The sequence below is a fragment of the Acinetobacter sp. NRRL B-65365 genome, from assembly GCF_001605865.1.
GTDB lineage: Bacteria > Pseudomonadota > Gammaproteobacteria > Pseudomonadales > Moraxellaceae > Acinetobacter > Acinetobacter vivianii.
Genome location: NZ_LRPD01000022.1, coordinates 57,672 through 108,846, shown reverse-complemented (window position 1 = coordinate 108,846; position 51,175 = coordinate 57,672). Strand labels below are relative to the sequence as shown.

Sequence of the window (51,175 nt, the reverse complement as noted above, 5' to 3'; positions counted from 1 at the left end):
CATAATTCCTTCATTAATTTATTTAAATTAAACAAAAAATTTCACAAGCATAACAATTATTTATTTTAACTAAACAAAGCAGTTTTAAAAAAGAGTTATCGTGGGCGCAAGAAAAATCCTTACAAACTTTAGGACATGGAGTCCCGAGATGATGAAGAAGTCATTTGCTTGCCTGCTTACAGGCTTATGTGCCCTACCAACAATTACTTTCGCAAACTCACCTTATTTTAGTTTAAAAGATGGTGATGGGTTTAAACGTTTTTCGGTTTCCGCTGGTTGGCTGCACGCCATGCCACAAGGAAATGGTAATCCAATTAATATCAATACTAGTGTAGCTGAAGGAACAAAATCTAAAGTTGGTGATATCACCGTGGACTCAGTTCTGGGTGCCATAGATCAATCCACTGCCGATGGTAAGACCAAACACGATAAGCTAGAGGGTTTAGTCAACAATATAATCACAAAACCGATTATCACCCATGAAGGTTCTGATGGAAAAAGATATTTAAACGGTGAGGTTGCTGGTGAAGCGACTATTAATGGCCTATCTAATTGGCAAGCCCAAGGAACGGGATTAACCGCCGATAATGTTGATACGCTAGGCATAATGGCAAATTATTTCTTTACCGATAATATTTCACTTGAAGTTAAAGCAGGCATCCCGCCAAAAGTTGATATCAAAGGCGAAGGACAAATTTACGCGCCTTTAACGGGTACAGATACACCAGGGAAAGTTGCGGGAATCATTGATGCTGGATTAATTATTGGAGGTGATTTACCTCTTAAAAAAGATATTCCTATTACCAATCTATCACAAAGTAAAAAAGCTGCTTCAGCAACTGCATGGTTACCCGCTGCAGAAATTCATTATCAATTTGGTAAATCAGGCGTTAATAAATTTAGACCTTACATTGGTGTAGGGGTTATGTATGCTCATTTCACCCATTTAAAACTCGATGGAAATGTGAGCAATGATCTAGTTGCTGCTGGTCATATGATCCAGAACGTACTCGACAACAAAGCAGGCGCTGCACTTGATGGCAAGACCTCCTCAGCCAACCCTAAAATTAAAGTTGAAGCTGATGATGCATGGGCACCAATGGCGACTCTAGGCGCGACTTATGATTTTAATCCAAACTGGTTTGCTGTAGGTTCTGTCACGTATGCACCAATGAGTAGCGATGCAAAAATCACTATTTCAGACTCCAATACAGGCAAAGAGTTGATCCGTGCCAATACCAAAATTGATATCGATCCATTAATCACCTATGTCGGTGTCGGCTATCGATTCTAAAAGTCTTCGCTCATAAAAAAGCAGCATCCGCTGCTTTTTTTATTTTCTGAAATTTTTTAAAGGGAAACAAGCTGTTCAAACAAATAGAACTCTAATCGCTTTTTAGAATCGAAATATAAACAGAAGTATTTTAAAATACTTTTCACTTATTCCATGATCATAACAACAATGTCAAACCAACAATTTTCGAAACAGTTGATTTATATGTTGATCGGAAGTGCACTGATCCTTGCACTTTCTCTCGGCGTACGTCATGGCTTTGGCTTATACCTTGTCCCAATGAGTGATGCATTTGGCTGGGGACATCATATTTTTAGTTTTGCCATCGCCTTACAAAATTTAATTTGGGGTGCGGCACAACCCTTCACAGGCGCAATTGCAGATAAATATGGCACCAAGAAAGTGGTTGCAGCAGGTGGTTTACTCTATGCCATCGGCTTGATCATGATGGCATTTAGCTCGACAGGATTGTTGCTTAATCTCAGCTTGGGGCTTGTGATTGGATTAGCCTTATCGGCAACCTCATTTACCGTGCTGCTTTCAGCCGTTGGTCGTGCGGCCCCGCCAGAAAAACGCAGTATGGTGATGGGGATTGCCAGTGCGGCAGGGTCATTCGGTCAATTTATCATGTTGCCATCAACCTTGCTGTTACTTAAAAGCATTGGCTGGTCCTCCGCACTCCTCGTCAGTGCATTCGCGATTGCATTCATTGTTCCTTTGGCATGGTTATTAAAATCCCCTACTTCAACAGCACCGAAAGCACTGAATCAACCCAGTCTCGGCTTTAAACAGGTTTTAGAAATTGCCAGCAAGCACAAACCTTTTTGGTGGTTATCCTTAGGTTTTCTGGTTTGTGGTTTCCAAGTGGTATTTCTAGGTGTGCATTTACCGGGTTATTTGATCGATCATGGCTTTGATGCCACTACAGGCACTATATTCTTGGCACTAGTGGGTCTATTTAATATTGTTGGGACCTATGGAGCTGGCTGGTTAGGCGATCGTTATTCAAAACCTAAACTGCTGATGTTACTGTACGGGCTACGTGGTATCGCGATCATTGCCTTCCTGTTATTACCACTCAGTGTATTTACCGTTTATAGCTTTGGGATCATCATGGGATTGTTATGGCTTTCAACCGTGCCATTAACCAATGGTATTGTTGCCAATATGTTTGGAGTAAAATACTTATCAATGTTGAGCGGCATTGTGTTTTTTACCCATCAAATCGGTTCATTCTTTGGTGGCTGGTTAGGTGGTATCAATCATGATCTCGCAGGCAACTACAATATGATCTGGCTTGCCTGTTTGCTGTTAAGTGCTTTTGGTGTAGTGATTCATCTTTTCGTGAATGAAGAGGCTGTTATTCATGACTAATATTGAACGAAACTTTAAAATTCTACTGATTGGATGTGTGCTTTGTTTAATCAGTTTTTCAATCTTGATCTGGTTTCAAACACCTGATCTGTTTGAATATTTCAATCAAGCCTTCTGTGCACACTAAACAAGTATGTCAGTGTTTTACACTTGTCATCTAATGATCAAAAAATTGTCATAAAAAGATAAAAATTGAATGGTTTAATGAAAAATAAAAAACCTACAAAACGCAAAAAGCTTGCTGACCTCATCGTCAGCAAGCTTTTTTATTGTACCTACAAAAAGGGCCGCTTTAAGCGACCCTGATTGGATAGAAACCATCAATTTTATTACTGATGTTTCGGCAACGGAATATATTGAGATTGTGCATTTTGCTGGACTTTACGCTCGCCCACTTTCACCTGTAAGGTTTGCTGCTTCCCTTCACGCTCAACAACCACATCGATCAAGCTTCCTGGGTCTTGTAGAGCCACATAGTTGATTAAATGTGAAGCGGAAGAAATCTGCTCGTTATTGACTTGAATAATCTTGTCACCACGTTTAATTCCAGCTACATCTGATGGCCCTTCACGCAATACATCAGCAACTGTGACACCAATCGGTTTAGCAGCCAAGACATCTTCATCAAGATTATTTGGAATTAAACTAATGCCTAACCAGCCACGCACTACACGACCATCTTTCAGGATTGAATTAAGGACTTGCTGACAAACCTTCGCAGGAATCGCAAAACCAATCCCCAATGAACCTCCAGACTGAGAGAAGATTGCTGTATTAACACCAATCAGATTCCCCGCCACATCAATCAATGCACCACCAGAGTTACCTGGATTAATTGCTGCATCGGTTTGAATAAAGTCTTCATAGGTATTGATCCCCAAGTCAGAACGCCCCGTCGCTGAGATAATCCCTTGGGTGACGGTTTGACCAACACCAAATGGATTACCAATCGCGAGCACCACATCACCCACTTCGTTACCACTCAATTTAAACGGTAAAACTGGCAATTTATCTAACTCGATCTTGATCACAGCCAAATCCGTATCAGGATCTGTACCAATCACTTTCGCTTCAGCACGGCGACCATCATGCAGCGCCACCACAATATGTTCAGCCTGAGCAATCACGTGATTATTGGTGAGGATATAACCATCAGCACGTACAATCACCCCAGAACCCAGACTGTTTTCATTTTGAGGCTGTTGCGGCACTTGATTGCCAAAGAACTCGCGAAATACAGGATCATTCAATAATGGATGATTCATCTGTTTTACTTTCTGCGTGGTAAAAATATTCACCACGGCAGGCGCAGCCACTTTGACCGCAGCACTATAGGAAACCACCCCACCTGCACGTGATGTATCAATGAGAGGCTCAACCTTTTCTGCGGGCATTTTTACCCCATCAGCCGCAACAGTTGGTTTCGGTTGATGTGATTTCTGCCAAGCCAGAAAACTAAATATAACAAGAATGAGTAATACCCAAGGTAACCATGTAAATGCACGGCGCACGTCTATTATCCTCTAGGCGAAATTATGTTATGAACGTAATTTATTGAAGAACTGGAAGTTTCCACTATTGTAAAGTAAATTGCTTAAAATCAATGCAAAAGTTAAAAAAGTTTTGTCTAGCTTTAGTTACATTTAAAAATATGTTTTTATTGAGGTCTATAAAAGCTGTTAATCATTTGAGGAATCGCATGGCAAATTTGCATGATATTGTGCACTGGTGTAATCAAACTTTAAAAGCAAATGAGTTTAAAGACTATGCACCAAATGGCTTACAAATTGAAGGCAAAGCCGAGGTCAATAAAATTTTATGTGCTGTGACCGCTTCTGAAGATGCAATTGATGCAGCCATTGCTCAACAGGCAGATGCCTTACTGGTTCATCACGGCTATTTCTGGAAAGGCGAACCCTACCCGATTACAGGCATGCGTGGCAATCGCATTAAAAAACTGATTCAAAATAATATTTCTTTGATTGCCTATCATCTGCCTTTAGACGCGCATCCAAGCTTGGGCAATAACGCAGCGATTGCTGATCTCATCGGTTTGCAAAATCTTGAAGCACTGGATACATCGGAAAAACATCCAATTGGCAATATTGCTTATCTAGACAATGCATTGAGCCCTGAGCAATTCAAGGCAAAATTACAGGCTATTTTTGATTTTGACATTATTCATCTGCCAACTGATAAAACGATGATCCAAAAAGTAGGCTTTTGCACAGGCGCAGCTCAGGATTTTATTAGCAAAGCAGCGCAAGAAAATTGCGATGCCTATATTTCTGGTGAAGTCAGTGAACGTACTTTCTATGAAGCCAAAGAATTAGGTGTTCACTATTTTGCTTGTGGTCATCATGCGACTGAACGTTATGGTGTGCAGCGTTTAGCACAAGCAATTGCAACGCAGTTTGCCATTGAATCTGAGTATTTTGAACTCAACAATCCGATCTAAACTTTCTCAAGTTTATGCAATTGAGTGAGACTCTTTTCATTCAATTGCATTTCGCCAATTCTCAAGTACCAAGCACATCAATTATCTGCTGATCACAAATCCCTATACATCCTACAGCCAGATTTTAAAGCGTAAATAGGTACACGCTTTACACCATTTACTCACCCCCCCTATCCAACCTATAAATAAAATTTATTTTTAATCCATTTTCACCGATAAAAAAGTAGCCAATAAATGTATTGATTATCATTTGCATTTAAACAAATAATAAAAGCGCTTTAATCCATCGTTATAAAACTACATTGATTACAAAAGGAATCAAACACATGGCCTATTCTTTACCTGCACTTCCTTATGCTTATGATGCACTCGAGCCCAATATTGATACCAAGACAATGGAAATTCATCATAGTAAACACCATCAGACCTATATCAATAATATTAATGGCGCAATTGAAGGCACAGAATGGGAAAAACTTTCAGTGGAAGAACTGGTTGCCAAAGTCAATGAAGTTCCTGCTGAGCTTAAAAACATGGTCATCAATAATGCTGGCGGACATGCCAATCACTCACTGTTTTGGACGGTCATGAGCCCACAAGGTGGCGGAGCACCTACAGGTGATATTGCGGAAGCGATTGATCAGCAACTCGGTGGCTTTGATGCATTCAAGGATGCCTTTACCAAAGCGGCGATTAGCCGTTTCGGAAGTGGTTGGGCATGGTTGAGTGTGACGCCTGAAGGTAAAATTGTAGTAGAAAGCAGCGCCAATCAGGACTCTCCACTAATGCATGGTCATACCCCTATTTTAGGACTGGACGTATGGGAACATGCTTATTATCTAAAATATCAAAACCGTCGCCCTGAATATATTGCTGCATTTTATAACGTCGTGGATTGGAAGGAGGTCAATCGCCGCTACCATGAGGCATTAAAAGCAATAAAAAATTGATTTTAAATAATAAAGTTAAAAATTTATTCTTGATCAAGGTAGATTAGAGTCATCAAAAAAATAAACTTAAAGATCCATTGGCTCTAATTCTATCTTGTGTATGGTATATGTCTCAGATGGAAATTTTTTGCATATTTTGTGTATTAAAAGACTGCCCTATTGCATGCAGAATCATTTACAATAAAAGCACTTAATGTAAAACCCAGCAAATTTGCAAGGAATGAAACATGACAACCATTACTTTACCTGCACTTCCATATGGCTATGATGATCTAGCGCCACATATCACTCGCGAAACTTTAGAATACCATCACGACAAACACCACAATACTTATGTTGTTAACTTAAACAACTTAATCAAAGGTACTGACCTTGAAGGCAAAACTTTAGAAGAAATCATCAAAGCTTCTGCTGGTGATGCATCTAAAGCAGGTATCTTCAACAATGCTGCTCAAGTATGGAACCACACGTTCTACTGGAACAGCATGAAGCCAAACGGTGGTGGTAAACCTACAGGCGCGATTGCAGCGAAAATCGAAGAAGCTTTTGGTAGCTACGAAAAATTTGCAGAAGAATTCACTGCTGCTGCAACAACTCAATTCGGTTCAGGTTGGGCTTGGTTAGTTGCTGACGAAGTAAACGGTAAATTATCTATTACTAAAACTGCCAATGCAGACACCCCACTTGCTCACGGTCAAATCGCTGTATTGACAATCGACGTTTGGGAGCATGCTTACTACATCGACTTCCGTAACTTACGTCCAAAATACATCGCGACTTTCTTAGAAAGCTTAGTAAACTGGGACTATGCAAATGCTAAACTTGCAGGTCAACCAGCAGGTGTTGAGAAATAAGTTTTTATTTCTTCAATAAAAAAAACTGCTCTTGATGAGCAGTTTTTTTATATCTATATTTTTCAACAGTTCGCCCCTTTCTATCATTCTTTTAGCATCCATTTCTCTAATAAATAAAAACCTCGCTCACCTATCTTTATTCATTTTTCAAATACAACACTTCTGCTCATTTATAATCATAAAAAACTGTTTCTCACCCTTCCTAAATCAAAGATTTATTTTGAACCATGCATTCTTTAAACCTTTAAACAATAAAAAACCCTGCTTTCGCAGGGTCTTTTTGAATCAGTTCAGTGCTTAGTGAGCAGCGAATTGGTTCATTGTGTTTTTAGCATCATCATGTGCTTTAAGTGCGTTGTCACCAGAGAAGATTTCTTTGTGATCATCACCGATGTCAGAACCCGCCATTGCTTGGTGTTTAACACAAGCGATACCGCCACGGATTTCTTTACGTTGTACGCCAGCAACATAAGCCAACATACCTTCAGTACCGAAGTAACCTTGTGCAAGCTCATGCGTAGAAAGAGCAGCAGTGTGGTAAGTCGGAAGTGTGATCAAGTGATGGAACACACCCGCTTCACGAGAAGCGTCTGCTTGGAAAGTACGGATCTTAGCATCAGCATCAGCAGCTAATTCAGTATTGTCATACTCAGCGCTCATTAATTTAGCACGGTCGTAAGCAGAAACGTCTTTACCTTCAGCAACCCAACGATCGTAAGCTTGTTGACGGAAGTTTAAAGTCCAGTTGAATGATGGGCTGTTGTTATAAACAAGCTTCGCATTTGGAACTGTTTCACGTACACGGTTAACCATGTGAGCGATTTCTTCTACGTTTGGAGTCGCAGTTTCGATCCAAAGAAGATCAGCACCATTTTGAAGGCTAGATACACAGTCAAGTACAACACGGTCAATTTGAGTGTCGGGACGGAACTGATATAAGCCAGAAGCTAAACGCTTAGGACGATGTAATTTACCATCACGCTTGATCAGGATTTCATCTTCTTGAGCATCAGCGATGTCAATTTCAGTTGTGTCTAAGTAGCTGATATATTGAGAAGCGATGTCGCCTGGCTCTTTAACCACTGGGATTTTTTGAGTCAAGTCAGCGCCTTCAGAGTCAGTACGCGCAACGATGATACCGTCATCAAGACCCATTTCTAAGAATGCATAACGTAATGCATGGATTTTAGCGATGAAGTCTTCGTGTGGAACAGTTACTTTACCAGCTTGGTGACCACATTGTTTTGCGTCAGATACTTGGTTTTCGATTTGAAGTGCACATGCACCAGCTTCGATCATTTTCTTAGCAAGTAAGTAAGTCGCTTCTTCGTTACCGAAACCAGCGTCGATGTCAGCAATAATTGGCACAACGTGAGTTTCAAAGTTGTCGATTTGAGCAGTGATTTCAGCTGCTTTAGCAGTATCGCCTGCTTCTTGTGCTTTTTTAAGTGCACGGAATAAATCGTTTAATTCTTTTGCATCAGCTTGACGTAAGAAAGTGTAGATTTCTTCGATCAAAGCAGGAACAGATGTTTTTTCATGCATTGATTGGTCAGGAAGTGGACCAAATTCTGAACGAAGTGCAGCAACCATCCAACCAGAAAGGTAGATATAGCGACGTTCAGTTGTACCGAAGTATTTTTTGTTCGCAATCATTTTTTGTTGTGCGATGAAACCGTGCCAGCAACCTAATGATTGAGTATATTTGCTAGAATCGGCATCATAAGCAGCCATATCACGACGCATAATCGCAGCTGTGTATTTAGCAATGTCTAAACCAGTTTTGAAACGGTTTTGTAGTTGCATACGAGCAGCATCTTCAGGACTAATATCTGCCCAAGTATTGCCAAATTTTGCTTTTAATTCGCGGATTGCATCAATCGCTGTTTGATATGTAGTCATGATCTATTCCTTTGAGGATTGGCATCGAACGGGGGCTAAAAATCCTGATTTTATTTAGTCTAGATTTCAAGCGCCTCATCAACATGAATCAAAGCTTAGTCTTTGGCAAGCGATTTATCCAATATTCTGGCTTAATCTTCGGTATTTTCTTAGAAAATGTATGTATAGGCTTTTATCAAAATCTTCAAAAATACAAAATAAATCATTGTTTTTAATTAATTTTCAAGATACACAAAAATGTGTAAAAAGCCTATTTCAGGCCATTTTTCTAGACTGATCAGTTCAAAAAATACGGAAAAACAGACGTTCAAATCGTAAAAAGATATAAATTTCTACCCTGTTTTATGCCTGCTCCAAACAAGTAATTGAGCTAAAATCAACCAATCTGAATTTAATAAATTAACTGGATGTGCCAAGTTCCATGACACACCTTATGGCTGTTGCTTTTATGTAGGATTAAGTTACACAAAAGGCTTTAGATATGTCATAATTCAACACAATTTAAGGATTTTATTTTCGGTATTTTTTTTATGAATCTGGAGCGGGTCGATCTTAATTTATTAATTTATCTTGACGTACTTCTTCGTGAAAAAAATGTCACACGCGCCGCAGAGCAACTCGGTGTTACCCAGCCTGCGATGAGTAATATTTTACGTCGTTTACGTAACTTATTTAATGATCCCCTACTGATTCGCTCTTCTGAAGGCATGACGCCTACTGAACGTGCATTGGAATTACAACCTCGTATTCGCGATGCGCTGTCAGATCTTTCCATGATTTTAGAGCCGCGTACCGAATTCCGTCCTTATACCAGTACTCGCGTGTTTCGTATCATGACTTCGGATTATGCCGAAGCAACATTAGTGCCTCGCCTTGTCAAGGCGTTGCGTTCGGAAGCGCCAAATGTAGTACTGGATTTCTTAACGCCAAGTGACGTGTCCTATCGAGACATGGAGCAAGGTAAAGTTGATCTCGCCATTAACCGCTTCAATGAAATTCCACAAAGTTTCCATCAGGTTCTGGTCTGGCGCGATAGCTTTAGCTGTATCTTAAATGACAAACACCCTGCTGTAACTCACTTAAACCTGAAAAGCTATTTAGATGCACAGCATATCTGGGTCTCAAAAACAGGAATGGGTGTGGGCTTCGGGGTGAATCCAGATAAACAGGCAGGTCTTGGCTGGATTGATCAGGCTTTAGAACGTATTGGTCAACGCCGTAAAATTTCAGTGTTTACCCGTCACTATCAAATGCCAGCGTTGTTAGCACAAAATGTAGATTTAATTGCGACCTTGCCAACACGTATGGCACGTTTGCAAACACAAAATCCAAAACTGGTTATAAAGGATCCTCCATTTTATATTCCTGAATTTGAATTAAAAATGGCTTGGTGTCCTTTACTGCATCATCATCCTGCACATCGTTGGTTAAGACAGCTTATCCTGTTTGTTGCACGACAGATGATTGAGGAAGAGAATCGTGAATTTCTCTTAAATAACTCACAGTTTTCACAATACTAAAATATTGCTCTATAATAATATTTAATTCCCTATGGATATGCTTGTTTCTTAAGCGAAATTGTTATAACGAGGTAATGATTTGATTACCTCTGTTCTTTTTTGTGTTACAACATATTCATAATAATATGCAACACAGGTGATGTGTGAGTCTCTTCCAAAATATTATTGTTATCGCCCTGCTTATTTCAGCAGCAGGCTTTTTATCACTCACAGAAATTGCTCTCGCTGGCGCTAGAAAAGTTAAATTAAAAATTTTGGCCGAATCTGGCGAAACCCGCGCACAAAAAGTTTTAGATCTACAAGAACAATCAGCTGACTTCTTCGCAGCCTCGCAAATTGGTTTAAATGCAGTTGCAATCCTAGGTGGTATTCTCGGTGAAGCAGCCTTCCGGCCTTTCTTCGTTGACCTGATTGTACGGGTTTATTCAGGCCCTTGGTTAGAGACGATTGGTTTTGCCCTTTCCTTCACCATGGTCACTTCTCTATTCATTTTATTTGCCGATCTTATGCCAAAACGTCTGGCAATGATTGCGCCAGAAAAAATTGCCATTAGCGTGATCGAGCCGATTCAGATTTTTATTAAAATCTGCAAGCCGTTGGCATGGGGCATCAATGCGATTGCCAATCTGTTATTCCGCTTATTCAAGGTCAATACCATTCGTGACGACAATATTACCTTTGATGATATTTCAGCAGTCATGGATGCAGGTGCACAAGCTGGGGTTTTACAAAAGCAAGAACATCATTTTATTGAAAACGTGTTTGAACTCGAAGAACGTACTGTTCCTTCAAGTATGACCACGCGTGAAAATGTGGTGTTTTTTACCCTAACAGAACCTGAAGATAGTATTCGTCAAAAACTGGGTGAATATCCTTATTCAAAATTTCTAGTTTGTAATGAACATATTGATCAGGTGATCGGCTATGTAGACGCCAAAGATATTCTGGTCCGTATTCTCAATAAACAGTCTTTTACGCAACTAAATGAATCAACCATTCGTAATGTGTTAATGATTCCAGATACCTTAACTTTGTCAGAATTGCTAGACCGCTTCCGCTCAACCAAAGAGAAATTTGCGGTCGTCATTAATGAATATGCCTTGGTTGTTGGTGTGATTACTCTGAGTGATATCATGATCACAGTCATGGGTGACTGGGTCACTCCAATGGATGAAGAACAGCAGATTATTAAACGCGACAATCATTCTTGGTTGATTGATGGCGGCACACCAATTGAAGACGTCAAACATGTTCTGGAAATTGAAGAGTTTCCTGAAAATGAGAATTACGAAACTATTGCTGGCTTTATTATGTATCGCCTACGTAAGATTCCGCGTCCTGCTGATGCCGTAGAATATGCTGGATTCAAGTTTGAAGTGGTCGATATTGACCATTATAAAATTGACCAATTACTTGTTACACAAGTTTTACCAAGTCAGGAAAATGAGTCTCTCACCACTTCCGAAGACTAAGCAAAGATCAAAAATAAAAGCCCGATTTACGGGCTTTATTTATTTCATTACAAACCAAATCAGAACAGCCAATATCACAATAATAAAGACAATAACCTTTATTCCACCACGACTTTTCTGCGCCAACTGCTCCTGCACATGGGCCTGTTCTTGTGGGTGTTCTTGCAAATACTGATCGATTAAATCTTTTGATTCCTTTAAACCCAATCCTGTTTGCTCACGTGTAATCTTGATGGCATCAATCAACTGCCCTTCACGTAATACATTTAATGCTTCAGGTGGAATACGAGGAAATGAACTCATAAACTAACAATCCTTGTTATGTTTGACGATGAGCAGAACGGGCTACTATCCGCGCTTAGTTTCCGCCGAGTTGTGCCAACAATGTATCCAAAGTCGCTTGATAATGGATGGTAATATCTTCTGCCAAAATCTTGTACGCATTGTCGAATTGAACCATTGGCCAGCCTTCTTTCCAAAATGGAAAAATATTGTGCAAGTCATGAGTCACCGTCGCATCTTCACGACCAATAGCCTGTGCAACCTGAGCAAGCACCTGTGCAGTTTCTGCACCATCAATAGCTAAATAATCAATTCCACGCGCTTTTAAAATGCGAATACGGTCTTTTTTATAACGAATTTTTTTAGCTTGGCCTGAATTTAAACCTAATGCCAATGTTACAGCTTCAACGAACTTGTCTTCAAAACTTGTATTCAGTGCAACCAAAGCTTGTTTATGTGCTTCTTGACGACCAGCTTTCCCCCCATTACGGATAATCTCATTTGCTTCCGTATCCAGCTTATCTTTTTTCATAGACTGTAAAATGTCTAAAACTTCGATATCGCTTAAAGATTCAGGAGATTGCTCAATCATGGGAGACCTTATACACATAAATAAAGAAACATTGTCTCATAAAAGCGTTATCAAAGCAGAATAAAAATGAAAATTGGCATTCTATCTGCATAATTTTTTATATTGGTTTGCAAAATTTACCCCAACGAGTTCAGGTTGCTTTTAGAAGATGAATGAATTTGTTTGCTAATTTATTTTTACCCTGATAATATTATTTTACCCGTATAAAACTATTTAAATAAAATGAATACTCAAAATACCTATACTGCTTTTTCAGGTCACACGCTGATTGCTCAAGCGCAACTTCCTGACATTGCATTAAAGCTCAAACATCTTTCTGAAACTGCCGAGAATATTTTGATTTTCAATGATCAAACTGGTCGACAAATTGATCTTGATCTTTCTGGTTCTGAACAAGAAATCCAACAACGTTATAGCGAGCCAGAGCCAGCAAAAAAAGTTGGGCGACCGAAGCTCGGCGTTATCTCTCGTGAAATTACTTTACAAAAAAAACATTGGGACTGGTTAGACCAACAGAGTGCCAGTGCATCAGCCGTGATTCGAAAGCTGATAGATAAGGAATTGAATGACCCAGCATCTGAAAGCAATATCATGCTTGCCAAGCAAGCCACTGATCGCTTTATGTCGGCGATGTTAGGCAACATGCCCAATTACGAAGAAGCAACTCGTGCTTTGTATCAGGGTGATCAGGCTGTTTTCTTAAAACTAATTAAAAACTATCCTTTAGATCCCCAACAATATATTTGTAGATTATCCATGCATGCCTTTTAAAAAGGCAGCTTTGATTTATTAAGAAGCCCCTATTGCAGGGGCTTTTTTTTCAGGCTAAGTTTTTCTTTTCTTTATACTCTTTTACCTTTCGATCACTCACATCCTCTGGATAACAATAAGGTGTGTATCCGCCTGCACGGTTATAGGCACTACGTTTTCCACAGCGACTGCCATTACGTGCAGTGTTATAGGGGCATGGGCAATTACCTGGATAGCTCTCAATAGATTCTTGAATAATTTTTCGTTTAATTGCCGCTGTGCTATTCCCTACCTGTTTGGCCTCAACATTAAAAGCCAGACATAAACCCATTAAAAATAATATTTTTTTCATAAATACCTCTCTAAGGCAGGCATTGTATAGAGAAATATTTTATGTGAAATATCATATATATTTTAAATGATTTATTATTAGACGGTTAAAGCCATAAGCATAAAAAAACCCGCTTACGCGGGTTTTTTCAAATCAATTCAGTCTATTAAAGACGAACCAACTCCACAACTTTCTCAGCGGCTTCTTCAACCGTTTCTGCCGTAATATCAGTATCTGTACCTTCAACAGTTGTCGTAATAACCACCACACCTGTTTCACGTAACAATGCAATTTGCTCAGCCGTTAAATTAGCTTTTGCAATCGCAACCACACCTTGCTGAATCAATAAACTCTCTAAAGCTTGAGCTTTCTCAATCAACTGTGCAGAAACACCAATTACCGCAGGCTTTTGACCTAAACGGGCAGCACGATCTTCCGCAGTCACAGGATTACTATGTGTAGTCCATTCAACTGCCGCTTCAACCATACCTGCACCAACAGTGACGTTGCTTAAACGGTCAATAAAGATAAATGAACCTGTATAACGGCTGTCTTGATATTGGTCAAAGACTACTGGTGCATCAAACTCAACCACTACATCCGCAATTGCATTCAGTTCAAGCTCTTCAACTTGCGTATGCTCTAATGTATTTACATTGACACGGAAGTTAATTGCAGTGACTTTAGCCGGAACAGTTTGCGTACCAATTTTGACGTTGTATAGCTTACCTTTCACCAATGGATGTTCATTCATCCAGACCACTGAAGCACGTACACTACGTGAAATCAAAGGCTGCTCGCCCGCACGGACTAAAACGTTACCACGAGAAATATCAATTTCATCATTTAAAGTTAAAGTCACGGCCTGACCTGCAACGGCCTGCTCAAGATTGCCATCAAAAGTGACAATCTCTTTCACCGTTGATTTCTTGCCTGATGGCAATGCAACAATCTCATCACCTACATTGATTGCACCTAATGCAATCGTTCCCGCAAAACCACGGAAATCAAGGTTTGGACGGTTTACATACTGAACTGGGAAACGGAATTCATGTTTATTTGATTCGCGCTTAATTTCCACAGACTCAAGAATGCTCATCAAGGTTTGACCCTTGTACCATGGCGTGCTTGCAGATGGATTAACAACGTTATCGCCATTCAATGCCGAGATAGGCACGAATAAAATATTCTCAGGACGACGATCGCCGAGTTGGCTTACGAATGCATCATATTCAACCTGAATTTCGTTGAAACGTGCCTCAGAGAATTCAACCAAGTCCATTTTATTGATCGCAACAACGATATTTTTAATACCAAGTAAGCTAGCAATAAATGAATGACGGCGAGTTTGCGTTTGCACACCATAACGCGCATCAATCAAGATAATGGCAAGATCGGCAGTGGATGCACCTGTTGCCATGTTACGTGTGTATTGTTCATGTCCAGGCGTATCCGCAATGATGAACTTACGCTTTTCAGTAGAGAAATAGCGATAAGCCACATCAATGGTAATACCCTGCTCACGTTCCGCCTGTAGACCATCGACCAGCAAAGCAAGGTCAGGTGCATCACCTGTAGTTCCCACTTTTTTACTGTCGCGTGTTACGGCTTGCAATTGATCTTCATAAATCAATTTTGAATCGTAAAGTAAACGACCAATTAAAGTACTTTTACCATCATCGACGTTACCGCAAGTCAAAAAGCGCAATAAGTCTTTTTGTTCATGTTGTTTTAAATAACCCAAGATATCTTGGCTAATAAGATCTGATTGATGAGACATTGCTCAAAACTCCACATATTCTTTAGAAATCGCTTTTAATCCCCCTAAATCCCTCTTTAAAAAGAGGGACTTGCTTAAGGAAACTAGAAATAACCTTCTTGCTTTTTCTTTTCCATCGAGCCCGCTTCGTCGTGGTCAATCATACGACCCTGACGCTCAGAACTGGTTGCTAAAAGCATTTCCTGAATAATTTCAGGCAAGGTATCTGCTTCAGACTCAACTGCCCCTGTTAACGGATAACAGCCAAGTGTACGGAAACGTACCGATTTCATTTGTGGAACTTCACCCTCTTTTAAGCGCATACGTTCATCATCCACCATGATCAACGTGCCACTGCGTTCAACCACAGGACGAACTGCAGAGAAATAAAGAGGAACAATCTGGATATTTTCCAGATAAATATATTGCCAGATATCTAACTCAGTCCAGTTCGATAATGGGAATACACGAATACTCTCACCCTTGTTCACTTTACCGTTGTAAAGATTCCAAAGTTCTGGACGCTGGTTCTTAGGATCCCAACGATGCTTACTATCACGGAACGAATACACACGTTCTTTGGCACGTGATTTTTCTTCATCACGACGAGCGCCACCAAATGCAGCATCAAACTGATACTTATCCAAGGCTTGCTTTAAACCTTGGGTTTTCATGATGTCGGTATATTTTGAACTACCGTGATCAAATGGATTGATCCCTGCATCACGACCTTCAACATTTTGGTGAACGATCAAATCAAAGCCGTGTGTTTTTGCCATGTTGTCACGGAAAGCGATCATGTCTTTAAACTTCCAGCCCGTATCTACATGCAACAACGGGAATGGAAGTTTTGCCGGATAGAAAGCTTTGAGTGCAAGATGCAACATCACTGCTGAGTCTTTACCAATTGAGTAAAGCATCACAGGATTTTCAAATTCGGCTGCAACTTCACGAATAATATGAATACTTTCTGCCTCAAGTTGCTTGAGGTGCGTTAATCTATTTTCAGTCATGTACAATTTCCCCCTTATCCATGCTATCCATAAAATCTATAAGTAGTATCAAACCACCACTTTGAAGACTGTGTGGAGGAACGAGTGCCATAACAACTCCAATTTTTCATGATATCAAGATTCTTACTCGCGCTACTTTCACGATCGAGTAAAGGATATTCATTATAATAATTTAGATTCGATTCTTTAGCTTGTTTTTTCATATCAATATGCAAAATTATGATATGAAAATAAGTTTATGGAATATCAATACAACCACTTTCACATGAATAAATTAAAAAAAAGAAGCCCATCTGGACTTCTTTTTTATCGGCTCAACTTTGTTTAAAAGCGGAACATTTTTGTTTCTAATGGAATTTCAACGCCTACAGAAACACCACCATCACTGCCATGTAGGTCAGAATCACTCACCCAACCATTCACTTTCAATGGAATTGTTGGTTTTAGATAATGTGTCCAGGTTACATCTAAACCTTTAATCTTATCTGCTTTAGGAAATGCATCGTTATTCAATTCGACACGGCTTGTTTGACTGACATTTGCATATAGTAAACGTCCACTCAGGCGATTCATCACATCAAAACGAATATCACCACCAACCGAATACATTTGACCATCGCCACCCATTGCATGACCTAATGGGAACCCATGCTGGTAGTAACCATCTTTATATGTGGTATGGCTATATGAAATACCTTTTGCTTCGCCATTGGTACGTGTGTCCGCCCATTCTGCGTAGAGTTGGTACGGCATATTTTTATAGCTTGATGAGAAATCGGCACCACCGAGGTACATATATTTTGCAGGTAGACCACCTGCTTCATCTTCACCTACAAATTGTGTATATAAACTAACTGGCACATTAAATAATGGTTGTAAGAATAAGCGACCATCAAAGCCCGCAATCTGGTTAGATGGATCTTCTTTACCTGTACCACCATTGTCTTTGGTGCCTGTCCAAGCATCCCATAATGAGCTAAAGCTTTCAGGTCGTCCTTCTCCACCCCACTGAATCGCACGTGAAGCACCGAGTTCTAAAGCTGGAAATGGTCGTGCAGTTAAGCGCAAACCAATTAATTTTGTGTCGGGAACAGCTTTATAATCATCTAACTGACCAGCAAAAGCCTGATATTGCCACGGCCCAATCCAAGACAACCATTTGGTTTCAAATGCATCTTGAACTGCACGTTGCATTGTCACACCATATACTGGACGGCTGGCATCACCACGAATCAAGCTGCCATCATGTCCCGGTCCCCAATACGTCGGAATTTGACCAGCGACAATCCATTGGTTCCAAAGTTTACCTGCGATATACGAACCTTCGACATTGACGTCGTTTCCATTATCAATCAATGGATCTTTCTCTCCATTGACACGCAGTTTGGCATCCCAATTCTCGCCACCTGCATTAAACTCAACAGCTGCCTGATATTGAGATTTCTGGTTATCACCAAAAGCCTGAGGAACAGTTTTAAGATCAGTACCTGCATGTAAACCGACTTTGACTGTTTCATTATCTGCCTGTAATGCATTCAATACAGAGTTAATGACTTTCTGCTGCGTGTTATTGCTCACTTTTGCTTGTGACAATGCACGTTGAATTTCATCACCGCTCATTGGCCAAGTCGATGTACTGATTTGGATGACACCTTGCTGGTTTAACCAGTTTAAATCCGTTCTTAAATTTTCATCGTTGAGTACAAGACCCTGAGCAAATACAGGAGAAGAAAGAGCAGCAAATAATGCGATACAAAGCGATTTTTTTAAAAACATGTCCAGACTGTTCTCAAATTTATTTATGGACACATGATCGTTGGTTTATGAGCACATTTCAATCGTCAAACGAAACAATTACATTTTTTAACATGCAGGATAAAATTGACAATAATTGATGCCTGTCAGTAACATTTATTTCACCTATAACACGACTGAAATCAAATAATGAAAATTATTGCGACATTTATTATTGCGGTAGCAATCTCAATTCCTGCGTTTGCTCAGCCCGCATCAAACCAATCTGTAAAAGAGTTATTAAAAATAACCAAGTCAGAACAATTTCTTGGTCAAATGAGTCAGCAGATGAATAGCATGATGCATTCAAATATGGATAAGATCACTCAAGGCAAAAAATTAACTACAAAACAAGAGCTTGCCATGGTTAATTATTCTCAGGAACTCGGCAAAATTATGCAAGAGGAATTGACATGGGCAAAATTAGAACCAGAAATGATTAAAATCTATGCCGAAGAATTTACCCAAGAGGAAATTGACGGCATGATCCAATTCTATAAAACGCCTGTAGGGCAATCCATGATTGATAAAATGCCAATCGTGATGCAAAAAAGCATGCAAGTGGGCTATAAACGAATGGATAGCGTTACACCAAAAATTATGCAAGCCGCAGAAAAGTTAGCAAAAGAAATGCAAGCTGAATAATTCATTCAAGCATAAAAAAAGCCACGCTAAACGTGGCTTTTTTAAGATAAAGAATATTAATCTTTACGGCGCATATGCGGGAATAAAAGTACATCACGAATACTTGGTGCATTAGCAAATAACATCACCAAACGGTCAATACCAATACCCTGACCTGCTGTAGGCGGTAAACCATATTCCAATGCTTCAATAAAGTCAGCATCGTAATGCATTGCTTCATCATCACCTGCATCTTTTTCAGCAACCTGTGCCTGGAAGCGCTCAGCCTGATCAATCGGGTCATTTAACTCCGAGAAGCCATTGGCTAACTCACGACCACCGATAAAGAATTCGAAACGATCCGTAATATGCGGATTGTCGTCATTACGGCGTGCAAGCGGTGAGGTTTCAGCTGGATATTCAGTAATGAATGTTGGCTGGCGTAACTTGGTTTCTACCGTTTCTTCAAACACGATCGTTTGCAACTTACCTAAACCAAAACCAGGTTTAACCTGCTCTTTTAACACTTCTTGAGTAAATTTCGCCAAGAACTCACGATCATTGACATTTTCAGGGGTGAAATCAGGGTTATGTTCAAGAATCGCATCAAACATTGAGATTTTCTTGAATGGGCCTTTGAAGCTATAAACTTCTTCACCATACGGCACATCAGTAGTACCTAAAATATCAATTGCCAGCTTTTCAAGCATGTTCTCAGTCAATACCATCAAGTCTTTATAGTCAGCATAAGCTTGATAGAATTCGATCATGGTGAATTCTGGGTTATGACGTGTTGAAACACCTTCGTTACGGAAGTTACGGTTAATTTCAAACACACGCTCGAAACCACCAACAACCAAACGTTTCAAATAAAGTTCTGGTGCGATACGGAGATAAAGCTCCATATCCAATGCATTGTGATGCGTGACAAACGGTTTCGCAGATGCGCCGCCTGGAATCACATGCATCATTGGCGTTTCAACTTCCATGAAACGTTCATTGGTTAAGAATGCACGGATACCCGCTACCACTTTGGCACGAATCTCAAAGGTCTTACGCGTTTCTTCGTTTACAATCAGGTCGAGATAACGTTTACGATATTTCGCTTCAGTATCAGTTAAACCATGGAATTTGTCTGGCAGTGGACGTAGTGATTTAGTCAGTAATTCAAAGCCTTCAAGGTGTACATATAAGTCACCTTTACCAGAACGGCCGATATAGCCTTCAGCAGCAATAATATCGCCAAGATCCAGACTCTTGATCGTTTCTAAAACGTCTGCTGGTAAACCTTTACGATCGACATAAAGCTGGATACGACCTGTCATGTCCTGAATCACGATAAATGATCCACGGTTAAGCATCACACGACCAGCAACCTTGACATAAACTTTTTCAGCACCTTCGATTTGTGCTTTATCTTGATCTTTAAATTGTTCTTGCAAATCAGCTGTATAGTGTTCACGTTTAAACGTGTTTGGCCACGGGCTCTTACCCGTTTGTTTTGCAGTCTCTTGGATTTGCTTTAACTTGGCATGACGCTGTGCGATTAAATCGTTTTCGGAAAGTGTTTGTTCAGAAGTCGATTGAGCGTTTTGTTGCGTCATCTCTGCCTCGATTAAGTAAAAAATGAAGTGACATAGAATAGCAGATCACAACCCATTTTCGTATTATTTCAATCAGACAATTCAAAAAAATGAATATTTATCAATTTTGAATCGAGATTACGCAACAGTTGGCCTTGTTAAATCAACATTCTCAGAGTTTATTTTTCAGCCAGATGTTTGACCATGGCGAGTCCCTGATCAAAGCCTTTATTCATAAATTCTACATGCTCTGGCTGAATATCCACTTCAACATGCAGTTGCGTTTCGCCATTAAAATCAAACAACATATATTTTTCCAAAGCACCTACCCAGTCTTTGACTTCATCACTGTCCAAATCTTCCTGACCATTCTTGATCATTCCCAGATGTTTAAACACAACCTCTTTCGGTTCATCCAGACTTTCAATGGTAGAGACCATGCCATTGCCTTTACCATCACCAAAATAAGTTCTACCCCCTATTTTCCAGTCTGTTTTCATGGTGGAATCACAGGCAAAGAATTTGGTCCATTCTGGATAACTTTCAGGTGACCAAAGCACCTGCCAGACTTTTTCAGGGGTCGCATAAATTTTAATATTATAAGATAAGGTTTCCATGCGTTATTCTCCTTCTATCGTTGTTTTCTTCATCATAACTTGATTTTGAATGTTTGTTTTTTATACATACTATTTTTATACGATTGGCTTTTTTCATTATATAAGTCCTGAACTTTTGATAAAAATTTAGAGCAATTGCTCAAATAACAAGACTTTCAGATAGAATTGCCATATCGCTTTTTGAATAAATGATTAAACTCTTGCATTTACTTTACTTAAATGTCGTTCTGCGTAAAAATCTAATTCCCGATTAACATAAGTTAGTTCCTCTTGCAGCGATCATAGCGACATTACGGAATAGTTTTACTGAAAGGCAACTTGAGCATACCGATCAGTTTGGAGAGTCACATGAAAAAATATCAATGTATCGTTTGTGGTTGGATTTACGACGAAGCAGAAGGTTGGCCACAAGACGGCATTGCAGCAGGAACCAAATGGGAAGATATTCCTGATGACTGGACTTGCCCAGATTGCGGCGTTTCAAAAGCTGATTTTGAAATGGTTGAAATCTAAAGATTAAAGAAAAAAGACTATGAGAATCATGGTCTTTTTTTCTGAGTGTTCATTTTTACATAAGAAAATACTGGAGAATATAATGCACCCTATCGTCATCATCGGATCAGGTATGGCTGGATATACCGTTGCACGAGAATTTCGCAAATTAAGCCCAGAGCAAGAGCTGGTCATGATCTGTGCGGACGATGCGGTAAATTATGCAAAACCAACATTATCAAATGCCTTTGCAGGTAAAAAAGCACCCGAACAAATTGCGTTAGGCGATGCTGCAAAAATGGCGACCCAATTGAATATGCGCATCGAAGCAGAAACTTGGGTCAAAGAAATCCATGCCGAAAAACATGAAATTATTTTAGAAAAAAATGGCGAAAGCATTACCCAACCTTATTCAAAATTGGTCCTCGCAGTCGGCGCAAATCCAATCCGTTTAGCGATTGCGGGTGACGGTAGCGAAGACATCCACGTAGTGAACTCCCTGATTGACTATCGTACTTTCCGTGAAAATCTTTCGAAACGTAAAGACAAACGTGTTGTGATTCTGGGTGCCGGCCTGATTGGCTGTGAATTTGCCAATGACTTACTGCACAGTGATTATGAAGTAACGGTCATTGATCTTGCACCACAGCCTTTAGGTCGTTTATTGCCAAACCATGTGGCAGATGCATTTAGAACCAATTTAGAACAGGCAGGCATTAAATTTGCCCTTTCAACGACCGTTGAAAAAGTCACGAAAATTAATGATGGCGAAGACTATGCAGTCACTTTAGCCAATGGTCAAACCTTAGTTGCAGATATTGTCCTTTCTGCAATTGGTTTACAGCCAAATATTGCTTTAGCTAAGGCAGCAGACATCCAGACCAGTCGTGGCATCATTACCAATACTTTATTAGAAACCAATCAGGCTGATATTTATGCCGTGGGTGACTGTGCTGAAGTGAATGGTACTTTGCTTCCATTTGTCATGCCGATCATGCAACAAGCCCGTGCCTTAGCAAAAACCTTGAGTGGTCAAAGTACTGCTGTTCACTACCCTGCCATGCCAGTCGCAGTGAAAACCCCTGCCGCACCATTAACCGTATTACCAGCACCACTGGATGTTGAGGTGAACTGGGAAACTGAAGAATTTGAAGATGGGATGCTTGCGAAAGCCGCAGATGGCGAAGGTACCTTAAGAGGATTTGTTCTGTTAGGTGCAACTGCGGGTAAACAACGTTTAACCTTAACCAAACTGGTTCCGGACTTGATTCCAGCACAGGTTTAGGTTTTAAATACGAGGGTTTGCTGAGAAAAGAATGTCCAGCAAGCCCTTAAGCGATAAAAAGAATTCAATTCGGAACGAATATCATGAACAGTGCCCTCCAGTTTAATGTGTCGCCATACGCTTCCTTTATGCAAGAAACCAAAGTAACTTTGGGCAATGGCATTGAATTGCATGTTGAAATTGGTGGTAATCCTGAACACCCAACGATTTTACTGATCATGGGTTTAGGCGCACAAATGTTATTCTGGCCTGATTTTTTCTGTAAGGCACTGATTGATCAAGGCTTCCGAGTCATCCGTTTTGATAACCGTGACATCGGTCTCTCTTCTAAAATCCGTAATAAAGGCAAAAGGCTCAATACCATGAAATTGATGAGCCGCTTTATGTTCGGTCTGGGTAATGAAGGTGCGCCCTACACGCTTTATGATATGGCGGATGATGTTGCGATGCTGATTGATCAGCTTGGCCTAGAGAAAACCTATATTCTGGGTGCCTCTATGGGCGGTATGATTTCACAAATTGTTGCGGCAAAATATCCAGAAAAAGTAGAAAAGGTTGGCTTATTATTTACCAGCAATAATCAACCGCTTCTACCACCACCTTATCCGAAACAACTTTTTAGCCTACTCGGTAAGCCAGCTGCACATGATGAAGAAACCATTATCAATCACAGCCTGAATGTTTTCCGTATTATTGGTTCGCCAGGTTATGTCAATCCGGTTGAATCAATTCAAACCATTCGCAAATTATATCGTCGTAGTTTTTATCCAGCGGGTGTACTTCAACAGTTTTTAGCAATATTATGTACGGGTTCTCTGTTACCATTGAACAAAACGATGACTCAGCCGACACTGGTTGTACACGGATCAAAAGACCGACTGTTACCACCAAGTCACGGGAAAGCTGTTGCAAAAGCAATTTCTGGTGCTAAGTTTGAATTAATCCAAGGAATGGGGCATGATATTCCTGCACATTTCATTCCACAACTTAGTGGTTTGTTTGCTCACCACTTTAGATCATCACACTAGGACTCTATGGCTGCATTACCCTCATTAAGACAGCTATCATATTTAGTTACGTTGTCAGAAACTTTACATTTTACTGAAGCAGCGCGTCGTTCCTTTGTCACCCAGTCGACTCTGTCTGGCGGCATCATGGAATTAGAGCGCTTATTAGGTGGCGTCTTAGTTGAGCGTGATCGTCAAAACGTCCGTTTAACACCTTTGGGTGAACAGGTTGTGGCACGTGCCCGCGTACTACTTGCCGATGCTCAGGATTTGATGCGCTTAAGCCGTGAAATGAGCGAACCACTCACAGGTGATTTGCATCTTGGTATTATTCCAACCATTGCGCCATTTATCCTGACGCAGTTGCTGGAAGAAGTGCATCAACAATTGCCAAAAATCCAGTTGCATCTACATGAAGCTCAAAGTGAAAAAATTGTAGAAAAGCTGGAGCACGGCAATCTGGACATGATTGTACTGGCTCTTCCTTTCGACACACGCAGCCTTAAAGTTGCCGAAATTGCGAAAGAACATTTGTTCTTGGTGTACAACAAAAAAGATACCAATGCGGCGAATGCAAACTCTCTCGATGACCTCGATTTATCACGTTTGATGTTGCTTGAAGAAGGACACTGTTTACGTGATCATGCTTTAAGTGCCTGCCCTGTAGGTGAGCGTAAAAATGATCATCGTTTAAAAGCGAGCTCATTGCCAACACTGGTGGAAATGGTTTCGTCTGATCTTGGCTTTACCCTGTTACCAGAGATTGCCTTGAAAAACAGCATGATTCACTTTAATGAAGATATTGACGTGAAATCGATTGAAGCTGCCCCAAGCCGTACGCTGGCATTGGTAACACGTAAAAGTACGCCATTACAAAGTGAATTTGATGTGATTCTGCAAATTCTGCAAAAAATTACTGCTCACTTAGAATAATCAAATAAAAAGCCTGTAATTGATTACAGGCTTTTTTACATCAACAAGACTAATTACTTGATATCCAGCAAATTGACTTGCTCAGCCTGCACATCACTCATCCGCTGCCCTTGATCCAGTAATTGATCAAAGTAGCTCTCAACGACTTTTGCCTGATCCGCGGTATTTTCCACTTTGTACATATTCTGACGAAATTCATTACTTGAGCGTAAACCTTTGGTGTACCAAGCTATATGCTTACGCGCGATACGGCAGCCAGAATACTCACCGTAGAACTCATACAGTTCAGCCAGATGTCCCAATAAAACTGCCTTAACTTCTGCAATATCTGGCGCGGCAAGATGCTCGCCTGTTTTTAAATAGTGAGCAATTTCCCGAAAGATCCATGGTCGGCCTTGAGCAGCACGCCCGATCATAATGGCATCTGCGCCTGTGTAATCCAGCACATATTTAGCTTTTTCAGGACTATCAATATCACCATTGGCAATCAATGGAATATCAATCAGCTCTTTCACCTGCTTGATCAGTTCATAACGTGCCGTATTTAAATACATATCTTCACGGGTACGACCATGTAAAGCTAAGGCAGCAATTCCTGACTCTTCGGCACGTTTGGCCACACGTAAAATATTTTCATGACCATTTAAAAAACCCAAACGGGTTTTCAAGGTTACAGGCACATCAACGGCTGCGACCACGGCATCCAGAATACGGGCGACGAGATCTTCATCTTGTAATAACGCCGAACCTGCCAATTTATTGCAGACTTTTTTGGCTGGACAACCCATATTGATATCAACAATTTGTGCCCCATTTGCCACCTGATAACGTGCCGCTTCCGCCAGTTGTTCAGGATCAGAACCTGCGATTTGCGCGGAAATTGGTGCAAGCTCACCATCAAAATTGGCCCGATAAAGACTCTTCTTGCTCATGCGCAAGGTCTTGTCTGCAGTCATCATTTCACTGACTGCATGTCCTGCACCAAAGTACTTACAAAGCGTCCTGAAGGGTCTATCGGTGACGCCGGCCATTGGGGCAACGATCAAATTATTTGACAGTTGATACGAACCAATATACATATATTTTCTTACAATTTCTGACCAACATAGTATACTTCATTCGCCCGTTCGGCTCATCTTTTTGTGCGGTGTTGTCTTCATTATGAACAAATCTGTTTCGACTCGTCCTCTACTCAAAACATTTAGCCTGTTGGCAATTAGCATAAGCTTAACTGCTTGTGGCGATAATGCTTGGTGGTCAAATAGTAAAGAACCTGAAATGAAGGCAGAACAGATCAAAAAAGTTCTTCCGCCGCGTGTAAATGATCGTGAGTCATGGTCGCAAGATATTTTTGATATCATGCAACAATTGAGTATTCCGAAATCCAAGCAAAATGTGTGCAGCATTGTGGCGGTCGTGGATCAGGAATCTAACTTTGTTGCCGACCCTGCTGTTCCAGGCTTAGGTGAAAAAGCGGTTCAGGAAATCAATACCCGACTCAAGGAAAAGTTCGAAGCCAAGTTAGGTGAAACCATTGGCGGTACGGTGGCAGGTTATTTCGAAGATGTGTTGAAAAATCAGCCATCTCCAGAAAATAATTACATGAGTCAGATGCGCAAAGTAAAAACTGAACGCGAGCTGGATCTCCTCTATCGTGAAATCTTTGACTATATGTCTAAGCATTATCATGTAAGTGCTTTAACTGGTGCTGCTAAATTAATTGGCCAAGACATTGGCGAGAAAATGAATCCGATCACCACGCTGGGTTCGATGCAAGTACATATTAACTATGCCAAAGAGCATAAGCGCCAAAGTGGCAATATTGCAGAATTGCGTGATGACCTCTATACCCAATATGGTGGGTTATATTATGGCATTCATCGCCTGATGGAATATTCGACCGATTATGACAAAGCCATTTATCGCTTTGCAGACTATAATTCAGGGATGTATTCAAGCCGTAATGCTGCTTTTCAAAAGATGCTTGAAGTGATACAAGATAAAGATCTTGATTTAGATGGCGATTTATTACTTTATAATAAAGATGGTAATCCACAATCCGCATTGAGCCAGTCAGAAAAAGAAATTATTGCTGCATTTACCAGTAATAGGATTTTGGTGACGCCACGTCAAATTCGTGCGGATTTAAAGAAAGAAAAAGAGAGAAAATTTGAAGATACACAGACTTACCTAGCGGTTCAAAAACTATATCAAACGAAAACCAATAAAGAACCAATTTATGCAATTATGCCTGAGGTGATTATTTCAGGGCCTAAACTCAGCCGTGATTACAATACCAATTGGTTCGCAAGTCGTGTAAATGGACGATATGAAACATGCATGCAAAGAGCGAAACGTATAAAACTGTAAATCTTGCCTTATTTGATTTTGATGGAACACTTTATCCCAAAGACAGTTTCACGGGATTTATTTTCTTTGCACTATCAAAACGCCACATTGTTAAAAGAGGTCTGAAAATCCTGCCTTGGATTCAGGCCTACTATTTACGCCTTTACCCTGCACATGCAATGCGACCACGTCTATTTGAAACCATGTTTAAAGACACACCGATCGACTTTGTGGAAAAATTAGCACAGGAATATACTCAAAAATTATTAAAAAAATTAGATCCTGATTTACTTAATCAGCTCCGACAACACCAACAACGCGGTGATCATGTGGTACTAGTATCAGCTTCAGTTGACCTTTATCTCGCTCCAATCTGTGATGTGCTCAAGATTGATTTAATCTGCACCCAGACCGAAACAACAAATGGTCTGTTAACAGGAAAATATAGTTCCGAAGATTGTAGTTGCGACCAGAAGAAAATCCGTATTTTAGAAAAGTATCATTTAGACGATTATCATGCGGTTTATGCCTATGGCAATAGTGAAGAAGATTTAGAGATGCTTTCACTTGCAGACTACCCTTATATGATGGGTGAGCAAAAAGGATTACCAGTTCTGGATTCCAAATATGCAAAATCAGTAGATATAAAAAAGCCCGCTTAAAGCGGGCTTTTTTATGGATGACAATTTAATAAATCGCCATATGATCTCGATGAATCATTTCAAGCGAACGTGCTTCACCTAACACCTGATAGACTTTTTCTGATGATAAACCTTTGATCATTTCTGCTGAACGTGAGCTAAAATTGACACGTCCGACCGCAATACGACCACCGTTTTTATCAACACATTCCACCACATCACCACGATCAAAATGTCCTTCAATCGCTTTCACACCCACAGGTAAAAGACTACGGTGCTTGCGCTTAATCGCTTCAACGGCACCATCATCAATCACTAAACGCCCTGCCGTTTGCAAATGCGCTGCAAGCCATTGTTGGTGTGCTGTGACTCGATCATTGTCTGTCGTAAATAAAGTGCCCAGCATCTCGCCCGCCATCAAACGCGCAAGTACATTGTCACTTTCACCACTGGCAATCAATGTCGGACAACCTGATCTCGCTGCGAGACGCGCTGCACGAACCTTAGTCATCATACCGCCACGACCCAGTACACCACCGCCGCCTGCCATCTCGAACAGGCTATCATCAAGTGCACGAACGGCTGAAAACAGTTTCGCATCTGGATTACTACGTGGATCAGAATCAAACATCCCCTGCTGATCTGTCAGAATAATGAGTAATTCTGCATGTACCTGACCCGCAACCATAGCAGCCAAGGTGTCATTATCACCAAAACGGATTTCGTCCGTAGATACGGTGTCATTTTCATTAATGACTGGAATCACATGCCAATCAATCAGATTCTGCAATGCATCACATGAGTTGAGGTAACGACGACGATCAGCAAGATCATCATGCGTGAGTAAAACCTGTGCGGTCTGGATGCCATGTTGATCAAGCACACTTGACCAAGTATGGATCAGGCCCATTTGGCCAATGGCCGCACAAGCTTGCAAACTGGGTAGATCGGTGGGTCGACTCGCAAGTTTCATGCGTACCATCCCTTCTGCGACTGCACCTGAAGACACGAGAATAATTTCATGTCCAGCATTGTGTAGATCTGCAATCTGTTTCGCCCAATGCGAAATTGCATTTAAATCTAGACCTTGCCCATTTGCAGTGAGTAAAGATGATCCGATTTTAACAACGATTCGTTTACACGCATTGAGCTGACGTTGCCCATCGACCACTTCTATCATTTTTCCCTCGGTTTACTAGTCACGAATGTAGATACTTTCTACATCGCCTTCATCCTCATCGTCATCAAAGTCTTCGTCATCGTCCAGACCAGCTTCACGCTGAGCTTTACGCATGGCACGATAGGCTTCTTTAGCTGCGATGGTTTGTTCACGTGTTTCAGCTTCAAGCTGCTCACGGAATGCTTTAACTTCTGCTGCGTACTCTGGATCTTCAACTTCGCGTTCACGTTGTTGTTCGATCTGATCCATTAAATAGTACACAACCTCTTTGGTGCCTTCAGACATCAAACCAGAAGTTTTAAATACAGGCCCTTTCCATTGCAATTCATCAAGAATGTGCTGACACCACTCTTCTTTAGATTCTTCAGGAAGCTGGTCAAGTTTGTTTAGAACCAGCACCACTGGAAGTTTTGCTAAAGTTGGTGAGAATTTAACCAATTCACCCAAAATTGCTTTTGCATTATGCGCGGGATCTGAACCATCAATCGGTTGAACATCAACGATATGCAACAGGATACGCGTACGTGCCAAATGCTTAAGGAAGCGAATCCCTAGACCTGCACCTTCTGCTGCACCTTCGATCAATCCTGGAATATCCGCCATCACAAATGAACGGTGACGATCGGCATCGACCACACCTAAGTTAGGGACCATCGTCGTAAACGGATAATCAGCAACTTTTGGTTTTGCCGCACTGACTGCACGGATAAATGTCGATTTACCTGCATTCGGCATACCCAACAAGCCAACGTCTGCGAGTACTTTTAACTCTAGACGGACTTCACGATATTCGCCTTTAATCCCGTGTGTACATTTACGAGGTGAACGGTTGGTTGACGATTTAAAGTGAGTATTCCCTAAACCACCATCACCGCCTTGGGCAACTTTGACACGTTGACCATCAGCGACCAAGTCACCAATAATGTCGCCAGACTCAGTATCAACAATCGTTGTACCGACTGGCACTTTTAAAATAACGTCTTCACCGCCACGGCCTGAACAGTTTGCACCCGAACCATTTTTACCGCGTTCTGCGCGATAACGACGGGTATAACGGTAATCTACAAGTGTGCTGGTATCATCATCCGCCTGGATGTAAATACTTCCGCCACGTCCCCCATCACCGCCATCTGGGCCACCAAAAGGGACAAATTTTTCACGGCGAAAACTGGCTACGCCATTGCCACCGTCGCCAGCCTCTACGGTAATGACTGCTTCATCAACAAAGCGCATGTGCCAATCCTCTGAATTCTTTAAAACGGGGTATTTTGCCACATTTTAAGAAAATTCTCGAATAGAAAAATCAGCAAATTGATTTTTTTAAATTTATTCTGGGTTGAATGTTCAAATTAAACAATTCAACACCGAAAAATATCAATTTGGGCAGAATATTTGCCGTCTCATTTTTTAACAATTGGAAAATATCGATTACGGTTTTACATTTTTTAAAGGTAACGCCATTTGCATATCCAGATTGGCTTTGGTCTGCTGCACCGAGTTATACATGATTGCATCAAAAGACGAGATTTTGCTCATATTAATCGCATCATTCATATAAAAGCTGGGCTTAAACTGATGTTTTACAGACAGATTAATCGACTCATCAAAGGCAAAATGTACTGGCCCATCAAAAACAATTTTCACAGGAACGGTATAGGTTCGCTTCAATTGAAATGGGATATCCAGTTTCACTGGAATATTTAGGCTCAACGGAAATTTCGGCAATAATTTATTTTGATAGATCAGATCTGTATTGGTCTCAATCGGCACCACATCATCGACTTTAAGCACGGTTTCATAATTAATATCGACCGTAATCGGAGTTTCGACCTCAAAGCTTAGATCGGCCAGATATTTGCCTTTTAAAGGCAAGGCCAAACTACGGTCAATATCCAGTACGGTATTCAATTGACCTTCTGACTTGACACGCAGATGTTCTCCAACCTGAATCTTGGTACCTAATGATTCAGGTAAACGAATATCTGCTTGCTGCGCAGAAACGATTAATGAGGCCTGAATATTCAGATAAAACCAAAATAAGATCGCAACCAGCGTTGTGACAATCACAAAACTGATCAACAGGCTTTTCAGTGATTTGGTTATATCCATCACTCACCTACTTTGACATCAGTTGGCGTTGCAGGCTCATCTACAGCCTGTGTTTTTACCCGCCCCAAATACATACTGGATAAAGGAATCTTAAGTTCACCCTGCGCAATTTTGACAGGTAAAGTATTCTTTACATCGACAGAAGCATTCAGCTCAGAAGTAATCGGCACATTTAAATTGCCTTGAATCGGAATATTGGCATTCAGCTGTGCTTTCAACGGAATATTTAAGTTTTCCTTGAGGACCGTGCGCACTGGTGCATCAAATTTCAAATGTACTTTTTGTTGCAATGGCACCTGAATATCAATCGGTACATCCAGTTGCAAAGGAATCGAGCCTTTTAAAGGCAGTGTCACATCCTTGCCTAAAATTTTAACCTGTACTTTGGTATCGATTGGTAGACTTTGATTGACCTTAATGGTTTCCTTGACAGGAATGGTAGTACTGATCGGAACCTGACTATCAAAATATACACGTGGCGTCAGGGTTTGCGTCAGTGGAACATTCAATTGCTCATTGATTGGAATCTTGGCATCAACACGTCCATTCACATCAACATTGAGCGCATCTTTTACTTTTACCCGCACCTGCAATGGCTCTTGTAAATCAATCGCAACATCTTGATTCTTCAATGGGATATAAATATTAAAATGCTTAAACACCCACATTGCGATATACACACCACACAAGTTGGCCACAACAATTAAAGCAAATACCACGAATAAACGTCTGAACTGCAACAATGATCTATCCCTTGTTTAATTATTTCCCTTTTCCTGCATTCTCATCGATTTTTATGTTTTATTCAGCATATATTCTGTACAGTCATTAAAAAAGCCCAGTTTCAAACTGGGCTTTTTTTTATTGCTCTGTGAACAAATTATGCATTTGTTTCAGCAGGAACTTTGGTATAGCTTACGCCACACATTTGTTCAGCAATACGTAATACCTGACAGCTATAACCAACTTCGTTATCATACCAAACATAAGCAGTTAAACGTGTACCAGAAGCGATAGTTGCTTGCGCATCAAATACACCTGCTGTACGTGAACCGATAAAGTCACTTGATACAACTTCAGTCGAGTTGGTATAACCGATTTGACCTTGTAACTTAGAGTTGATCGAGATTTGACGAATGTATTCGTTCACTTCTTCACGATCAATTTCTTTCTCTAAGTTTAAGTTCAAGATTGCAAGAGAAACGTTTGGTGTTGGAACGCGTACAGAGTTACCTGTTAACTTGCCTTTTAAGCCAGGTAAAGCTTTAGCAACAGCTTTAGCAGCACCAGTTTCAGTGATAACCATGTTCAACGTTGCAGCACGGCCACGACGGTCAGCTTTATGATAGTTATCAATTAAGTTCTGGTCGTTTGTGAAAGAGTGAACTGTTTCAACGTGACCATTCAATACTTTGTATTTGTCGTCTAAAACTTTTAATACAGGTGTAATTGCGTTGGTTGTGCAGCTTGCAGCAGAGATGATTTTGTCTTCATCTAGGATATCGCCGTTGTTCACACCAAATACAACGTTCTTCATTTCGCCTTTACTTGGTGCTGTTAATACAACACGCGCAACGCCTGCACATTTCAAGTGTTGGCTCAGGCCTTCAGCATCACGCCATTTACCTGTATTGTCGATCAAAAGTGCATTTTCGATACCGTACGCAGTGTAGTCCACTTCGCTTGGGCTTGATGCATAAATCACTTTGATGAACTGACCATTTGCAATGATTGCTTCGTTTTCTTCATCTACAGAAATTGTACCGTCAAAAGTACCGTGAATAGAGTCACGACGTAATAATGAAGCACGTTTCGCCAAGTCACCATCAGATGATTTACGTACAACGATTGCTTTAAGGCTTAAACCACGACCTAAACCAGACTGGCTGATGATTAAACGAGCTAAGATACGACCGATACGACCAAAACCGTAAAGTACAACATCTTTAGGCGCAGCAGCAGTTGCGTTACCTTGAATTGAAGCAACAGCGTTTGCAACAAAAGCGTCTACATCACCGCCTGCATTTTTATATTCAACAGCAAGTTTACCGATATCCACTTCAGCAGAACCGATGTTTTCAACTTTCATTAACGCTTCTAAAATCGGGAAGGTATTTACAACAGAAAGTTCAACATCAAGCATACGTGTACGACGATGTGTTTTTAAAATCTGGATCACTGAACGGTTAATTAAAGAACGACCGTAAACAGAAACAACAATATTTTTCTCACGGTATAATTGACCGATTAAGGTAATCATACGTTCCGCGATTTCTTCACGGTTTTTCCAACGACCTTGGTGTTCTGCGTGTAGGGCAACGATTGTTTCTTTGCTCACAGTTACGTCCTCTAATTTATATATACTGGGCGTGAATTTTTAAAACGCCATTATTGTAATAGAATTATCATCAAGATTGAATCAAAAGCTGCTAAACGAGCTAAGATTTTGTCCTAATTGACTATAAATTCATAAAATACCTATAATTATTTTTGTGAATTTAGGTAAAAATCTTTTCCAATCATCATAATAGCTGTGATGTGCGTCACAACCATAACAGTTTTCCTGATCATTACTGATGGATTTTCAAGCGTTTCTAAGTTTTGTCCTCTACCTCGACACGTTTGGAATATTGTTGAAGGTTCAGAGCCAAGTGTTTTTTACGCTGGTTTTGCTGATAAAGATGTATCGCACCTTCGATCACCAACACAAAGACAGCCAACCAAATTGGGATATAAGTTAGCCATTCTTCAGCGCCAATTTTCTCACCTAAAACCAAAGATGCCAGTGCCAGCAGAACAGGTTCCAGATAGCCTAATAGACCAAAAATAATCAGCGGCAAATAACGGCTGGCTAGAATATAACTGCCTAAACCAATCGCACTTAATAACCCCAAACCAATCACCACAAGAATCAGACTCGGATGTTCGAGAAACTTGAGAAAAGGCATGTCACCCGTTTGTGTAAAGAAAATGGCGACAGGAAGAATAATTAACATATCCCACCAAAAACCACCCAAATTATCGGTCTGGATTTTTTTACGCAGGATGAAATAAGCCGCATAGCCCAATGCCACAAAAGCCGTTTCCCAAGCAATACTGCCTAAACGCCAAATTTCATGCCCCACTCCAAACACCGCGAGCACTACAGCGAGATACTGGAATTTAGAAAGTTTCTCTCCATAGAGAAAACTTCCAGCAAGCACCAAAACCAAAGGCAAAAGGAAATAACCTAATGAAACCTGTAAACCACGACCATGCATTGGCCCCCACAGGAACAGCCACAATTGCGCTGAAGTCAGCACAGAAGTGGTCATTAAAAACAGTAATAATGTCGGTTTTGCTAAAATTCTTTTAAATATTGTTTTGATATGGACTAAATCACCACTAAACCACATAAATAGTGTCAAAACAGGCAAGGTCGCAATAATTCGCCAGCCAAAGGTTTGCTCACTGTCCAGCGCACCGAGGAGTTGAGTATAAAAATATAAAACCCCAAATGTGATAGAAGCCAAAACTGAATAAGCGATACCTTTAACCAATTTGAACCTCTACATGGGGAAATTAAAAAATACGTGATTTATCCACTATATAAAAATAAAAAAACCATGCATGCATGGTTTTTAAACAAGTATATCTTATTTTAACGATGTTCAGGATAAATCACATCACTAATATTATAGCCAAGTGATTTCGCATAATTTAAATATTCATGAATGGTTTCTTTGTGTGGATTTGGTGTTCGCGACAATACCCATAAGTATTTACGGCGTGGCTCTCCCACCAAAACCGTTTGATAGTCATTATCCAGTTTCAAAATCCAGTAATCACCACGTGCCATAGGCACCCAGCGCACCACTTCAGGTAAAAAACTTACTCGTAATTTGGTATTAAAAGGCGCATTGGCAACAAAAGCTTCACCCACACTTTGCTGTAGATTTCCTTCACTGTCATAGCATTTGTTATCAACCACAATATTGCCATTTTCATTGACAGTATAGGTGGCAGTAATGTTATAGACACATTTACGCTCAAAAAACATCGGTTTTCGAGCGACTTCGTACCAGACACCTAAATATTTATCCAGTTCTACTTTTTCTACAGTCGGTAAAGGCTTTGCCTGAGCATAAGCAATGGTTCCAACAGCCAATCCAGTCAAAACCGCCCCACCCACTGCAATCTTTGCTAAACGCCAACTCGCTTTCGGGAAATTTTTAATAAATGGCATGAGAAATCCTCAAAACAAAAATTTGTTATCAATAGTCATATACTTAGCCATTCAAAATAGCCTATTTAATAAACAAAAACTGTTGCGATATGTATCACTTTTGAGGGTTTCTCTGCTCAATTAAGATTGCAACATGTGTGCTTTTAAACGCACAATTTCATCGCGCAATCTTGCCGCCTGCTCAAACTGTAGTTCTTTAGAGGCTTTCAACATTTCCTTTTCCAGTTTACTAATGTGCTTCGCAAATAATTTTGGATCAGATAAAAGATGTTGTTCATCGGCACTGATGCTTTGTGCCTGTTCAAGCACTTTTTCATCAATCTCATCATCGCTCAACACTTCACCCGTATCGATTTCCTTAATCGCCTGACGGACTGCACTACGCGGCGTAATGCCATGCAGTTCATTAAACTCAATCTGTTTATTGCGACGGCGCTCGGTTTCATCCATCGCTTTACGCATGGAATCCGTAATACGATCTGCATATAAAATCGCTTTACCTTTCACATTACGTGCAGCACGACCAATGGTCTGGATCAATGAACGTTCTGAACGCAGGAAACCTTCCTTATCGGCATCCAGAATCGCCACCAGAGAAACTTCTGGCATATCCAGACCTTCACGCAACAAGTTAATCCCGACCAGTACATCATGCACACCAGTACGTAATTCATGGATAATCTTGACCCGTTCAACCGTATCAATATCCGAATGCAGATAAGCCACTTTGACGCCATATTCTTTTAAATAAGACGTTAAATCTTCTGCCATACGCTTGGTTAAGGTGGTCACCAGCACACGTTCATTCAATTGTTTACGAATATTGATCTCGGACAAGACATCATCGACCTGTGTCAATACTGGACGCACTTCAATCTCGGGATCAATCAGACCCGTCGGACGAACTACCTGCTCAACGATTTGTTCAGATTTTTCCAGTTCATAATGCGCTGGCGTGGCACTCACAAAAACCGTAGTCGGAACAATTCGCTCCCACTCTTCAAATTTCATTGGACGGTTATCTAAAGCGCTTGGTAAACGGAAACCATAATTCACCAGATTTTCTTTACGTGAACGGTCACCTTTATACATTGCACCAATCTGAGGTACCGTCACATGCGACTCATCAATAATCAGCAATGCGTCTTCTGGCACATAATCAAATAAGGTTGGCGGTGCTTCGCCTGCTGTACGACCTGACAAATGACGTGAATAGTTCTCGATCCCGTTGGTATAACCGAGCTGTTGCATCATTTCCAGATCATAACGGGTACGCTGTTCGATACGTTGCGCTTCCAGTAATTTGTCGTGATCCTTGAAAAATTTGAGCTGGTCTTTCAATTCATCTTTAATGGTATCAATAGCACGGGTTAAATGGTCTTTTGGCGTAACATAGTGACTTTTTGGATAAATCGTTACTCGCGGAACTTTACGTACCAGTTTTCCTGTCAATGGATCAAACCAACGAATCGAATCAACTTCGTCATCAAACAATTCAACCCGAATTGCATCCTTATCCGATTCGGCAGGGAAAATATCAATAATTTCACCGCGAATACGATAAGTACCACGCAAGAACTCCAGTTCATTACGGGTATATTGCATTTCCACCAGACGACGAATAATGTCATCACGACTGACCCGATCACCTTGTACGATATGCAAGAGCATTTGCATATAGGCATTTGGATCACCCAAACCATAAATCGCAGAAACCGAAGCCACGATAATGGCATCACGACGCTCTAACAAAGCACGCGTCGCAGACAAACGCATCTGGTCAATGTGGTCATTAATCGCCGAATCTTTTTCAATAAACGTATCTGAAGATGGCACATACGCTTCTGGCTGGTAGTAATCGTAATAACTGACGAAATACTCCACTGCATTATTTGGAAAGAATGCTTTGAACTCACCATAAAGCTGAGCCGCAAGGGTTTTGTTATGCGCCATCACAATGGTTGGACGTTGGGTTTGGGCAATCACATTGGCCATGGTATAGGTTTTACCTGAACCGGTTACCCCGAGCAGCAACTGATTACGAAAACCCTGGTCAATACCACTGACCAATTTCTCAATGGCCTGAGGCTGATCACCCGCAGGTTGATAATTGGTGACTAACTCAAAAGGCTGGTTTTCGCTCACAAGCTCATTCCTACACTAAAACTTAATCCCTATTTATGGGGGAAAATGTGATTGATTTAAAGTGTTGCATCGATGATTTTATGAAATCTTTTGTGCCATGTAATTTCTTAGATTTTACTTGACCATCTGCCCAATCGACTGCAACATGAAGTTATACTCGATTTCAATGGTAAAAATATGTCTTACCAATACCACGACGAAACAATAGTAACGGAACTCCCAGAAGATACAGTTTTTGTTTTTGGCAGTAATCTGGCGGGTATACACGACAGCGGTGCAGCACGTGTCGCAGCTCAACACTTTGCAGCAGTCAAAGGTGTTGGTCGAGGTTGGGCAGGACAAAGCTTTGCAATTCCAACCCTCAATGAACATTTACAACAAATGCCACTCGCCCAGATCGAGCATTATGTCGATGATTTCAAGATCTATGCAAAAAACCATGCCAAAATGAAATACTTTTTGACGGCACTAGGTTGTGGTATCGCCGGTTATAAAGTCTCTGAAATCGCACCATTATTTAAAGGCATTCATTCCAATGTGATTTTCCCCGAATCTTTCCGTCCTTATATTGAAGAAGATGCAGTTTCCCAGTTCCCCAACTTAACCGCAGCCACTGTGCAGGCCTTTATTAATGATGAAGTGATTTTCTACTTCAATCATGGTTATGAATCTTTCGAAGAAGCACTGGATAAAACCAGTTTAACAGCAGCTGAAAAAGCTATTGCACTGGTAGTTTTAAATGAAGAGCTTTATCCACGTGACCGTTATGGACGTGGGCGTGAACATGAAATTAGCGATATTCTCGGTAAGCTCAACGGCAAGATTTTTAATTTCCATGACAAATCGGAAGGCGCAATGATTTATGTCAGTGTGATTATTGCCTTGATGGAACTTTACGATATTGATGAATATGATTTCATCAAGCTGTGGCGTGGTGAACTAGAAATACAACATCCATTAAATCGCCATTAAAAAACAAAAAAGCCAATCAGATTGATTGGCTTTTCTCTTAACGCTTCCCCATCGAACGACGTGTGCCGCGTGGTGGCATCCAGGTACGATCTGCATATTGCTCAGGTTTTGGACGAACCTGATTATGCGCTGCATCATCAGAATCATCCTGAGCAGATGGCATAGGGAATGGTAATTTCACTAAAGCTTTTTTTGCTTTAGGTTGCTGGGTACTCATTGAAATTCTCTCGAAATCTAGATTTCTAGCCGCTATTGTAATGGATTTTTAGGCTTTTGATAAAAATAAAATATGTAAAAAAATAGAATGCGTTTAAGAATTAAAATTTGGTAACTTTTTATGCGATTAAGGCAAGTTTCGACCACAATGAAGGCTAATTAGGCTAAGATAACCTGCTTTTTATTTTTTAATCCCATAAGAAGGAATAATGCCGTGGACGTACGTCTCTCTGATCGTGTCAATGCTATCAAACCGTCCCCTACACTTGCAGTAACCAATAAGGCTGCTGAGCTTAAAGCTGCAGGTAAAAACGTGATTGGTTTAGGCGCAGGCGAACCAGACTTCGATACACCTCAACACATCAAAGATGCTGCAATTGAAGCCATTAATAAAGGCTTTACCAAATATACAGCCGTAGACGGTACTCCAAGCTTAAAAAAAGCAATTATTGCAAAACTTAAACGCGATAATAATCTCGATTATCAAGCCAACCAGATTCTGGTGTCTTGTGGCGGCAAACAAAGCTTCTTTAACCTCGCACTCGCTTTGTTAAACAAAGGCGATGAAGTGATTATTCCTGCGCCATTCTGGGTGAGCTATCCAGATATGGTAATCATTGCAGAAGGTACTCCTGTCATCGTGAAATGTGGTGAAGAGCAACGTTTCAAAATCACACCTGAACAACTGGAAGCGGCGATTACGCCAAATACACGTTTAGTTGTTTTAAACAGCCCATCTAATCCGACAGGCATGATCTACACCAAAGCTGAACTTGAAGCTTTGGCTGAAGTATTACGTCGTCACCCACAGGTTTTTGTTGCATCTGATGACATGTATGAACCAATTCGCTGGGAAGATGAGTTCTACAACATTGCAACTGTTGCACCAGACTTATATGACCGCACGATTGTTTTAAATGGTGTGTCTAAAGCTTATGCAATGACAGGCTGGCGTATTGGTTACGCAGCGGGCCCTGCGAAAATCATTGGCGCAATGAAAAAAATCCAGTCTCAATCGACTTCTAACCCAACTTCAATTTCACAAGTTGCGGCTGAAGCGGCATTGAATGGTCCACAAGACGTTTTACAACCGATGATTGAAGCATTCAAACGCCGTCATGATCTCGTTGTGAATGGCTTAAATGACATTAAAGGTATCTCTTGCTTACCTGCTGATGGCGCTTTCTATGCCTATGCCAACATCCGTCCATTGATTCGTGCAAAAGGCTTAAAATCTTGCACAGAATTCTCTGAATGGTTACTTGAAGAAACTGGCGTTGCCGTTGTTCCTGGTGATGCATTCGGTTTAGGCGGTTTTATGCGTATTTCTTACGCAACTGCTGATGAAGTACTGGTTGATGCTTTAGCGCGTATCAAAAAAGCGGCTGATTCAATTGAAGGCGTAGACGCTGCAATTGCATCTATCGCAGCAGAAAAAGCGGCTAAATAAGTCATAAAAGCTATAAAAAAACTCATCATTCATGATGAGTTTTTTTATGCGAACTGGAAAATATAACCAATAAAATCCCGATCAGAACAATCACTGTCGCAACAATCATTCGAAGATTCGGTATTTCTCCAATAAATAAACTCCCACCCAAAATCGCCAGACAAGGTACAGAAAGTTGTACTGTACTCGCTGTAATTCGGTCAATTTTCTGCACAATTGAATACCAGAGAATATAAGCACCGCTAGAGGCCAGACCACCAGAAAGTAGCGCGAGTACAATCCCCTGCGGCAAGATCAGAACATCCTTTGCAAATAATACAAACCCAAGACTGACCACTGGCACTGCCAAGACAAAATTAGCCAAAGTGCTGGATAAAGGACTTCGCATAGTCTTCCCTGCAATACTATATGCTGCCCAAGCCAGACCAGAAATCATCATGATGAGTGAATAAAATAAGTTAGGCGTATTTGCACCCGGTAACAATAAAAATAGAATCCCCAATACAGCAACAACCAGACCAATTCCACACATGAGATTAACTTTCTCGCCATGAAAAATGCCATAAGCCACCATGCTCAATTGCACCGTTCCAAATAACAACAGTGCACCAACACCCGCATTTATTTTTAGATAAGCCATCGAGAAGGCAACAATATACACAGCGAGGTAAATTGCATTTTTAAGATTCCATTCAATTTTTAAAGGGTTTTCACTACGTCGACGATGAGCAAAATATAAAAACATCAACACAACAGCGCCACTGAGTACACGTAGCAAACTAAAACTCATCGGATCAATTTGCTGCCCAGCCAAAGCTAGGCGACACAATACCGAATTTGCAGCAAAGGCCAGCATCGCAATAATAATTTTGAATAACATGCTTGTACGCATTCCTTGCGCCCTATTCACTCTAAAATTGAAAAGCACATTTGCTTGGTTGCTTTCACGCCCCGTATTTAAATGACTAGCAATGATGGTCTTATAAAACTTATAGCAATAAATAAATCACTATTCATTCGGGTTAAACATGGCAATCACCTCAGCTTCCGTCATTTTCTTGGTCGAATTTTCAAAAGCATAAAAGTCAGGTTTACAATCAATATAAATTTCTAGATCCAAATTTAGATCTTCAGGAGGTTCATTCAGAGAAAATGCATTGATATTGCAATAGTTCTGATCTTTAGTGCGCCAAAACAAAGTTGTTCCACACGCATTACAGAAACCGCGCTCTCCCCATGCAGATGAATTGTAAATTGCTAAATGATCCTGCTTCAAAAATTTTAAACTACCTTGTTCGACATCAAGGGTCATAATCACGCCACTGGTCTGCCTACGACAGATAGAACAATGGCAGGCATGTACATCATGATTGCTTAATTCAACATCAAAAGTGGTCTCACCACATACACATTGTCCGTTCATTATAAATTTACCTTTTATTCAAAATTGTTATAAAGACATTTATAAACATCATAAAACAAAGCAATTAGCGAGTAACTTAGAATTTACAAAATACTCAGCGAATGAATGACTAATATTGACAGCCTGCTCTCTCAAGGCTATTTTATCAACAGGTTCTATTTTAGAACTATAAAAGGAAATATAAGATGAAGCATCCAAAAGAAATGAATGGACTTGAATTTTTAACTGCCATGTGTGAAGGGAAAATTCCACCCGCTAGTATTAGCCAGACCATTCCCATGCAACCGATTGAAGTTGCGGAAGGTTATATCAAATTTGAAGTACAGGCGGATGAACGACACCTGAATCCTCTCGGAGGTGTGCATGGAGGGTTTGCGGCAACCGTACTGGATTCGGTGACAGGTTGTGCTGTGCATACCCTTTTAGAGGCTGGCGTAGGCTACGGCACCATTGATCTTAATATTAAAATGTGCCGCCCTGTTCCAAGAAATCAGAAGCTCATTGCCACTGGAAATATAATTAATATCAGTAAAAATTTAAGTATTTCCGAAGGTAAAATTGTCAATGCCGATGGCAAGCTGTACGCTCATGCTACTGCGACCTGCATGATCATCCGAGCTTAATTCAAAAGCACACTAGGGCTATAATAGCCCTAGGCAATCGCTTTATTTTGTTTGAATAGCTTTGGTCGAATGCACAAATGACTAAACACCGCATATTGCCAGATACTTTTCACCTGTACTGTGACCACCTTTTGCTCTGCAACAGACCATGCCAATGCAGTATTTGCGCCTAAAAACAGTTCGCCACCTAACTGAAATAAATACAACGGCGCATGCTCATCAAGCGTTGAGATATTTTTTTGCGCTAATAGATTATGAACGTTTTGGATTTTCCATTTATTCCCGAACCACAATTGCAATAAATCACCTAAAAACAAGGCTTGTTGCTTAAATGGAAAGGTATTTAAGAATGCATTTTCGACTGGCGTATAATACTGTGCCGAATCCTGAATGATTTCGAGATAATGTTCTTGATAAAAAGAAAAATTTGAAAAAATAGTTTTAATACTAAGAGTCGTCATTTCGACCTCCGGTTTAGCCATTTTAGTGCTGGCAAGTAGGGTTAAATCCACACTGTTTAGATGAATATCTAAACGTTCTTTCTAATTCGAATCTAGCAATAGCCTGATCAAAGTTCAAGTTATTTTTCCTACTTTCTCGTAATTGTGCAAATAAAAAGCATACGACACAAAAATGAAGGAAACATGACATTTTTAGCTTGACCGATTTAAAAAGCTGCCTATAATGGCACTCAGATTCTCCCATAGCTCAGTCGGTAGAGCGACGGACTGTTAATCCGCAGGTCCCTGGTTCGAGCCCAGGTGGGAGAGCCAAGATTCTAAAAAGCCCATATCATTGATATGGGCTTTTTATTTTATAAGCATAAAATTCTGTTCTATTCTTAACATTACGATGTATTTGTTCTTTTCATTTTAGATAATCGTACATATTTTATCCACCACGCTATTTTTAATATAAAATCAAATTGAAAAACAATGTTAGGGAAAGCACATAATGAAAAAATTTATATTCTGTTTAATATTCCTATCCAGCCCAGTCATGGCTGCCCAAACCACTTGGTATGCAGGTTCTTCTTATAAAGGAACCGTAACTGTCCCAATCGAGAACGGACCCAATGTGGTCTGGAAGTGTAATGGAAAAGTTTGTACGATGTCTGGCCCTTGGGGAAATGCCCTATCTCTAGACTCTTGTCAAAGCCTCGTGTTACGTATCGGTAAGATTAGTTATTATAAAAACTCGGCGGGTGCAATCTGGAATGCCAAATCGTCTGAATTGACACAATGTAACCAAGTTGCACGTTAATAGCCAATATTTTAGTTAAGCGATTATTATTCATACTCATTTTACTTGACGGGCTTGCATTTACCCCCTAAAATTCGTTCCAGATTCTCCCATAGCTCAGTCGGTAGAGCGACGGACTGTTAATCCGCAGGTCCCTGGTTCGAGCCCAGGTGGGAGAGCCAAGATTCTAAAAAACCCACTCTTATTGAGTGGGTTTTTTATTTGCACCCTGTTAAATATATGTTTGAATCAAATCATCTCATCTTTCTGGTTATCGGCTTTCTAAGCACAGCTATACTTCTTTTTAGCTGCCTGCGCCCTTTTTTTAGCAAACAAGAATTTTTTGCTCGCCCTGTGATTACCTCATTTGAATCTCGAATGTTTATTCGTTTGCAGCAAGCCTTCCCACAACACCATGTTCTGGCACAAGTGGCGTTTAGCGCACTCATTACCAGTCATCACTACAAAATTCGCAGTAAGTTCAATCGCAAGGTCACAGACTTTGTGGTTTTAGATAAAGAAATGAAGGTACTCGCGATTATCGAGTTAGATGATCCAAGTCATATTGGTAAGGAATTAGAAGATCAGAAACGCGATCAAATGCTGCAAGAAGCAGGCTATCAAGTGCAACGTTATACTCAGATTCCATCGATAAAACAGTTACAGATGGATATTCGATAACGTAGCACTGCTAAGGAGATTATTCAGTTTTTTCTGCTTGATCAGCACTTTTTTGCTGTTCAAATTTTTTGGCAATTTCAGCATGTTGCTGATCATATTTTTTCTTGGTTTGCGCATCACTTTTAGCTGCCAGAAAAGCCATCCCTACAATAAAAATTGGAATCAATAATCCCAAACCCATTAATAACCAAGGAACTGATTTTTTTTCAACAGGCTGCTGGCTCATAAGCGATTTAAACTCAAACGACATCAATTTTAACAAGTGCAACAATATAACAAAAAAGAGCCTCGATAAAGAGACTCTTTTTTGACATTTAGATCGTAATAAAAACTAAATTTAGAACTTACCTGTACAGTGCGGACTTTGGCTGGCATCTTTCTGAGCATCAGTCAAAACAACACCCGTACCCGCTGACATATTAGCTTGAATAAATCCATATGCTTGAGCATTTTTGCATACAATAGCCTGTGTATGACTTGCTCCATCAACCCCTAAGAATTCAACCTTTGTACCTAAGGCTTTTAATCCATTTTGCAAAGCTTTTGTCACGTCATAAGGAACGGCCATATCTAGCTTACCTTGAATAATCATGACAGGTGTATTAATTTTCTTGGTCGCAGGTTGGTTATCTACTAGAAATTTTTTCACCGTTGGATTTTCTTGGAAGTTGCCTGCTAAGCCTGGATAGTCCAAAACAGTCTTAGTGGTATCTTTACTAATAAAGTCACGAATATCTGCCGCAAACTTATTATGTAAATCATCTAAGCAAACGCCATTTTCACCTGTAGTACCTTCAGCAAACTCAGCAATTGAGCGAGAACGCTCCTGAAAAATTTCTCTATAATTAAATTTAGGATCATAAGCTGTAATACCAACAGTAGTATATGCAGCATAAGCAAGTAGCTCTGCATATACTTCAACAGCCGTGCCTACTGGCACAAGACCAGCTTGTTCTTGCTTAAGAATATTTGCAATTGCCTGAGGCGCTACAACAGAAATAATGTAGCCAAGGCTTGAAGCAGGCGCCCCAGCAACAGCTCCTTTATAGTTTGTATCATTATTCGCAAACTCAGCAGTACCTAATGAAGCATGCCCACCTTGGGACTGACCAATTGACATCCATTGTCCGTTGAGTTGTGCTCCATAATGATCTTTTGCTGCTTTTACCGCTGCAATCGCAGATTTAGCTTCACTGCCCAAGTTTAGATATGGATGAATTCCAGGAGTCCCTAAACCCTCATAATCTGGTGCAATCACTACATATCCTGCCGCCAATAAAGTATCAGCGAGAATTTTAAAACGCGGATTCACTGTATTATTACTTGGGGCACAGCTATCACCCACTCCAACCGTACCATGCTCCCACACCACGACTCTATAACCATCGGCAGGCTGAGCAACTTTCGGAAACATGACCAATGCTGTCGCTTTCGCAGTACGTCCCTGAACATTGACCATGTTATAGGTCATGACTTTAACTGATGCAGCATTATCTACCTTATCTTTAGAATAAGTGCTTTCAGATAGAAAGGTTTTGTTCGAATCACTACCCGTATAACGATCATCATTGTCATTACATGCAGTTAAAAATAATGCAGAAATTGAGAACGTCATTGCCAATGCGATCTTAGACCGTTTCATAAAATATCCTTTTAATGCTTGTGTTATTTTTGTGCATGAAACTACATGCCACCTTATTAAGGCATAAAAAAAGTGCCCTGCATAGGACACTTTTCAACTAGATAGTCAGATTAAGCTATTAATTCTAAAAAAATTCCGATAAAAATAATCATCCCTACCCAGCGATTGTGACGGAATGCCCAAAAACAGATTTGTGGATCACGATCTTTGGTTTTTATCGCCTGATAAATAAAATCACCTGCGACCACGCACAATGCAATCAAGCCAAAAGGCAACAAAAGATTTTCCAAATACAAGGCACTGCCGATCAAAATCAGGCTCATTACCTGAAGCAGACCAATTATCTGGATATCATAACGACCAAATAAAATAGCAGTCGATTTCACCCCAATTTTTAGATCATATTCACGATCTGTAATTGCATATTGGGTATCGTAGGCCACTGTCCACGCCAAATTACCAAAATAAAGCAGCCAGCAGGTTAAGTCAGGCGTTTGCCCAACAGCCGTATACGCCATTGGAATTGACCACGAGAATGCTGCACCTAAAAATACTTGCGGTAAATTGGTATAGCGCTTCATAAAAGGATAAATAAACGCTAAGAATAATGCCCCAAAAGACCAGTAAAATGATTCAATCGGCAGAAAAAATAACAAGGCAGCACTTGCCAGCACCAAGGCCAGAAACACAAAAACAGCCTCTCTAGCACGAATAATTCCTGTTGCTAAGGGACGTGTTTTGGTTCGCTCAACATGCGCATCTACTTTACGGTCAGCAAAATCATTAATCGCACAACCAGCTGCACGCATAAAAATAACACCCAAAATCATAATAAACAGGATTTTGAGATCTGGAATTCCTTTGGATGCAATCCATAACGCCCACATGGTTGGCCAGAATACTAATTCTGTGCCAATCGGCTTATCAAAACGACAAAGGTAATAATAGGCTTCTAAACGTTGTCGCCAAGTCGTGTGTTGCACTGTTTCCATGATAATCCTTAGGCGTCAATGCTGTTGAATAAACTGTTCAAATGCAGGTAAAAACGTTTCCTGCACAATAAACTTACAACCATGCCAAGTATAGCAACTCTGACGTGTCCATCCCTCTTCAAGATAAATGACGCGTCTCTCGCAAGCTGGACTGGTTCTCTGAAACAGAAACCAGCCAATCGGTTTATTACCAATATGCTGAAATAATCTCGCCTTTTTTTGCAAGCTTAAAATTGGGAAAATACTTTTTGCTTTTACCCAAGCCTGCTCTTCGCTGCCATAAAGATTGGTTTCTCTCACCCATGCCACATGCTGCGCTGGCATTTTCATCCACTGACTGTCATTCAAAGTCAGGCGCTGATAATGTTCTTTAATGCGTTCAACATGAAACTGACCTTGACCTAAATCAGTCAATTGTTGGGTCAATGATCCTGATGCGTACAACCATTTTTTTAATACTGCAGGAAGCTCTTTTCCTTTTATTCTGTTTGGTCGTAAATTTCGCATGCTTGGCTCACTAAAAACATCGCGATTAGTTTACATTAATTTCTCACGAAAAAGAGTACGACTTTCAAACGAATCAAAAACATAAAAAAAGCTCGCCGAAGCGAGCTTTTCTGAATCAGGGATGTATTACAGGCTGTAGTACATATCAAATTCAACTGGGTGAGTTGTCGTGTTAAGACGACGAACTTCTTCAGTTTTAAGTTCGATATATGCATCAAGCATTTCTTTAGTGAACACGCCACCTTTTAACAGGAACTCATGGTCATTTTGAAGTGCTTCAAGTGCCATATCCAAGCTGTGAGCAACTGTTGGAATTTTTGCTTCTTCTTCTGGAGGAAGATCATATAAGTTTTTATCAGCAGCTTCACCTGGGTGGATCTTGTTTTGAATACCATCAAGACCAGCCATCAACAATGCCGCGAAACCTAAGTACGGGTTCATCATTGGATCTGGGAAACGTGCTTCAATACGCTTGCCTTTCGGGCTAGAAACGTAAGGAATACGGATCGAAGCAGAACGGTTACGTGCTGAGTAAGCAAGCATAATTGGCGCTTCAAAATGTGGAACCAAACGCTTATACGAGTTTGTAGAAGGGTTTGTAATTGCATTCAATGCACGAGCATGCTTGATTACACCACCAATGAAGAACAATGCCATTTCTGATAAACCAGCATATTCGTCACCAGCAAACAAGTTCTTGCCATCTTTAGAGATTGACATATGAACGTGCATACCAGAACCGTTATCACCTACCATTGGTTTAGGCATAAAGGTTGCTGTTTTTGCATATTGGTGAGCAACGTTCCAAACTGCATATTTGAACTGTTGTACTTCGTCCGCTTTACGAACTAAAGTGTTGAAGCTTACACCAATTTCTAACTGGCAAGATGCAACTTCGTGGTGATGTACTTCTACACGACCTGGGCCCATGATGTCTTCGATTTTTGCACACATGTCAGCACGCATATCTTGTGAAGAATCAACAGGAGGAACTGGGAAGTAACCGCCTTTCACACGTGGACGGTGACCAGAGTTACCAGCTTCATAGTCTTTACCAGTCGACCAAGCTGCTTCTTCAGCGATCAATGTGTGGCGCGCGCCAGACATGTCGATGTCCCATTTCACTTCGTCGAAAACGAAGAATTCTGGTTCTGGACCAAAGAATGCAGTATCACCGATACCTGTAGATTTTAAGTATTCTTCAGCACGACGAGCAATTGAACGTGGGTCACGCTCGTAACCTTGACCAGTTGATGGCTCGATAACGTCACAAGTCACAACAACAGTCGGTTCAGCAAAGAACGGGTCAAGGAAACCAGTTTCAGCATCTGGACGTAAGATCATGTCAGACGCTTCAATGCCTTTCCAGCCAGCAATTGAAGAACCATCAAACATTTTACCGTCTTCGAATGTATCTTCATCAATGGTATCAGCTGGGTAAGTTACGTGCTGTTCTTTACCCTTAGTATCAGTAAAGCGAAAATCGACCCATTTTGCGCCACTTTCTTTGATGAGTTGAAGGACCTTGTTCGCCATGCTCATTTGCTCCAATGAAATTTTTATGCACTTGTTAAGTGCGTGTTAGGTGTTGATGTATAATTAGCAATTATCATACCAACAATTTTAAAGCATACCTAAAACATTGAATTACTTATAAGTAATCATGATTTAGGCTCCTTGTCTTGAACTCATTATACTGTTTGCTTGTGTAAATGCACCATATTCACACATTTTCAAATTATGGCATATTTAAATAGCTCACTATCGCCCCAATTTGGTGCAAAATTGTTGCACTGATATAACACACTGCATCAATTTCAAACAATCGTTCATGATCATAATACTTTCTTATATAGAATGCTGAGATTCTTATCGGATAACACGAAAAATAATCGCATCTTTTACAGCCTTTTGTTCAATGAATGTTTTTGTTTATTTCAACAACTAAAATTTGTTGCTTAACCTATTCATCCATAGGCGATATTCTTTATTTAAAATCCAATTAATATTTTTTCATTTTATGAATTTTTCTTATTAGGTGAACGATTTAACAGCTGAGTAATCAACGACTCAAATCCATTCGCGTAGACTTGTTATTATCGAACGAAAAACAAATTTTACTATTCATGTTCTTTTTCATTCACTTTTTTTATACAGGCCAAACTTGCTTTTACAATTAAAAAAAACTAAAAATCGTATACATAAATTTTTATTATTAATAAACAAACTCAAAGTTATGTTTATAAAAACTTAAAATCATTCAAGGATTTGATTAATGAAATATGACTTTGAACGATCGGATAAAGCTTTTTTTGACCATCCTAAGCCTTTACAAACGCTTTTTTTCACCGAGCTTTGGGAAAGATTTTCCTATTATGGTATCCGACCTTTACTGATCCTTTATATGATTGCCATGGTCAATGACGGTGGCCTAGGACTTGATCGACCCACTGCCGCAGCGATTGTGGGATTGTTTGCAGGTTCCATGTATTTAATGACCGTTTTTGGTGGATGGATTGCAGATAATTGGTTAGGTCAAGCACGTGCTGTCTGGTATGGCTCACTTATTATTGCCTTAGGTCATCTCTCAATTGCGCTTACACCTGTTTTTGATCAGTCTTTCTTTTATTTTGGTTTAGTACTTATTGTTTTAGGTTCTGGACTATTTAAAACATGTATTTCGGTGATTGTTGGAACTTTATATAAAGCTCAAGATGCAAGACGTGATGCAGGCTTTTCCATTTTCTATATGGGAATTAATATGGGGTCATTTATTGCCCCGCTTATTACAGGGCTTTTGGTAAGAGATCATGGCTGGCATTTAGGCTTTGGTATTGGTGGCCTTGGGATGCTCATTGCTTTATTAATTTTCCGTTTTATGGCACTTCCCCAACTGGAAAATTTTAACAAGTTACGTCAAGAAACCAACAGCTGTAGCAAACCTGTCGTAGAAAATAAAAATGCACCCAAAATTGTATTTAGCTTCTTATTCGCAGTTACAGTGGTTATTGCATTAACGTTCTTTAGCATCATTCACATCAACCCTGTCGCTGTCGCGACCTACTTAACTGTAGGGATTGGTATAGGAATTATTGCCTATTTTGCGTATTTATTGCTTTTCCTCAATTTAGATCAAAATGACAAATTTAAAATTATCATTTGTTTTGTTCTATTGATCACTTCTGCCCTTTTTTGGTCCGCTTTTGAGCAAAAGCCAACTTCATTTAATTTATTTGCTCAGGATTATACCAACCGCAATGTTTTAGGTTTTGAGATTCCAACCGTATGGTTCCAGTCGATTAATGCCCTCTTTATCATTATTTTTGCTCCAATTGCTGCATGGCTGTGGGCAAGACTAGGCAAGTCGAACAAAGATCCAAGTTATATCTCAAAATTTATTATCGCACTTTTACTGGCAGCAAGCGGCTTTTTACTGATGTCACTGGCTAGCCATTTTGCCATTAGCGATGGTCTGGTTTCACCATTGTGGTTAGTCGGTGCTTTATTGCTACTCACTTTAGGAGAGCTGTGCCTAAGCCCGATTGGTTTATCGACCATGACCAAACTTGCTCCAGATGTCATTCGTGGACAAATTATGGGACTATGGTTCACAGGTTCAGCTTTAGGCAACCTCATGGCAGGTTTGATTGGTGGACAAGTCGCGGCAGATGCTATCGAAAATTTACCCACCCTATTTATGCGCTGCGTATTGGCCTTAGTTATTGGCGCAATCGTGTTATTTTTATTAAAGAAACCAATGAACAAATTAATGGGCAAAAGTACCAGCAAAGTTCAACCTGATTTGGAAACGATATGAACGACTTAACTGTTCCAGAAAAACTAGCGAAACTTCGTGAACACATGATCCATCAACACGTTGATGCTTTGGTTG

At 40.3% G+C, this 51,175-nt stretch carries 50 protein-coding genes and 2 tRNA genes (1 of these 52 running past the window's edge); 24 read left to right on the top strand and 28 right to left on the bottom strand.

Translation table 11 applies throughout. From position 1 onward, the window contains the following. The first annotated feature begins 148 nt into the window (after positions 1-148). Positions 149-1,294, top strand: coding sequence for an OmpW/AlkL family protein (locus AWW72_RS09940; protein ID WP_062847213.1), 1,146 nt, complete (start codon positions 149-151; stop codon positions 1,292-1,294). Between the two features lie 153 nt (positions 1,295-1,447). Then, positions 1,448-2,668 (top strand): MFS transporter, encoded by a 1,221-nt coding sequence (locus AWW72_RS09935; protein ID WP_502686078.1) that lies wholly within the window; start codon positions 1,448-1,450, stop codon positions 2,666-2,668. A 329-nt stretch (positions 2,669-2,997) separates the two neighbouring features. On the opposite strand, the gene AWW72_RS09930 is transcribed toward AWW72_RS09935, so the two are convergent. Beyond that, the gene (locus AWW72_RS09930; protein WP_004773630.1) at positions 2,998-4,179 is read right to left on the bottom strand and encodes a trypsin-like peptidase domain-containing protein; all 1,182 of its coding nucleotides are present in this window, start codon (positions 4,177-4,179) and stop codon (positions 2,998-3,000) included. Positions 4,180-4,367: 188 nt separating this feature from the next. On the opposite strand from AWW72_RS09930, the gene AWW72_RS09925 reads away from it, so the two are divergent. From AWW72_RS09925 to sodB, 3 genes are all read left to right on the top strand, one after another. Continuing rightward, positions 4,368-5,126 (top strand): Nif3-like dinuclear metal center hexameric protein, encoded by a 759-nt coding sequence (locus AWW72_RS09925; RefSeq protein ID WP_062847211.1) that lies wholly within the window; start codon positions 4,368-4,370, stop codon positions 5,124-5,126. A gap of 326 nt (positions 5,127-5,452) precedes the next feature. Next, positions 5,453-6,076 (top strand): superoxide dismutase, encoded by a 624-nt coding sequence (locus tag AWW72_RS09920; protein ID WP_062847210.1) that lies wholly within the window; start codon positions 5,453-5,455, stop codon positions 6,074-6,076. Positions 6,077-6,303: 227 nt separating this feature from the next. Next, entirely contained in the window at positions 6,304-6,930 is a 627-nt protein-coding gene (sodB, locus tag AWW72_RS09915; RefSeq protein WP_004670542.1) for a superoxide dismutase SodB, read from the top strand. A gap of 297 nt (positions 6,931-7,227) precedes the next feature. Here sodB and AWW72_RS09910 read toward each other — a convergent pair whose 3' ends face one another. Further along, entirely contained in the window at positions 7,228-8,832 is a 1,605-nt protein-coding gene (locus AWW72_RS09910; protein ID WP_004773636.1) for an isocitrate lyase, read from the bottom strand. Positions 8,833-9,362: 530 nt separating this feature from the next. Between AWW72_RS09910 and AWW72_RS09905 the strand changes: the two genes are divergently transcribed. Both AWW72_RS09905 and paeA read left to right on the top strand, forming a co-directional pair. Further along, on the top strand, positions 9,363-10,352 hold the full coding sequence (locus AWW72_RS09905) for a LysR family transcriptional regulator (protein WP_004773639.1): 990 nt from the start codon (positions 9,363-9,365) through the stop codon (positions 10,350-10,352). A 143-nt stretch (positions 10,353-10,495) separates the two neighbouring features. After that, the gene (paeA, locus tag AWW72_RS09900) at positions 10,496-11,824 is read left to right on the top strand and encodes a polyamine export protein PaeA (RefSeq protein ID WP_004773640.1); all 1,329 of its coding nucleotides are present in this window, start codon (positions 10,496-10,498) and stop codon (positions 11,822-11,824) included. A gap of 39 nt (positions 11,825-11,863) precedes the next feature. Here paeA and AWW72_RS09895 read toward each other — a convergent pair whose 3' ends face one another. After that, positions 11,864-12,127, bottom strand: coding sequence for a ribosomal protein L7/L12 (locus AWW72_RS09895; RefSeq protein WP_004773642.1), 264 nt, complete (start codon positions 12,125-12,127; stop codon positions 11,864-11,866). A gap of 55 nt (positions 12,128-12,182) precedes the next feature. Next, a complete protein-coding gene (locus AWW72_RS09890) occupies positions 12,183-12,698 on the bottom strand; it encodes a hypothetical protein (RefSeq protein ID WP_004773643.1) in 516 nt (171 codons plus the stop codon). Between the two features lie 222 nt (positions 12,699-12,920). On the opposite strand from AWW72_RS09890, the gene AWW72_RS09885 reads away from it, so the two are divergent. Next, positions 12,921-13,469, top strand: coding sequence for a DUF2239 family protein (locus AWW72_RS09885; RefSeq protein ID WP_005258754.1), 549 nt, complete (start codon positions 12,921-12,923; stop codon positions 13,467-13,469). A gap of 49 nt (positions 13,470-13,518) precedes the next feature. Here AWW72_RS09885 and AWW72_RS09880 read toward each other — a convergent pair whose 3' ends face one another. From AWW72_RS09880 to AWW72_RS09865, 4 genes are all read right to left on the bottom strand, one after another. Beyond that, entirely contained in the window at positions 13,519-13,800 is a 282-nt protein-coding gene (locus AWW72_RS09880; protein WP_047429000.1) for a hypothetical protein, read from the bottom strand. A 145-nt stretch (positions 13,801-13,945) separates the two neighbouring features. Further along, positions 13,946-15,559, bottom strand: a complete 1,614-nt coding sequence (gene cysN / locus AWW72_RS09875) for a sulfate adenylyltransferase subunit CysN (RefSeq protein ID WP_062847209.1) — start codon at positions 15,557-15,559, stop codon at positions 13,946-13,948. Positions 15,560-15,642: 83 nt separating this feature from the next. Next, the gene (gene cysD, locus AWW72_RS09870; RefSeq protein ID WP_005231558.1) at positions 15,643-16,551 is read right to left on the bottom strand and encodes a sulfate adenylyltransferase subunit CysD; all 909 of its coding nucleotides are present in this window, start codon (positions 16,549-16,551) and stop codon (positions 15,643-15,645) included. Positions 16,552-16,875: 324 nt separating this feature from the next. Then, positions 16,876-18,327 carry a capsule assembly Wzi family protein gene (locus tag AWW72_RS09865; protein WP_047429004.1) on the bottom strand — a complete coding sequence of 484 codons (1,452 nt, stop codon included), beginning with the start codon at positions 18,325-18,327 and terminating at the stop codon, positions 16,876-16,878. A 168-nt stretch (positions 18,328-18,495) separates the two neighbouring features. Between AWW72_RS09865 and AWW72_RS09860 the strand changes: the two genes are divergently transcribed. Next, positions 18,496-18,990 (top strand): DUF2059 domain-containing protein, encoded by a 495-nt coding sequence (locus tag AWW72_RS09860; protein WP_005258760.1) that lies wholly within the window; start codon positions 18,496-18,498, stop codon positions 18,988-18,990. Positions 18,991-19,046: 56 nt separating this feature from the next. On the opposite strand, the gene lysS is transcribed toward AWW72_RS09860, so the two are convergent. Both lysS and AWW72_RS09850 read right to left on the bottom strand, forming a co-directional pair. Then, on the bottom strand, positions 19,047-20,573 hold the full coding sequence (lysS, locus tag AWW72_RS09855; protein ID WP_004773657.1) for a lysine--tRNA ligase: 1,527 nt from the start codon (positions 20,571-20,573) through the stop codon (positions 19,047-19,049). Positions 20,574-20,731: 158 nt separating this feature from the next. Further along, positions 20,732-21,169 carry an SRPBCC family protein gene (locus AWW72_RS09850; RefSeq protein WP_005258764.1) on the bottom strand — a complete coding sequence of 146 codons (438 nt, stop codon included), beginning with the start codon at positions 21,167-21,169 and terminating at the stop codon, positions 20,732-20,734. A 348-nt stretch (positions 21,170-21,517) separates the two neighbouring features. Between AWW72_RS09850 and rubA the strand changes: the two genes are divergently transcribed. The 4 genes from rubA to oxyR all read left to right on the top strand — a co-directional run bounded on the left by rubA (position 21,518) and on the right by oxyR (position 24,886). Then, positions 21,518-21,682, top strand: a complete 165-nt coding sequence (gene rubA, locus AWW72_RS09845; RefSeq protein WP_004678010.1) for a rubredoxin RubA — start codon at positions 21,518-21,520, stop codon at positions 21,680-21,682. A gap of 82 nt (positions 21,683-21,764) precedes the next feature. Then, the gene (rubB, locus tag AWW72_RS09840; RefSeq protein WP_047429021.1) at positions 21,765-22,946 is read left to right on the top strand and encodes a rubredoxin reductase RubB; all 1,182 of its coding nucleotides are present in this window, start codon (positions 21,765-21,767) and stop codon (positions 22,944-22,946) included. 83 nt (positions 22,947-23,029) lie between these two features. After that, positions 23,030-23,974, top strand: coding sequence for an esterase EstB (estB, locus tag AWW72_RS09835; protein ID WP_004773662.1), 945 nt, complete (start codon positions 23,030-23,032; stop codon positions 23,972-23,974). A 6-nt stretch (positions 23,975-23,980) separates the two neighbouring features. Beyond that, positions 23,981-24,886, top strand: a complete 906-nt coding sequence (oxyR, locus tag AWW72_RS09830; RefSeq protein WP_004773664.1) for a LysR family transcriptional regulator OxyR — start codon at positions 23,981-23,983, stop codon at positions 24,884-24,886. Between the two features lie 53 nt (positions 24,887-24,939). Here the strand turns inward: oxyR and dusB are convergent, their stop codons facing one another. Then, positions 24,940-25,965 (bottom strand): tRNA dihydrouridine synthase DusB, encoded by a 1,026-nt coding sequence (gene dusB / locus AWW72_RS09825; RefSeq protein WP_062847208.1) that lies wholly within the window; start codon positions 25,963-25,965, stop codon positions 24,940-24,942. A gap of 82 nt (positions 25,966-26,047) precedes the next feature. Between dusB and AWW72_RS09820 the strand changes: the two genes are divergently transcribed. Both AWW72_RS09820 and AWW72_RS09815 read left to right on the top strand, forming a co-directional pair. Then, positions 26,048-27,256, top strand: coding sequence for a DUF1615 family protein (locus AWW72_RS09820; protein ID WP_062847207.1), 1,209 nt, complete (start codon positions 26,048-26,050; stop codon positions 27,254-27,256). Then, on the top strand, positions 27,223-27,897 hold the full coding sequence (locus AWW72_RS09815) for an HAD-IB family hydrolase (protein ID WP_062847206.1): 675 nt from the start codon (positions 27,223-27,225) through the stop codon (positions 27,895-27,897). Before AWW72_RS09820 ends, AWW72_RS09815 begins: the two co-directional genes overlap by 34 nt. 25 nt (positions 27,898-27,922) lie before the next feature. On the opposite strand, the gene proB is transcribed toward AWW72_RS09815, so the two are convergent. From proB to uvrB, 8 genes are all read right to left on the bottom strand, one after another. Beyond that, a complete protein-coding gene (gene proB / locus AWW72_RS09810; protein ID WP_062847205.1) occupies positions 27,923-29,056 on the bottom strand; it encodes a glutamate 5-kinase in 1,134 nt (377 codons plus the stop codon). Between the two features lie 15 nt (positions 29,057-29,071). Next, a complete protein-coding gene (gene cgtA, locus AWW72_RS09805; protein WP_005258776.1) occupies positions 29,072-30,289 on the bottom strand; it encodes an Obg family GTPase CgtA in 1,218 nt (405 codons plus the stop codon). Between the two features lie 195 nt (positions 30,290-30,484). Continuing rightward, on the bottom strand, positions 30,485-31,165 hold the full coding sequence (locus tag AWW72_RS09800; RefSeq protein WP_062847204.1) for a hypothetical protein: 681 nt from the start codon (positions 31,163-31,165) through the stop codon (positions 30,485-30,487). Beyond that, entirely contained in the window at positions 31,165-31,908 is a 744-nt protein-coding gene (locus tag AWW72_RS09795; protein ID WP_005258781.1) for a hypothetical protein, read from the bottom strand. The genes AWW72_RS09800 and AWW72_RS09795 overlap by 1 nt, the downstream gene beginning before the upstream one ends. Positions 31,909-32,045: 137 nt before the next feature. Continuing rightward, positions 32,046-33,503 carry a glyceraldehyde-3-phosphate dehydrogenase gene (locus tag AWW72_RS09790; RefSeq protein WP_005258782.1) on the bottom strand — a complete coding sequence of 486 codons (1,458 nt, stop codon included), beginning with the start codon at positions 33,501-33,503 and terminating at the stop codon, positions 32,046-32,048. A gap of 256 nt (positions 33,504-33,759) precedes the next feature. Further along, on the bottom strand, positions 33,760-34,704 hold the full coding sequence (gene rarD / locus AWW72_RS09785) for an EamA family transporter RarD (protein ID WP_062847203.1): 945 nt from the start codon (positions 34,702-34,704) through the stop codon (positions 33,760-33,762). 101 nt (positions 34,705-34,805) lie between these two features. After that, a complete protein-coding gene (locus tag AWW72_RS09780) occupies positions 34,806-35,390 on the bottom strand; it encodes a lipocalin family protein (protein ID WP_004773684.1) in 585 nt (194 codons plus the stop codon). 120 nt (positions 35,391-35,510) lie between these two features. Continuing rightward, on the bottom strand, positions 35,511-37,535 hold the full coding sequence (uvrB, locus tag AWW72_RS09775; protein ID WP_047429030.1) for an excinuclease ABC subunit UvrB: 2,025 nt from the start codon (positions 37,533-37,535) through the stop codon (positions 35,511-35,513). Positions 37,536-37,712: 177 nt separating this feature from the next. On the opposite strand from uvrB, the gene AWW72_RS09770 reads away from it, so the two are divergent. After that, on the top strand, positions 37,713-38,507 hold the full coding sequence (locus tag AWW72_RS09770; protein ID WP_004773688.1) for an A1S_2505 family phage non-structural protein: 795 nt from the start codon (positions 37,713-37,715) through the stop codon (positions 38,505-38,507). A gap of 37 nt (positions 38,508-38,544) precedes the next feature. Here the strand turns inward: AWW72_RS09770 and AWW72_RS09765 are convergent, their stop codons facing one another. Continuing rightward, a complete protein-coding gene (locus AWW72_RS09765) occupies positions 38,545-38,724 on the bottom strand; it encodes a hypothetical protein (protein WP_005258791.1) in 180 nt (59 codons plus the stop codon). A 213-nt stretch (positions 38,725-38,937) separates the two neighbouring features. Here AWW72_RS09765 and AWW72_RS09760 point away from each other — a divergent pair, with 213 nt between their 5' ends. Beyond that, positions 38,938-40,173, top strand: a complete 1,236-nt coding sequence (locus AWW72_RS09760; protein ID WP_016651780.1) for a pyridoxal phosphate-dependent aminotransferase — start codon at positions 38,938-38,940, stop codon at positions 40,171-40,173. A gap of 25 nt (positions 40,174-40,198) precedes the next feature. Here AWW72_RS09760 and AWW72_RS09755 read toward each other — a convergent pair whose 3' ends face one another. Both AWW72_RS09755 and AWW72_RS09750 read right to left on the bottom strand, forming a co-directional pair. Beyond that, on the bottom strand, positions 40,199-41,053 hold the full coding sequence (locus AWW72_RS09755) for a DMT family transporter (RefSeq protein ID WP_062847215.1): 855 nt from the start codon (positions 41,051-41,053) through the stop codon (positions 40,199-40,201). A 129-nt stretch (positions 41,054-41,182) separates the two neighbouring features. Further along, a complete protein-coding gene (locus tag AWW72_RS09750; RefSeq protein WP_062847202.1) occupies positions 41,183-41,596 on the bottom strand; it encodes a GFA family protein in 414 nt (137 codons plus the stop codon). 185 nt (positions 41,597-41,781) lie between these two features. On the opposite strand from AWW72_RS09750, the gene AWW72_RS09745 reads away from it, so the two are divergent. Beyond that, positions 41,782-42,219: a PaaI family thioesterase gene (locus AWW72_RS09745; RefSeq protein WP_062847201.1), complete on the top strand. Its 438-nt coding sequence runs from the start codon at positions 41,782-41,784 to the stop codon at positions 42,217-42,219. A 29-nt stretch (positions 42,220-42,248) separates the two neighbouring features. Here AWW72_RS09745 and AWW72_RS09740 read toward each other — a convergent pair whose 3' ends face one another. After that, positions 42,249-42,680 (bottom strand): hypothetical protein, encoded by a 432-nt coding sequence (locus AWW72_RS09740; RefSeq protein WP_062847214.1) that lies wholly within the window; start codon positions 42,678-42,680, stop codon positions 42,249-42,251. A gap of 236 nt (positions 42,681-42,916) precedes the next feature. Here AWW72_RS09740 and AWW72_RS09735 point away from each other — a divergent pair. The 4 genes from AWW72_RS09735 (at position 42,917) to AWW72_RS09720 (ending at position 44,142) form a co-directional block, all read left to right on the top strand. Beyond that, a tRNA-Asn gene (locus AWW72_RS09735) sits at positions 42,917-42,992 on the top strand. A gap of 181 nt (positions 42,993-43,173) precedes the next feature. Beyond that, positions 43,174-43,482, top strand: a complete 309-nt coding sequence (locus AWW72_RS09730; RefSeq protein ID WP_004773697.1) for a DUF8200 family protein — start codon at positions 43,174-43,176, stop codon at positions 43,480-43,482. A gap of 85 nt (positions 43,483-43,567) precedes the next feature. Continuing rightward, positions 43,568-43,643, top strand: a tRNA-Asn gene (locus AWW72_RS09725). Between the two features lie 58 nt (positions 43,644-43,701). After that, positions 43,702-44,142 carry a DUF2726 domain-containing protein gene (locus tag AWW72_RS09720; RefSeq protein WP_047429203.1) on the top strand — a complete coding sequence of 147 codons (441 nt, stop codon included), beginning with the start codon at positions 43,702-43,704 and terminating at the stop codon, positions 44,140-44,142. A 19-nt stretch (positions 44,143-44,161) separates the two neighbouring features. On the opposite strand, the gene AWW72_RS09715 is transcribed toward AWW72_RS09720, so the two are convergent. The 5 genes from AWW72_RS09715 to glnA form a co-directional block, all read right to left on the bottom strand. Beyond that, positions 44,162-44,368, bottom strand: a complete 207-nt coding sequence (locus tag AWW72_RS09715) for a hypothetical protein (RefSeq protein ID WP_004773701.1) — start codon at positions 44,366-44,368, stop codon at positions 44,162-44,164. A 111-nt stretch (positions 44,369-44,479) separates the two neighbouring features. After that, positions 44,480-45,784: an alpha/beta hydrolase family protein gene (locus AWW72_RS09710; protein ID WP_062847200.1), complete on the bottom strand. Its 1,305-nt coding sequence runs from the start codon at positions 45,782-45,784 to the stop codon at positions 44,480-44,482. 110 nt (positions 45,785-45,894) lie between these two features. Beyond that, positions 45,895-46,776 (bottom strand): 4-hydroxybenzoate octaprenyltransferase, encoded by an 882-nt coding sequence (gene ubiA / locus AWW72_RS09705; RefSeq protein ID WP_062847199.1) that lies wholly within the window; start codon positions 46,774-46,776, stop codon positions 45,895-45,897. A 15-nt stretch (positions 46,777-46,791) separates the two neighbouring features. Beyond that, a complete protein-coding gene (locus AWW72_RS09700; protein WP_062847198.1) occupies positions 46,792-47,283 on the bottom strand; it encodes a chorismate--pyruvate lyase family protein in 492 nt (163 codons plus the stop codon). 126 nt (positions 47,284-47,409) lie between these two features. Then, positions 47,410-48,825, bottom strand: a complete 1,416-nt coding sequence (glnA, locus tag AWW72_RS09695) for a type I glutamate--ammonia ligase (RefSeq protein ID WP_171067042.1) — start codon at positions 48,823-48,825, stop codon at positions 47,410-47,412. Positions 48,826-49,558: 733 nt separating this feature from the next. Here glnA and AWW72_RS09690 point away from each other — a divergent pair. Together AWW72_RS09690 and AWW72_RS09685 are read left to right on the top strand one after the other, a co-directional pair. After that, positions 49,559-51,100: a peptide MFS transporter gene (locus tag AWW72_RS09690; protein ID WP_062847197.1), complete on the top strand. Its 1,542-nt coding sequence runs from the start codon at positions 49,559-49,561 to the stop codon at positions 51,098-51,100. Further along, positions 51,097-51,175: the beginning of an aminopeptidase P family protein gene (locus tag AWW72_RS09685; RefSeq protein ID WP_062847196.1), read on the top strand. It continues 1,724 nt past the right edge of the window; only the first 79 of its 1,803 coding nucleotides appear in the window; it begins with the start codon at positions 51,097-51,099; its stop codon lies off the right edge, out of view. Before AWW72_RS09690 ends, AWW72_RS09685 begins: the two co-directional genes overlap by 4 nt.

Coding starts and splice junctions, on each gene's coding strand:
- AWW72_RS09780 (WP_004773684.1), bottom strand. CDS start 35,390: ATGCCATTTATTAAAAATTTCCCGAAAGCGAGTTGGCGTTTAGCAAAG.
- AWW72_RS09755 (WP_062847215.1), bottom strand. CDS start 41,053: ATGTTATTCAAAATTATTATTGCGATGCTGGCCTTTGCTGCAAATTCG.
- AWW72_RS09750 (WP_062847202.1), bottom strand. CDS start 41,596: ATGAACGGACAATGTGTATGTGGTGAGACCACTTTTGATGTTGAATTA.
- AWW72_RS09715 (WP_004773701.1), bottom strand. CDS start 44,368: ATGAGCCAGCAGCCTGTTGAAAAAAAATCAGTTCCTTGGTTATTAATG.
- AWW72_RS09865 (WP_047429004.1), bottom strand. CDS start 18,327: ATGTTTTTAAAAAAATCGCTTTGTATCGCATTATTTGCTGCTCTTTCT.
- rubA (WP_004678010.1), top strand. CDS start 21,518: ATGAAAAAATATCAATGTATCGTTTGTGGTTGGATTTACGACGAAGCA.
- AWW72_RS09700 (WP_062847198.1), bottom strand. CDS start 47,283: ATGCGAAATTTACGACCAAACAGAATAAAAGGAAAAGAGCTTCCTGCA.
- AWW72_RS09820 (WP_062847207.1), top strand. CDS start 26,048: ATGAACAAATCTGTTTCGACTCGTCCTCTACTCAAAACATTTAGCCTG.
- proB (WP_062847205.1), bottom strand. CDS start 29,056: ATGATAGAAGTGGTCGATGGGCAACGTCAGCTCAATGCGTGTAAACGA.
- AWW72_RS09850 (WP_005258764.1), bottom strand. CDS start 21,169: ATGGAAACCTTATCTTATAATATTAAAATTTATGCGACCCCTGAAAAA.
- AWW72_RS09890 (WP_004773643.1), bottom strand. CDS start 12,698: ATGATTGAGCAATCTCCTGAATCTTTAAGCGATATCGAAGTTTTAGAC.
- AWW72_RS09905 (WP_004773639.1), top strand. CDS start 9,363: ATGAATCTGGAGCGGGTCGATCTTAATTTATTAATTTATCTTGACGTA.
- AWW72_RS09925 (WP_062847211.1), top strand. CDS start 4,368: ATGGCAAATTTGCATGATATTGTGCACTGGTGTAATCAAACTTTAAAA.
- AWW72_RS09815 (WP_062847206.1), top strand. CDS start 27,223: ATGCATGCAAAGAGCGAAACGTATAAAACTGTAAATCTTGCCTTATTT.
- AWW72_RS09910 (WP_004773636.1), bottom strand. CDS start 8,832: ATGACTACATATCAAACAGCGATTGATGCAATCCGCGAATTAAAAGCA.
- ubiA (WP_062847199.1), bottom strand. CDS start 46,776: ATGGAAACAGTGCAACACACGACTTGGCGACAACGTTTAGAAGCCTAT.
- cysD (WP_005231558.1), bottom strand. CDS start 16,551: ATGACTGAAAATAGATTAACGCACCTCAAGCAACTTGAGGCAGAAAGT.
- AWW72_RS09745 (WP_062847201.1), top strand. CDS start 41,782: ATGAAGCATCCAAAAGAAATGAATGGACTTGAATTTTTAACTGCCATG.
- AWW72_RS09765 (WP_005258791.1), bottom strand. CDS start 38,724: ATGAGTACCCAGCAACCTAAAGCAAAAAAAGCTTTAGTGAAATTACCA.
- AWW72_RS09690 (WP_062847197.1), top strand. CDS start 49,559: ATGAAATATGACTTTGAACGATCGGATAAAGCTTTTTTTGACCATCCT.
- AWW72_RS09935 (WP_502686078.1), top strand. CDS start 1,448: ATGATCATAACAACAATGTCAAACCAACAATTTTCGAAACAGTTGATT.
- AWW72_RS09720 (WP_047429203.1), top strand. CDS start 43,702: ATGTTTGAATCAAATCATCTCATCTTTCTGGTTATCGGCTTTCTAAGC.
- sodB (WP_004670542.1), top strand. CDS start 6,304: ATGACAACCATTACTTTACCTGCACTTCCATATGGCTATGATGATCTA.
- AWW72_RS09885 (WP_005258754.1), top strand. CDS start 12,921: ATGAATACTCAAAATACCTATACTGCTTTTTCAGGTCACACGCTGATT.
- lysS (WP_004773657.1), bottom strand. CDS start 20,573: ATGACGCAACAAAACGCTCAATCGACTTCTGAACAAACACTTTCCGAA.
- AWW72_RS09710 (WP_062847200.1), bottom strand. CDS start 45,784: ATGAAACGGTCTAAGATCGCATTGGCAATGACGTTCTCAATTTCTGCA.
- cysN (WP_062847209.1), bottom strand. CDS start 15,559: ATGTCTCATCAATCAGATCTTATTAGCCAAGATATCTTGGGTTATTTA.
- estB (WP_004773662.1), top strand. CDS start 23,030: ATGAACAGTGCCCTCCAGTTTAATGTGTCGCCATACGCTTCCTTTATG.
- AWW72_RS09770 (WP_004773688.1), top strand. CDS start 37,713: ATGTCTTACCAATACCACGACGAAACAATAGTAACGGAACTCCCAGAA.
- AWW72_RS09860 (WP_005258760.1), top strand. CDS start 18,496: ATGAAAATTATTGCGACATTTATTATTGCGGTAGCAATCTCAATTCCT.
- AWW72_RS09800 (WP_062847204.1), bottom strand. CDS start 31,165: ATGGATATAACCAAATCACTGAAAAGCCTGTTGATCAGTTTTGTGATT.
- AWW72_RS09730 (WP_004773697.1), top strand. CDS start 43,174: ATGAAAAAATTTATATTCTGTTTAATATTCCTATCCAGCCCAGTCATG.
- AWW72_RS09895 (WP_004773642.1), bottom strand. CDS start 12,127: ATGAGTTCATTTCCTCGTATTCCACCTGAAGCATTAAATGTATTACGT.
- rubB (WP_047429021.1), top strand. CDS start 21,765: ATGCACCCTATCGTCATCATCGGATCAGGTATGGCTGGATATACCGTT.
- oxyR (WP_004773664.1), top strand. CDS start 23,981: ATGGCTGCATTACCCTCATTAAGACAGCTATCATATTTAGTTACGTTG.
- AWW72_RS09880 (WP_047429000.1), bottom strand. CDS start 13,800: ATGAAAAAAATATTATTTTTAATGGGTTTATGTCTGGCTTTTAATGTT.
- AWW72_RS09940 (WP_062847213.1), top strand. CDS start 149: ATGATGAAGAAGTCATTTGCTTGCCTGCTTACAGGCTTATGTGCCCTA.
- AWW72_RS09740 (WP_062847214.1), bottom strand. CDS start 42,680: ATGACGACTCTTAGTATTAAAACTATTTTTTCAAATTTTTCTTTTTAT.
- cgtA (WP_005258776.1), bottom strand. CDS start 30,289: ATGCGCTTTGTTGATGAAGCAGTCATTACCGTAGAGGCTGGCGACGGT.
- glnA (WP_171067042.1), bottom strand. CDS start 48,825: ATGAGCATGGCGAACAAGGTCCTTCAACTCATCAAAGAAAGTGGCGCA.
- dusB (WP_062847208.1), bottom strand. CDS start 25,965: ATGTATATTGGTTCGTATCAACTGTCAAATAATTTGATCGTTGCCCCA.
- AWW72_RS09920 (WP_062847210.1), top strand. CDS start 5,453: ATGGCCTATTCTTTACCTGCACTTCCTTATGCTTATGATGCACTCGAG.